A 56833-nucleotide genomic window follows, 5' to 3' on the forward strand; every position below is an offset into this window, starting at 1 on the left:
CAGAACACAACCCCTGTGTCGTGGCGTGTGACCGAATTCTCGCAACCTCTGTGTCAAGTTGGGTATCGGTCTGCCTGACAGGCACTTTAGCCGGAGCGTGGGTAAGTTGTATCTGCTTGTGTATCAAATCTGCGTGAAGATGCACTTCAGGGGCGGCGGCTGACCAGGGCTCCGCGAGCCACGGCAGCCCGCAGCGCTCGGCATCGCGGCGGATCTTGCGGCTCATGAGCGCACCTCGACACGACGCTCGCCGGTGGGCCAGCCGGTCACGATCTTGCCCGAAGGTGTCCGCACCCTGACGGCCTGTCCGTCCAGGCCGTTCGACAGGGCCTGGGCCTCGGTGCTGGCCGAGAAGCCCTCGCCCACATAGACCAGCGTGATCGTCTCGCCAGCGGCGAACCACTGGCGAGTGCGCAGGTGATGCGGGCGCAGCGGTGTGCCTGGGGGCAGCGTGGCGGTGACCAGCCGTCCGACCAGCAGCTGCGGATCGCGGAACACCGGCGCGGCGGCGCTGGCGATGTCGACCTCGCGGATCTGCAGGTCCTCGGCACGGATCTCGGCGCCGGCCTGCAGCGGTCCGGTGTTCACCACCGCCGGGCTCCAGACCCGCACGGTCACCGGCAGGAAGACATTCCAGTTCACCGGGCCGTCGGTGCAGCGCAGGCCCACGCGAGTGCGGCCCCAGGCGGTCGAGCCGGTCGGCAGGTAGGGATCGATGCGCCGGCATGGCGCCAGCTTCAGGCGGGCATCGAGCTGCCCGGGCTCGATCTCGATGCGCGCATCTGCGGGCAGCGCGGAGGCGCCGCCGCGTGCCAGCTCCATCAGCTGCTGCAGCGGAATCGGGGAGGGCGCCGTGCTCGTGTCGCTCGCCTGCACGGGCCTTGCCAGCGCCAGCGTCAGCGTCAGCAGCGGCAGGGCGATCGCGAGCACCCGGGTCCCGGCCCGTGCCGGGTCCGACGCGGACTGGAAGGCGCTCGGAGCAGGGGCAGCAGTGGCAGACGGTGACTCGATCATGACGCGCCACTGTAGGTCGCTCTCGAGACGATCCAGTGCCCAAGATGGGGCGCACGTGTCGGCCTTTTCCGTGGAGCGCTGTCCCGGGGGGGCATCAAGAATGCCGCCAGATCCCCGAACCCCGACCCCGATGCCGAGGATGTCATGCTGAACCGTCTCGACAGCTCGCTGGGCTTCCAGTCCCAGGCCCTGCTGCTGCGCGCCGAGCGCCAGCGGCTGATCGCGAGCAACATCGCCAATGCCGACACGCCCGGCTACCAGGCGCGCGATCTCGACTTCGCCACTGCGCTGCGCCAGGCCACCGGCCGCTCGGCGGTGCCGGCGGTGGCGATGGCTGGCACCAGCGAGCGCCACCTCGGTATCGGCCAGTTGCCCGCCACACGTGAGGCCTCGCTGCTGTATGCGCTGCCGAGCCAGACCAACCTCGACGGCAACTCCGTCGACATGGACCGCGAGCGCGCCAGCTTCGCCGACAACGCGGTCAAGTACGAGGCCTCGCTGCGCTTCATCAACGGCAGCGTGCGCACCATGCTCGATGCCATCAAGGGGCAATGATGTCTCTGCTCAGGATCTTCCATGTCTCCGGCAGCGCGGTCAGCGCGCAGAGCCAGCGGCTCAACACCGTCTCGTCCAACCTCGCCAACGCCGACACCGCGGCCGGCCCGGACGGCAAGAGCTTCAAGGCTCGCCAGGTGGTCTTCCAGACCCTGCCGATGAGCGACGACGCCAGCAGCGTCGGCGTCAAGGTCTCGGCGGTGCGCGAGGACGACACGCCGGGCCGCCGCATCCACGACCCCGCCCACCCGAATGCCGACGCCGAGGGCTATGTGACCTTCAGCAACGTCAATCCGGTGGAGGAGATGGTCAACATGATCTCCGCCTCGCGTTCCTACCAGAACAACGTCGAGGTGATGAACACCGCCAAGTCCCTGCTGCTGAAGACGCTGCAGATGGGCCAGGGCTGAGGCTGACACCAGGCCGCAGGACCACCATGACCACCACCACCTCGTCGACCGCATCGTCCACCAGCGCGCTGGCCGCGCAGATCAACGCCAGCTCGTCGGGCAGCTCGGCCGGCACCGCCAGCAGCACGAAGGCGATGTCGGACCAGTTCCTGAAGCTGCTGATCACGCAGATCCAGAACCAGGATCCGCTCAACCCGACCGACAACGCGCAGTTCACCAGCCAGCTCGCGCAGATCAACACCGTCTCCGGGCTGGAAAAGGTCAACGAGAGCATCTCGTCGATGTCGAGCCAGTTCCTGCAGATGCAGGCGATGCAGAGCGCCTCGCTGGTCGGGCGCTCGGTGATCGTGCCGGGCAACGCGCTGACGGTGTCCGACGGCAAGGCCACCGGCCAGTTCGAGCTGGGCAGCGCGGCCGACTCGGTCAAGGTCGATGTGCTCTCCAGTGCCGGCCGGGTGATCGACACCATCGACCTCGGCGCCGAGACCTCCGGTCGCCAGCAGTTCAGCTGGACGCCGGCCGAGGGTGTCGACACCACCGGCCTGCGCTTCCGCGTCAGCGCCACCCGGGGCACCGCCGCGGTGAGCAGCACCGCGCTGCAGAGCCAGCAGATCACCTCGGTGGCCGCCGGCAGCAGCGGCAGCGCCTCGATGAACCTGACGCTGAAGGACGGATCGACCGTCGCCTACAGCGCAGTGCGTGCCTTCGGCAGCTGAACCCGTCGTCTTCTTCCCCCGAATTTCCCCCAGGAGTCCCCCATGAGCTTTCAGCAAGGCCTGTCGGGCCTGAACGCCACCAGCAAGAGCCTCGAGGTCATCGGCAACAACATCGCCAATGCCGGCACCTATGGCGCCAAGGCCGCGCGGGCCGAGTTCGCCGACCTCTATGCCCGCTCGCTTGGTGGCGCGAATGCGGCCGGCATCGGCGTGCAGGTGGCCAGCATCGCGCAGCAGTTCTCGCAGGGCGGCATCGTCTCGACCAACAACCTGATGGACGTGGCGATCAACGGCGACGGCTTCTTCCAGATGCAGGACACCGGTGGCCAGATGCTGTATTCGCGCAATGGCCAGTTCAAGCTCGACAGCGAGGGCTTCATCGTCAACGGTGCCGGACACCGTCTGCTGGGCTATCCGGTCGACAACGTCGGCAACCTGGTGACGCAGGTGCGCTCGCAGCTGCAGCTGCCCACCGTGGGCATTGCTCCGAAGGCCACCGAGGAGGTCAAGTTCGAGATGAACCTGGACTCGCGCAAGACCGCTGTGGCCGGCGCCATCGACTACGACGATCCGGCCACTTACCACAATGCCACCTCGGTCCGCATCTACGACGCCAAGGGTCAGCCGGTCGACGTGACGCTGTACTTCCAGAAGACCGCCACCGACAGCTGGAACATCTACTCGACCGCGCCTGACATTGATGGAGACGGTGATCCCGAGCAGCTTGACGTATCGCAGATCACCTTCGACTCGAGCGGCCTGAACCCGAGCCTGACCGAGCTGACGCTCAACATTCCTGGCGGTGGCGCTGCCTACGACCCGATCAACGGTGTCAAGGTCGACCTGTCTCAGCTGACCCAGTTCGGCGGCAACTTTGGCGTGACCGATGTCAGCCAGGATGGCTACGCCCCGGGCCAGCTGACCCAGCTCACCATCGAGGAAGACGGCATCATCACCGCCCGCTATTCGAACAGCATGACCCAGACAGCCGGCCAGATCGAGCTGGCGAACTTCCGCAACCCGCAGGGCCTGAAGTCGATGGGCGGCAATGTCTGGGCCTCGAGCTATGCCTCGGGCGATCCGGTTGCCGGCGTGCCGGGATCGGCCACGCTGGGCCTGCTGAAGTCGGGGGCGCTGGAGGAGTCCAACGTCGACATGACCGCCGAGCTGGTCAACATGATCACCGTGCAGCGCCTCTACCAGGCCAATGCGCAGACGATCAAGACGCAGGACTCGGTGCTGCAGACGCTGGTGAGCCTGCGCTGAGCAGCGGGCCCATCCACTGAACGGAGCCGGCGATGGACCGCAGGATCTACCTCTCGATGTCGGGCGCGAAGGCGACGATGCAGCGCCAGGACGTGCTGGCCAACAATCTGGCCAATGTGTCGACCGCGGGCTTCCGCGAGGAGCTGCAGGCCTTTCGCGCGGTGCCGGTGCGCGGCGACGGCGCCACGACGCGCGCCTATGCGCTGGAGACCACGACCGGCTACAACCCGGCACCGGGTCAGGTCATGGCCACCGGGCGCGCGCTCGACGTCGCCGCCCAGGGCAATGCCTGGTTTGCGGTGCAGGCGCTGGACGGCACCGAGGCCTACACCCGCGCCGGCGGCTTCGAGACCACCGCCGACGGCACGCTGGTGACCCGATCGGGCGGTCTGCCGGTGATCGGCGAGGGCGGCCCGATCTCGATTCCCGCCAATGCCGAGGTCACGATCGGCGACGACGGCACCGTCGCGGCCAAGGTGCCCGGCGGTGCGGCGGGCGCGGTCGGCCGGCTCAAGCTGGTGGTGCCGGAGACGGCGCTCAAGCGCGGCGACGACGGCCTGTTCCGCGCTGCCGATGGCGATCTGGCGGCCGAGCCGACCGCACGCGTCACCCAGGGCGCGCTGGAGGGCTCGAACGTCAGCGCCGTCGGCACGATGGTGGCGATGATCGCCGCCGCGCGCCAGTTCGAGGCGCAGACCAAGGCGATGCAGACCGCCGAGAAGGACGAGCAGCAGGCCCAGCAGCTGCTGTCGATGAACTGATTCCGAACACGAAGGAGCCGACGCCATGATGCGTGCGCTGTGGATCTCGAAGACCGGCATGGAAGCCCAGCAGACCCAGCTGGATGTCGTCTCGCACAACCTGGCCAACGTGGCCACCAACGGGTTCAAGAAGTCGCACGCCGTCTTCGAGGACCTGATGTATCAGTCGCTGCGCCAGACCGGCGCGCCCAACGGCGACCAGGCGCAGCTGCCCACCGGCCTGCAGGTCGGTCTGGGCGTGCGCACGGTGGCGACCTCGCGCCAGTTCAGCCAGGGCACGCTGCAGCAGACCACCAATCCGCTCGATGTCGCGATCAAGGGCAACGGCTTCTTCCAGGTGCAGATGCCCGACGGCACCACCGGCTACACCCGCGACGGCGCCTTCCAGGTCAGCTCGACCGGCCAGCTGGTGACCAACAACGGCCAGCAGGTGCTGCCCGGCGTGACGATTCCGGCCAATGCGCAGTCGATCACCGTGGGCGCTGACGGCACGGTCTCGGTGGCGGTGCCGGGCCAGGCGGCGCCGCAGCAGGTCGGGCAGCTGACGCTGGCCAACTTCGTCAATCCGGCCGGTCTGGAGCCGCGCGGCCAGAACCTGTACACCGAGACGGCTTCCTCGGGCGGTCCCAACGTGGCGGCGCCGGGTGCGGACGGCACCGGCAGCCTGGCGCAGGGCTTCGTCGAGTCCTCGAACGTCAATGTGGTCGAGGAGCTGATCGGCATGATCCAGACCCAGCGCGCCTACGAGCTGAACTCGAAGGCGATCTCGACCTCGGACCAGATGCTGCAGCGTCTGGCGCAGCTGTGATCGCGCCGGCTTCGCGGCGGGGTGCCCGGGGGGCGGCGCTGGCCGCGTCAGCCGGCGCGCTGCTGCTGGCCGGCTGCCAGACGACGATGCTGCCCACGGTGGCCAAGGTCGACATGCCCGAGACGCCGGTGGTGCGCCCCTACGCGCAGCCGGCACCGGTGCGCGCCAACGGCGCGATCTACCAGGCCAGCCAGTACCGGCCGCTGTTCGAGGATCACCGCGCCCGGCTGGTGGGCGACACCATCACGGTGCAGATCATCGAGCGGGTCAGCGCCAGCTCCAATTCGACCAGCACGGTCGAGAAGAAGGGCGAGCTGTCGGGCTCGATCACCGCGCTGCCGATGCTGTCGGCCAACTCCTTCACCCGCGCGGGCGTGGGCGGCAGCAGCGCCAACACCTTCAGCGGCAAGGGCGGCACCCAGAACAGCAACAACTTCAGCGGCACGATCACCGCCACCGTCGTCGACGTGCTGCCCAACGGGCACCTGATCGTCGCTGGCGAGAAGCAGATCGGCGTCAACGACAACGTCGACGTGCTGCGCTTTTCCGGCCAGATCGACCCGCGGGTGATCCAGCCGGGCAACCAGGTCGCATCGGCGCAGATCGCCAATGTGCGCGTCGAGCAGAAGGGCCGGGGCGGCCAGGCTGACGCGCAGCAGATCGGCTGGCTGTCGCGCTTCTTTCTCAACCTGATGCCGATCTGAGGCCCTGGCGGGCAGCACGATCGGCGGAGTTTCCGATGTCCAGTCTCCTGATGCTCCGGCGCTCGCCGGTCCTGCCCGTGGGTGCGGTGATGCTGCTGGCGCTGCTGGCCGCGTGGGCCACGCCGGTGCAGGCCGCGCCGGCGGCGGCGCCGGCGCCGGTGGTGCAGCCGGCCACCGCCACCACTGCGCGCATCAAGGAGGTCGCCACGGTGCAGGGCGTGCGTCCGAACCAGCTCATCGGCTACGGCCTGGTGGTCGGCCTGGACGGCACCGGCGACCAGACCACGCAGACGCCCTTCACCACGCAGAGCCTGAACGCGATGCTGCAGCAGCTCGGGGTCACGGTGCCAGCCGGCACCTCGATGCAGCTGAAGAATGTCGCCGCGGTGCTGGTGACCGCGACGCTGCCGCCCTTCGCGCAGCCGGGGCAGCTGCTCGACATCACCGTGTCCTCGCTGGGCAATGCCAAGAGCCTGCGCGGCGGCACGCTGGTGGCCACGCCGCTGCGCGGCGCCGACAACCAGATCTACGCGCTGGCCCAGGGCAACCTGATGGTGGGTGGCGCCGGCGCCTCGGCCGGCGGCTCGAAGGTGCAGGTCAATCACCTGCTGGCCGGGCGCATTCCGGGTGGTGCCACCGTCGAGCGCGGCGTGCTCAGCCCGCTGGGGCAGGGCGATGCGCTGCAGCTCGATCTCTCCAGCAGCGACTACGCCACCGCACGCGCGGTGGCCGGCGCGATCAACACCCGCTTCGGCGCCGGCACCGCCCAGGCGCTCGACGGCCGGGTCGTCAAGGTGCGCCTGCCGCCCACGCCCGACGAGCGGGTCAGCTTCATGGCCGAGGTCGAGAATCTCAAGGTCGAGATGGCCGCGCCGGCGGCCAAGGTGGTGGTCAACGCCCGCACCGGCTCGGTGGTGATGAACCAGGCCGTCACGCTCGGACCCTGCGCGGTGGCGCATGGCAATCTCTCGGTGACCATCAGCACCACGCCGCAGGTCAGCCAGCCCCCGCCGCTGTCGGGCGGCCAGACCGTGGTGACCGAGAAGAGCGACATCAAGATGCAGCAGGACGGCGGCGCGCTGATCCAGCTGCCTGCCGGCACCCGGCTGACCGAGGTGGTCAAGGCGCTGAACTCGCTGGGCGCCACGCCGGCCGATCTGCTGACCATCCTGCAGGCGATCAAGGCCGCCGGCGCCCTGCAGGCCGAACTCGAGGTGATCTGACATGGTCTCGTCCCCGCAGCAGCTCGCCGCCGGCGGCGCCTCCCTCAATGCGCTCAGGCGCGCTGCCACCGAGGATCCGAAGGCGGCGATCCGCGAGGTCTCGAAGCAGTTCGAGGCGCTGTTCATGCAGGAGCTGATGAAGAGCATGCGCTCCACCACGATGGCAGAGGGCTTGTTCGAGAACCAGGCCACCGGCATGGGCCGCGACATGCTCGACCAGCAGTACGCGGTGCAGATGTCGGGCCAGCCGGGCGGCCTGGCCGCGGCGATCGCACGCCAGCTCGAGCGCCAGGCCGGCCTGCCGACGGGCGCCTCCGGTCTGGGGACCGCCGCACCCGAGCCGGGCGCGATGACGATGCTGCCGATGTCGACCTGGGCGATGAACGCGATGGCCGGGCGCCGTGCCGCGCCTGCGGTCGCACCGGTCGACCGTGACGACGAGGCTGGTGCTGCCGGCGCGGTGACGCGCGATCCCGGCGCCAGCGCCCGCCAGTTCATCGGCCGCCATGCCGAGGCGGCGCAGGCGGTGGCGCGCAGCAGCGGCATCCCGGCCGATTTCATGCTGGCGCAGGCCGCCCACGAGACCGGCTGGGGCCGGCGCGAGATCCGCGGCAGCGACGGCAGCAACTCGCACAACCTGTTCGGCATCAAGGCTGGCGCCGGCTGGACCGGACCGACCGTGACCATCACCACCACCGAGGTCATCGATGGCACGCCCCGCAAGGTGCGGGCGAACTTCCGCGCCTATGCGTCCTACGAGGAGAGCTTCCGCGACTACGCCCGGCTGATCGGCACCAGCCCGCGCTATGCCGAGGCGATGCGCTCGACCGGCGATGCCGCCGCCTTCGCCGGCAGCCTGCAGCGCGCCGGCTACGCCACCGATCCGGACTACGCCGGCAAGCTCAAGCGTGTGATTGATACGACTCGCAGGCTTCAGCGCCACCTGGGTTCTGCCGACATCACCTCATGAGTTCTTGCAGTTCGAGCGGGCCTTTGCGTGATCCGGGCTTCCTGCCCTCGCGCCGCCCCGACGGACCGACTTCCCGCTTTCCGACTTCCAGCGTTCCGATCCAGACATCACCGAGACCGTCATGAGCACCTCCATCCTGATGAACATGAGCGTGCAGGCGATGTTCGCCGCGCAGGCGCAGATCGCCACCGCAGGCCACAACATCGTCAACGCCAGCGTCAAGGGCTACTCGCGCCAGGAGGTCAAGCTCGGTACGGTGGCGGGGCATGAAACCTCGGCTGGCTACATCGGCCGGGGCGTGTCGGTGCAGACCATCGAGCGCTCGCACAACACCTTTCTGGGCGGGCAGGTGATCCAGACCCAGTCGCAGGCCGCGGCCGACAGCACCCGCTTCGGTCTGCTCGAGCAGCTCGAGAGCGCCTACGGCATGGGCGAGGAGGGCCTGGGCCAGGCCACCGCCGACCTCTATGCCTCCTTCTCCGACCTGTCGAGCGCACCGAAGGACGAGTCGGTGCGCGAGGTGGTGCTGGGCAAGGTCCAGGAGCTGACCTCGCGTTTCCGCTCCACTGGCGACCAGATCGAGCAGCTGCACGAGTCGACGCTGTCGGAGATCGAGGACCAGGTCTCGCTGGTCAACGGCTTGACCGCCAAGATCGCCACGCTCAACAGCAAGCTGGCCGGCACCGGCGCCCAGGCCAACCAGCCCAACGATCTGCTCGACCAGCGCGATCAGCTCATCAAGGAGCTGAGCCAGCACATCGACGTCAGCCGCGTCGAGACCCGCGGCGCCGACGGCAAGCCCGATGGCACCGTCAGCCTGTTCGTCGCCGGTGGCCAGGCGCTGGTGCTGGGCAGCGAAACCCGCGAGCTGGGCGTGCGCATCTCGCAGGGCTCGCCGCAGGTGGCCAGCCTGGAGGTCGAGGCCAGCGGCACCAAGCGCCCGCTGGATTCGGCCAGCGTGACCGGCGGCAGCCTCGGTGGCCTGCTGCGCTTCCAGAACGAGGATCTGCCAGAGGCGCGCAGCCAGCTCGGCATGCTGGCAGCGGTGCTGGCCGACACGATCAACACCCAGCACGCGCAGGGCACCGATCTGGACGGCCGCACCGGCGGCGACCTGCTCAGCGTCGGCGAGGCCACCGTGCGCCCGTCGGACCGCAATGCGCGCGATGCCTTCGGCCAGCCGGCCACCTCGGTGCAGATCACCCGGGTCGCCGGCCAGGGCAGCGCGCTGCGCGCCAGCGACTACGAGCTGCGCGCCGATCCGTCCGATCCGTCCGCCTACCAGGTCACCCGGACCTCGGACGGCACGGTCTTCTCGGGCGTCGCCAGCGGTGCGACCATCGACGGCTTCCGCATCGACATCAGCGGCGCGGCGATGGCCTCGGGCGACCGCTTCACGCTGCAGCCGGTCAGCCAGGCGGCCCAGAATGCCCGCTCGGCGATCACCGACGGCCGCCGCATCGCCGCAGCGGGCGCCAGCTCGGCCGGTTCGGGCAATGCCAACGCGCTGCAGCTGCAGGCGCTGACCACCGCCAAGACCTTCGAGGGCCGCTCCTTCACCGACGCGCACTCGCGCATGGTCGCCGACCTGGGCGTGAAGGTGCAGCGCGCCGAGTCCGAATCGGATGCCTCGACCAAGGTCGCTGATCGGGTCACCGAGCAGATCAGCTCCGAGACCGGCGTGAACCTCGAGGAAGAGGCGGCGCGCCTGATCCAGTTCCAGCAGAACTACCAGGTGGCCGCGAAGGTACTGACCACCACCCAGAAGATCTTCGACACCATCCTGTCGATCATGAACTGAGCCTGTCCTGAGACGGCAACGAACCAGGAGCCCCGCCATGAGTTACCGCATCGCCTCGGCCCAGAGCCGCGATTCCAGCCTGATCGCGCTGCAGCGCCACGAGAAGTCCCTGAGCGAGGCGCGCGAGCGTCTGATCAGCGGTCGTCGGGTTGACAAGCCCAGCGACGATCCGGCCGCCGCTGCCCGCGCCGAGCGGGCCCGCGTCAACCAGACCCGCAGCGAGGGCCTGCTGCGGTCGATGGAGGCCAGCCGCACCGCGATGTCGCTGGCCGAATCGACGATGGGCGATGCGATCGAACGGCTGCAGGGCGCGCGCGAGACGATCGTGGCCGCGGGCAACGGCATCTACAACGCCGCCGACCGCGCCTCGCTGGCCGAGAGCCTCAAGCATGTGCGCGGCGAGCTGCTGCGGCTGGCCAACACCACCGACACCGGCGACCACTACATCTTCGGTGGCCAGGCGGCCGAGCGGGTGCCGTTTGCCGACACCGCCGGCGGCGTGGTCTTCAACGGCGTGGCCGAGAGCGCGCAGGGCTCGCTCGACGAGGCGCTGCCGCTGACGCTCGATGGCGAGGCCGCCTGGCTGGGCGCGCGCAGCGGCAACGGCGTCTTCAAGACCGCTCCGGGCAACCTCGGTGCAGGCAGCACCGCCTGGATCGGCGCGGGCAGCGTCAGCAACCCGTCGGCGCTGGAGCTGGGCGAGGGCGAGAGCTACGCGCTGACCTTCTCCGACAGCGCCACCTACACCGTGACCCGCATCGCGGCCGACGGCAGCAGCTCGCCCTATCCGGATGCCGCCGGCAGCACCCGGGCCTATGTGTCCGGTCAGGCCATCACCGCGTTGCCCGGCATGAGCTTCGCGATCACCGGCACGCCGCAGGCCGGCGATGTCTTCACCGTCGAGCCCTCGACCGAGGATCTCAGCGTCTTCGACGCGCTCGACAAGGTGATCTCGGTGCTGTCGGACAAGTCGGCGGGCAGCGGTGCGCTCGATCAGGCGCGCAACTCCGGCCTGCGCGACATCGACCAGGTGCTGTCGAACCTGCAGATGATGCGCTCGCGCTCCGGCGACACGCTCAATCGTCTGGATGGCTTCGAGTCGCGCACCGACAGCCGCATCGAGGCCGACCAGGTCATCCGCTCCAAGGCCGAGGATCTGGACCTGGCCGAGGCGATTTCCGATCTGAGCACCAAGGAAACGGTCTACCAGGCGGCGCTGAAGTCCTACGCGACCATGGGCAAGATGTCGCTGTTCGACTACATCGGCACCTGATGCCGCCGCCCGCGCGACTCGCCGCCGCCGATCAACTCCCGAGCCCGATCTTCCCATCATGCTGTTTCCGGACGCTCCCATCCTCGGGCAGGTCGCGCTGAGCTATTGCCCGATCATCGACCGTCACCGCAACGTGATGGCCACCCGCCTGACGGTCTTCCCGATGGGCCAGGCGCGCTGGCTGCCGGTGGGCGAGCTGCTGCGCACCGTCAGCGAGGTCTGGCCGCAGGACGGGCCGCAGGTGGTGCTGTCGGTGCGCTGCGAGAGCCTGCTGGCCGATCTGCTGATGGTCCAGCCGGCCGCCAACGTGGTGATCGAGGTGCCGAAGTTCATGGCGGGCGATCCGGCGCACCGCGATGACATCCTGCAGCTGGCGGCCAACGGCAACATGCTGCTGCTGTCGGGACGCCCCAACCATCCGCTGCCGCGCGAGCTGCTCGGCGCCTTCCGCTACTCGATCATCGACCTGGCCGACGAGCGCCGGCTCGATGCCGGACCGCCGCCGCCGGGCGTGACCCGCTCGATCGGCTTCTTCCAGGAGGGCGTGACGACGATCGCGCAGATGGAGGGGGCCTTCCGGCGCGGCGCGATCGCGGTGCTGGGCTGGCCGGTCGACGAGGCGGTCAAGCCGCGTCGCGGCAGCAGCGGCGGTATCCGCCCGGACCTGCAGGTCACGCTCGACCTGATCAACCAGGTCAACAACGAGGAGCCGCTGTCGGTGCTCGAGGCCACGCTCAAGCGCGATCCCTCGCTGGCCTTCAAGCTGATGCGCTACATCAACTCGCCGGTCTTCGGGCTGACGGTCGAGGTGACCTCGTTCTCTCATGCGGTGATGCTGCTGGGCTACCAGCGCCTGAAGCGCTGGCTGTCGCTGCTGCTGGTGACGGCGGGCAATGACCAGAACCAGCGTCCGGTCATGTTCGCCGCGGTGCGCCGTGGCCTGCTGATGGAGGCGCTGGCCGGCGAGAACGCGGGCAGCGAGGAACTCAGCGAGATGTTCATCTGCGGCGTGTTCTCGCTGCTGGACCGGATGTTCCAGAAGCCCTTCGACGAGCTGCTGTCGACGCTGCCGGTGCCCGCCGATGTGCATGCCGCGCTGGTCGATGACAGCGGTCCCTACCACTGCGTGCTTGAGCTGGTGCGCACGCTGGAAGGCGGCAGCGGCCTGGATGTGCGCGACCATGTCCAGGCCTGCAATCTGTCGATGCGCCATGTCAACCGGGCGCTGCTGCGCTCGCTGGGCAGCGCGCTGCATGTGGGTTGATCCGCAGGCGAGACTCCATGAGGGCGTGACATAGCGGACAGCCTTCGGCCTGAGGCCGGGCCGACAGGCCGCTGGATTCGGAAAAGTCCGCGGGGGCTGCCTACACTGCGGCCATGTTCGCGCCTGCTCCGTCGGTTGCCGCCGACCTTCTCCTGCTGCCATCCGCGCTGCTCGATGCGCTGTCCGACCTGGTCCTGGTGATCGGTCCGGATGCGCGGCTCGAGCGGCTCAACCGTGCTGCGCTGCGCCGTCTGGCGCTCGAGCCCGGAACGGCGCTGGCCGATCTGCGTCCGGTGCTGGGCGATCGCCTGCATGCCCGGCTGCACGCGGTCCTGGTCGGCGACATGCCGCTGCCGCCCGCCCCGGGCGATGCCGGCTCGCTGGTGGCGCTTGGCCAGGGGCGCTGGGCTCTGGTGCTGCCGGCCACACCGGGCCCGGCCGGTCCGGACCTGACGTCGCTGCCCGCTGACGAGGCGACGGTGCTGCGCGATCAGCTCGAGCGCTTGGCGCATGAGCATCTTCACTGGTTCGAATCGGTGCCGGTCGGCCTGGTGCTGTTCGACGCGACCGGGCTGGTGCTGCAGTCGAATGCGCGGCTGGCCCAGCTTGTCGGCGAGGTGCCGGTCGATCTGGGCGAAGCGGGCAGGCTGCTGCGCGGCCTGCTGGGCTGGGGCGAGGGCGCGCTGGACGGCCTGCAGCCCGGTGACGGCAGCGGGCGGGTGTGCCAGCTGCAGGCGCCCGCCAGCCTGTCGGGACGATGGCTGCGTGCGCGGGTCTGCTGCAGCGGCCTGCGCCAGGGCGTGCGTCGCTATCTCGGACTGATCGAGGACTGCAGCGCCGAACACCAGCGCGACCAGGCCGAGCAGATGCTGGAGGATCTGCGCGGCATCGTCGAGAGCTCGCCGGTGGGCATCGCCTCGCTGCGCGGCTTTCGGGTGGTGCACAGCAACCGGCGCTTCGAGCGCATGCTTCAGGTGCCCGCCGGCGAGGCGCTGGGCGCCGACATCCGCCGGCTGCTGCGCGCCGGCACCGGCGAGGCGGCCGACACCGCCTACGACGAGGATGGCCCGATCGGCGCGGCGCTGTCCGACGGTGGCCTGCACGAGACCGAGATCGAGGTGCGTGGCGACGATGGCCTGGCGCACTGGCATGCGCTGTCGATCCGCCGCATCGGCCCGCCGGGCGAGGCGCCGCAGGCGATCGCGGTGCTCAGCGAGATCACCCGGCTGAAGACCCAGCAGGTCGAGCTCGAGCATCTGGCGCTGGAGCGCGAGCGCATGGCGCTGGCGCTGGGCCAGCAGGCCGACCGCACCCGCGCGGTGCTCGACTCGGTGCTGGTGGGCATCGTGACCGCCGACGAGCGCGGGCGCATCCTGTGGCTGAACCGCTCGGCGCGGCGCATGTTCGGCGGTGACCTGGGCGACTTTCTCGGCCGGCCGCTCGACATCGTCGCCACGACGCAGGCCTCGCATCCGTTCCGCCGCACGGTGGCGCTGTTCGAGGCGCTGCGCGACGGCGAGGCGGTGCAGTTCGAATGCCAGGTCCAGGCCTGCGACGGGCGCACCTTCTGGATCGTCGGCAATGCGGTGGCCACCCAGGGGCTGGACGGCCGGCGCGAGATGACCTTCGCGATGATGGACATCGACCAGCGCCGCCAGGCCGAGGCGCGCATCGCCGAAGCCCAGAGTTCGCTGCAGCGCATCATCGAGGCCGCGCCGATGGCGATCGCGGTCTGCGATGCCGCGACGATGACGGTGCAGCAGCTCAACCGGGTCGCCGCCGGCCTGTGCGGTGTGGCCTCGCCCGAGCTGGCGATCGGTCGCACGCCGGGCCAGCTCTACGCGCCTCAGGTCGCACAGCGGCTGCACGCCGACTTCGAGGCCGCGCTGGCCCAGCCTGACGGCGTGACCCAGCGCGAATATGTCCTGAGTCGCGACGGTGCCGAGCAGGTCTGGGACGCGCGCTTCCTGCCGCTGGCGCACGCCGGCAGCCGGGTCGACCAGCTGCTGATGGTCGCCACCGATGTCAGCGCCCAGCGCGCGGCCCAGAAGGCCGAGCTGGAGGCGGCGATCGCCCAGCGCGAGATGCTGGTGCAGGAGGTTCATCACCGCATCAAGAACAATCTGCAGGGCGTGGCCGGCCTGATGCAGCAGGCGGCGAACCGCCGGCCCGAAGTGCGTCCGCTCATTGCCGAGGTGGTCGGCCAGGTCCAGGCCATCGCGCAGGTCTACGGCCTGCAGGTCGGCAACACCGGACTGCTGGCCGTGCGCAGCGTGGTCGAGGCGATTGCGCAGTCGGTGCAGCGCACCTTCGGTCACCCGATCGAATTGCAGCTCGATCAGCATGAGGGCGCGCCTGCCTGGGTGCTGCCCGAGGCCGAGTCGATCCCGATCGCGCTGACGCTCAACGAGCTGTTCACCAACGCGGTCAAGCACAGTGCTTCGACCGAGGCGCCGGTGCACTGCCGGCTGGCGCTGCAGGCCGATGCGGTCGAGATCGTCATCCGCAATGCCGGGCGGCTGCATGAGGGCTTCCGCATCGACCACCGCCCGGCCACTGTTTCCGGCCTGGGCCTGGTGCGTGCGCTGCTGCCGCGCCGCCAGGCCAGCCTGACGATGGACGCGGCCGACGGCTGGGTCCGCGCCACCGTGCGGCTCGGTCCGCCCGTGGTGCGCGACGGTGCCGGTGCGGCTGCCGCCGCGCGACAATCGTCGGCCCCTTCGTCCGCCCCTTCGCCTTCAACCTCTCCCGCAACGCATGCATCAGCAAGGCAGGAACATGGTGTCTGACCGATCCGCCGCCCCTTCCCCTTTCCCGGCGCCTCCTGCGGCTGCCGCCTCGCGCGGCCGCATCCTGGTCGTCGATGACGACCGCCTGGTGCTGGCCACCGTGGTGCACGGGCTGGCCGATGCCGGCTTCGACATCATCGACGCCGACAACGGCGACGACGCCATCCTGCTGGCGCGCGAGCACCGCCCGGACCTGGCGCTGCTCGACATCCGCATGGACGGCATGAGCGGCTTCGATGTCGCGCGCTACCTGCGCGACGCGCTGCAGGTGCCCTTCGTCTTCCTGTCGGCCTTCTCCGACGAGGCCACGCTGGCGCAGATCCGCGCGCTGGGCGCGCTGGCCTCGCTGGTCAAGCCGCTCGACATCGCGCAGATCATCCCGGCGGTCGAGCAGGCGCTGGTGCAGGTGCGCAGCCAGCGCGACGCCGCGCTGCAGCTGCCCGAGTCCGTGCCGGTGGCGGCGGTCACCCGCGTGCCGGCCGAGGCGCCGGCCGCGCCGGAGCCGCTCGACGACATGGTGGCGATCGCGGTTGGCATCGTGATGCACCGCTTCTCGCTGGACCGCGCGGCCGCGCTGCAGCGCCTGGAGCGCCTGGCCCGCCAGGAAGGTCGGCCACTGCTGCAGAGCTGCCGCGCGATGGTGGAGGCGCTGGAGCGGCTGGCGCTGGCGGGGGGGATCTGAGGACCGGCCTCGAGGTCGGTCTGGCGGGATTCACCCCAGCGTGAACCAGAACGTCGCCCCCTGATTGACCGCCGCCTCGGCACGGATGTCGCCGCCGTGGCGGCGCAGGATGCGCCGCACCGAAGCCAGGCCGACGCCGGTGCCGGCGAACTCGGTGGCGCCATGCAGGCGCTGGAAGGCGCCGAACAGCCGGCTGGCGAAGCGCATGTCGAAGCCGGCGCCGTTGTCGCGCACGAAGAAGGCTTCATGCTCGAGCACCGGGTCGCGGGTGCGGCCGAACTCGATCAGCGCGTTCTCGCGGCGCGACGAGTACTTCCAGGCATTGCCGATCAGGTTGTCGAGCACGATGCGCAGCAGGGCCGGGTCGCCGCTGGCACGCAGGCCTTCGGCGATGCGCACCTCGACCTGGCGCTCGGGGGCCTGCTGGCGCAGCTCCTCGATGATCTGCCGGGCCATCGCGCTCAGGTCGACCTCGACCGACTGCAGCGGCTGGGTCGACAGCCGCGACAGCGCCAGCAGCGCATCGATCATGCCGTTCATGCGCGTGGCCGCGCCCATGATGCGCTCGAGGTGGTCGTTGCCGACCCGGTCGAGCAGGTGGCCGTAGTCCTCGCGCACGATGCGGGTGAAGCCCTCGATGACGCGGATCGGTGCGCGCAGGTCGTGCGAGACGGTGTAGACGATCGCGGCGCGGTCGTCCTCGGCGGCACGGATTTCGGGCGGTGCGGCCTCGGTGGCGGGCGAGGCGTTGGCGGCGGTCTCGGGCGGGGTCGGCGGAGCAGGGGGCTCGGGTTCGGCGGCCGGGGGCAGCCACAGCACCAGGCTGCCGTCGGGCAGGTCGATGCGCCGCGCCCGGGCGCCGGGGGTCGCGCTGAGCGCCACCAGCTCCGCCAGCATCCGGTCGAGCGCGAGGCTGTCCTGCGGCGGCAGCGTGGCGCGGGCCATCTCGTTGGCGCTCAGCAGCTGCCAGGGCGATGTCGCCGCCCGGGCCGGTCGCAGCAGCACCGCCGGCCCGGGCAGGCCCTGCAGCAGCTGGCGCTGCAGCTCGAGCAGCTGGGCGACGCTCAGGCGCAGCGCCGGGGGCTGGAGGGGGTCGGCGCCGGGCTGCTGCGGCAGCCGCGAGGCACCTGAAGGCGGCTCCGCCTCGGTCGATCGATCCCGACTCTTCAGGCCCTGCGCCAGGCGCATCAGCAGGGTCTGAAGCTGCGCCACCAGGGCGGCCAGCACCAAGGCCAGCAGGGCCAGCAGGGCGGACAGCGGCAGGGCGGGCGGGCGGGGACCGGCCAGCCAGTGCACGCACAGCAGCAGCAGCGTCGCGGTCACGACGATGCCGCCCAGGCGGGCTGCCAGGGGCCAGGAGGCCGGTTCGCGCGGTGGCAGGGACATGGCGGGCGATTGTAGGGACGGCTCCCGCCGATGCCCGGCACCGATGCGGGAAAGCATCATGCCCGTTTCCGAGTTCGGCGAAATTGCGCGTTCGAGGGGTCCGGCGCCGCTTCTTCGCGGCTTGGCGCGGATGGGCTGCACCTATGCTGCGCGCAGTCCGGATCCGGTGGTCGCGTATTCGTTCCGAGAAACCCGTTGCCGATTCCGCCTCCGCCTCCGATCCCGGTCCTGCCCGCCGATCCTGCCTGCCATGTCGCCTGATTCCGTCCTGCACCACGAGCCCGAGGCGGGCAGCCCGGTCCTGCGGCTGGCCCGGCAGCTCCGTGCCTGCACCACCCTGGGCGAGGCGCTGGCGCAGGCGCTCGAGGCGCTGTGCCAGTACACCGGCGCATCCGGCGGCAGCGTGCTGAAGGTGGAGGATGGAGAGCCGGGCTGCGCGCTGCTGCGGCCCTGGCCGCTGTTGTCCTGGCCGGACGAGGACCGCATCGATCTCGACCAGCTTGTGCCCTGTGCGCCGGGCCAGGGCGTGCTCGGTCAGGCCCTGGCCACGCTGGCGCCGGCCCAAGGCCGAATCAGCCTCGATGCCTTCGGGCCGATGCCCTGGTGGCCGCCGGGTCTGAGCGGTCTGCTGGCCCTGCCGGTGCTCTGCGCCGACCGCGCGGTGGCGGTGCTGGAGCTGCACCAGCCGCGTCCGCTGGCCGCCGAGGTCCGCCTGGAGCTCGAATGGCTCGGGCAGATGCTCGGGCTGCTGGCAGAGCGTGAGCGCCAGCGCGAGCGGCTGGCGCAGGCGGGCCGACGCGAGGCCCGGCTGCAGATGCTGGCCGCGCGCATCGGCCAGGGCGTGCTGATCACCGACGCCCAGGGCCTGGTGGAATGGGTGCATCCCGGCTTCGCCCAGGTGAGCGGCCATGCGCCGGAGCGCCTGCAGGGCCGGCGGCTCTGGGAGATCCTGCCCGGCACGGGGGGCGAGGACACGCGCGCCGCGCTGATGCTGCGCGACAGCCTGCTGCGCGGCGACGACTTCGTGCGCGAGATGGTGGCGCTGCGCGGCGTCGACGATGTGCTGCCCGGCGGCAGCTACTGGCTGGAGATCGACGGCCGCGTCGTCATCGATACCGTCGAGTGCCAGCCGCGGGTGGTCTGCGTCTGCCGGGATGTGACCGACCGCAAGGAGCGCGAGTTCGGCATCGACGAGGGGCGCGCGCTGCTGGCGGTGCTGACCGAGCACATTCCGATCAGCCTGGTGGTGCTGGATGCGCAGCAGTTCCGGGTGGTGTCGCTGAACCGGCAGGCCGAGCTGGAGTTCTCGGTGGCGGGCGCGCAGGCCGGGGGCTGGGGGCTCGACGAGCTGCTGGGCACGCCGGTGGAGGAGCGCCTGCGGCCGCAGCTGGTGCGCGCGCTGGGCAGCACCGGCTCGGTCGAGCATGAATTTTCCTGTCCGGGGGGCGCGGAGGGCGAGCGGCTGTTCAGCGCCCGCCATGTCGCGGTGCGCAACCGGCTGGGCCGACCGACGGTGCTGATCTGCCAGCTGCGCGACATCACCCAGCAGCGCCGCGACGCACGGCAGCTGCGCGAGTCCGAGGAGCGCTACCGCGAGCTGGTCGAGGCGATCGACGAGGGCGTCTTCGTCACCAGCAACCGCAGCGAGGAGCCGAGCTATGTCGGTGCGCGGGTGCTCGACATGCTGGGTCTGCCGGGTCAGCCGCCCTGGCCGGCCGACGGGCTGCTGTCGCTGCGGGTGCTCGAGCAGGACCGCCCGCAGCTCGAGCGCCAGCGCGAGCTCGAGCGCCAGGGCAGTGCCAGCGACGTGACGCTGCGCATCCACCATCCGGTGCACGGCCTGCGCTGGCTGCGCCAGCGCACCCGTGTGCGCCAGCTGCCCGGCGGCGAGATGCGTGTCTACGGCCTGCTCGACGATGTGACCGAGGAGCGCGAGCGCGAGCTGCAGCTGCAGACTGCACGCGATGCCGCCGAGAGCGCCAGCCGGGCCAAGAGCCAGTTCATGGCGACGATGAGCCACGAGATCCGCACGCCGATGAACGGCATTCTCGGCATGACCGAGCTGCTGCTCGGCACCCGGCTCGATGATCGCCAGCGCCGCTTCGCGCAGGCGGTCTACCGCTCGGGCGAGTCGCTGCTGGAGATCATCAACGACGTGCTGGACTTCGCCAAGATCGAGGCCGGCCGGCTCGAGCTGGTCACCGCCGAGTTCGGTCTGCATGCGCTGCTCGACGACACGCTGGAGCTGCTGGCGCCGCGGGCGCACGAGAAGGGACTGGAGCTGATCGCGCAGGCCGGCGACGACCTGCCGCCGGTGGTGCGCGCCGACGCGCTGCGGCTGCGCCAGGTGCTGACCAACCTGGTCTCGAACGCGATCAAGTTCACCGAGCGCGGCGAGGTGGCGGTTCACCTGCGCCTGCTGTCTCCCCTCCGGCCGGCGCATGGCGACCCGGCCGACGCGGTGCGCCACGACCTCGTTGTCGAGGTGCGCGATACCGGCATCGGCATCGCGCCGGAAGCGGTGCCGCGCCTGTTCACCGCCTTCACCCAGGTCCATGAGGGCATGGCGCGGCGCTACGGCGGCACCGGCCTGGGCCTGGCGATCTCGCGCCAGCTCGTCGAGCTGATGGGCGGCACCATCGAGGTCGAGAGCCGGCCGGGCCTGGGCTCGGTCTTCCGGTTCACGGTGCCGGTCGGCCTGCCGGCTGCGGGCGTGTCCGGTCCGGCGCCCGAGGCCGGGTCGGTGGCCGCTTCGCCGCAGGCGCCGCAGGATCCGGCCCTGAGCGATCCGGCCGAGACGGCACCGCTGCCGGGCCTGTCGGTGCTGGTGGTCGACGATCACGAGACCAACCGCACCGTGCTCGACAACCAGCTCGGCGCCTGGGGGCTGCGGGTGACGCTGGCTGCCGGGGGCGAGCAGGCGCTGGCGCTGCTGCGCCAGCAGGCGCAGCGCCCGGGCGAGCTGCCCTTCGACCTGCTGCTGATCGACTGGCACATGCCCGACATGGACGGCATCGCGCTGGCGCAGCACCTGCGGCAGCAGGGTCTGGCCCGGCAGGCGCACAAGGTGCTGCTGTCGTCGGTGGCGGCACCTGACGACGCCCGCATCGCCCGCGACGCCGGCTTCGATCTGTTCCTGCACAAGCCGGTGCGCCGCACCGAGCTGCGCCAGCTGATCCTGGGCCTGGGCGCCGAGGCCCGGCCCGCCGGCGAGGTGGCGGCGCCGCAGTTCGGCGCGCAGGTGCTGGTGGTCGAGGACAACCCGGTCAATCAGGAGGTCATGGGCCAGATGCTGCAGCGCCTGGGCTGCGCGGTGCGGGTGGCCAGCTCGGCGATGGAGGGCCTGCGCCAGCTCTGCGAGCGCCGCTTCGACCTGGTGCTGATGGACATCCAGATGCCGGGCATGGACGGCATCGAGGCGCTGCGCTGCCTGCGCAGCGGCCCGGATGCGCGCTGGCGCTTCGCCACGCCGCGGCGCACGCCGGTCATCGCGGTGACCGCCAATGCGCTCGCGGGCGACGAGGACCGTTTCCTGTCGCTGGGCTTCGATGCCTATCTGGCCAAGCCCTACCGCCAGACCCAGCTGCTGGCGCTGCTGGCGCGTTTCCTGGGCGATCGGCTCGGGCCCGAGGGCATGGCCGAGGTCGAGGCGGCGGCGCACACCGCGCCGGGCGAGCTCGCGCCGGCGCGGGTGGAGGCCGAGCTCGAGCGCATCGAGCATTCGCTGAGGCTGGATCTGCCCGAGCCTGAGCTGGAGCCGCCGTCCGAGCCGCAGCCCGCGCTGCTGGATCCGCAGGCGATGAAGCGTCTGCACGACCTCGATCCGGGCGGGCGCAACCAGCTGGTGCGCCGGGTGATGCAGGCCTTCGACGCCTCGATCAGCCGGCTGCTGCCGATGCTCGAGCCCGGGCCGCTCGGACATGATCCGGCCGCGGTGCGCCATGTCACCCATACCCTGCGCTCGTCGGCGGCCAGTCTTGGCGCGCTGCGGCTGGCGGCGCTGTGCGGCGAATGCGAGCAGGCGCTGCGCCAGGGCCAGGATGCCCGGACCCTGACGACGATGCTCCAGGGCCTGAGCGAGGAAATGATCCGCATCCAGACCGGGGTGCGGCAGCGGCTGGAGACGATGACGGCAGCAGCCCCGGCCCAGGCCGCGGAGACAGGACGATTGCAGTGAATCTTCGACACATGGACAGGGACAGGGAGCTGGGCCTCGGCCTGGGCGATGAGCCGGATGCGTCGGGCCTCGGGCAGGGCGACCGCGCGCCGCGTGTCCTGCTGGTCGACGACGACCCGGTCAATCTGCTGCTGACCGCCGCCGCGCTGCGCGAGCGCGGCTTCTCCGTGAGCGAGGCTGAGGGCGGACTGGCGGCGCTGCGCCAGCTCGCCGACTGGCTGCCCGACGTGATCGTGCTCGACGCGATGATGCCGGGCCTCGACGGCTTCGAGACCTGCCGCGAGCTGCGCGAGCTGCCCGGCTTCGAGCTGATGCCGGTGCTGATGCTGACCGGGCTGGAGGACGAGGACTCGATCGAGCAGGCCTTCCAGGCCGGCGCGACCGACTTCTTCGTCAAGTCCCACCAGTGGACGCTGCTGGCGGCGCGGCTGCACTACCTGCTGCGCTCGGCCCGGGTGCAGATGGCGCTGCTGCGCAGCCAGGCGCGCCTGTCGCGGGCGCAGGATCTGGCCCGCATGGGCAGCTTCGAGTGGCGCGACGGCCAGGGCCTGGTGCTCGAGCCCGAGTCCCTGCGGGTGCTGGGGCGCAGCCATGCCGGCGCGCTGTCGCCGGTGGAGGTGCTGCATCTGGTGGTGCCGGCGCAGCGCCGGCCGATGCTGGCGCGCCTGCGCGAGGCGGTGCGCCAGGCCTGCATGATCGACTGCGACGTGGCGATCCGCGGCGAGCGGGTGCTGCATGTCGAGGCCGAGCCGCAGTTCGACGAGCAGGGCCGGCTGGCCGGCTACGGCGGCATCCTGCAGGACGTGACCGAGCGCCGCCAGGCCGAAGACAAGATCCGGGTGCTGGCCAACTTCGACTCGCTGACCCAGCTGCCCAACCGCCACCAGCTGATCTGGCGGGCCGGCAAGGCGCTGGAGAGCGCGCAGCGCCTCGGCCACACCTTCGCGCTGCTGCTGATCGACCTGGACCGCTTCAAGACCATCAACGACACCCTCGGCCATGCACGCGGCGACGACCTGCTGGTGGAGATCGGCCGGCGCCTGCGCGGCTGCGTGCATCACTGCGACCAGATTCTCGATCCCGGCATCGACAGCGCCACGCTGCGCTCGCACCGCGCGCTGGAGGCGGTCGGCCGGCTCGGCGGCGACGAGTTCGTCGCGCTGCTGCCCGAGGTGGCCGACGAGGCGCAGGCGGTCGCGGTGGCCGACGCGATGCTGCAGGCGCTGCGCGAGCCGGTGGTGCTGGCCGGGCGCGAGTATTTCGTCACCGCCAGCATCGGCGTGGGCCTTTATCCGCGCGACGGTGTCTCGGTGGTCGATCTGCTGCGCAATGCCGACATGGCGATGTACGCCGCCAAGGCCGACGGGCGCAATGCCCGCCATGTCTTCCATCCCGATCTGGTCGGGCGCGGCCGCGAGAAGCTCGAGATCGAGACCGCGCTGCACAAGGCGCTCGAGCGCGGCGAGCTGGTGCTGCACTACCAGCCGCAGGTCGACGTGATCGACGGCCGGGTGCGCGCGGTCGAGGCGCTGATGCGCTGGCGGCGTGACGGCGGCGGCCTGGTCCAGCCGGCCGACTTCATTCCCGTGGCCGAGGAGACCGGCCTGATCGTGCCGATGAGCGAGTGGGCGATCGGCGAGGCCGCGCGCCAGATCGCCGCCTGGCGCGACCATCATGGCATCGAGCTGGTGGTGGCGGTCAATCTGCCCAGCCGCGCCTTCGAGCGCTTCGATCTGGTCGAGCAGGTGCGCGAGGCCGCGCAGCGCGCCGGACTGCCGGCACGCGCGCTGCAGCTCGAGATCACCGAGACCGGGCTGATGCGCAATCTCGACCAGGTCATCCCGGTGCTGCACCGGCTGACCCAGGCCGGCATCGAGATCGCGATCGACGATTTCGGCACCGGCTACTCCTCGCTGGCCTATCTGACCCAGCTGCCGATCCGCGAGCTCAAGATCGACCGCTCCTTCGTGTGCCATCTCGGCGAGCGCGAGCAGAGCACCGCGGTGGTGACGGCAGTGGTGGCGCTGGCGCGCTCGCTGCGGCTGCGGGTGGTGGCCGAAGGGGTGGAGACCGACCTGCAGGAGCAGGTGCTGCGTGGTCTGGGCTGCGACACCCTGCAGGGCCGGCGCTTCGCCCATCCGATGCCGGCCGACGAGGTGGTTCGCTGGCTCAGGCGCCGAGCCGGGCGCGGCGTCTGAGCCACAGTGCCGGCGGCCTCGTCGGCGGTGCGGCGAGATTCCGCGGTAATCGTGCCGGTTCGGCGGGGCTCGACCTGGAAACCTGGGGTTCCATGGCGACAGAATCCGGACAGGCCCGGGGTGCATTAGGATCGCGGGCGCTTCGAGCCAACCGACCGAATCGACAGGGACCGCCCCCATGAACCGACACGCCGCCCGCCTTCTTCCGCTGACCGCCACGCTGCTGCTGGCCGCCCAGGCCGCGCAGGCCGAGACCAGCCCCTGGTATGTCGGCGCTTCCCAGGCCTTCACCCGCAACAGCAATGTCTTCTACGGCACCGATGCCCGGGCGCTGTCGGACACCATTTCCTCGACCGGCGTGCGCCTGGGCCTGGACCAGCCGATCAGCCGCCAGCGCCTGTCGGCCAGCCTGAGCGCCAACCACAATCGCTACAGCAGCCTTGACTATCTGAACAACACCGACTACGCGCTCGACGCCCGGCTCGATCTCGAGACGGTCGAGCGGGTGTCCGGCACGGTGGCGCTGCGTGCCGCGCAGAGCCTGCCGACCGATACCAACTATCTGGCGGCGGGCGAGCGCAACCTGCTGAGCACCCGCTCGCTCAATGCCACCGGCCGGGTCGGCCTGGTGACGATGTGGACCTTCGAGGCCGGCGCGGCCGCCAGTCAGACGCGCTACAGCGCGGCCGCCTATCGCAGCTCCAACGCCGATCAGACTTCGTTCAACGCCGGCTTCCGGGTGCGCCCGGCCAGTGGTCTGACGCTGGGCGCCAGCCTGCGTCACGGCAAGGTCGACTATGTCGACGTCGGCAGCGAGGTGGGCCGCAACGATCTGGATCTGCTGGCCTTCGTCACCCCGGGGGGCGCCAGCAGCTATGACGCTCGCCTGAGCCTGACCCGCGAGGCCTACAGCTATGCCAACGGCCTCGAGCGCGACCGCAATGCCTGGACCGGCTCGCTGGGCTGGAACTGGAAGCCGACGGGCAAGTTCTCGACCCAGCTGCGCCTGAGCCGCGACACCAGCAACGCCAGCTTCGACTACGTCAGCAACCTGCTGCGCGCCAACACCGACCAGGCCCAGAACACCACCTCGCTGCGGCTGGGCGCCAACTGGCAGGCGACCGCGAAGATCGGCGTCGATGCGGGCCTGACCTACGCGCGCCGCTCGCTCGAGCAGGGCACGATCAGCGGCAGCGACCGCACCACCGGCCTGTCGCTGAACGTCAGCTACGCGCTGATGCGCAACATCGATCTGGGCTGCGGCCTGAGCTGGGCGAACCGTTCGGTGTCCTACGCCACCACCAGCCAGCTGTCGACCCAGTACAAGGTCACCACCTACAGCTGCTCCGGCCAGATCTATCTGCGCTGAGCCCTGCTTGGGCGCATGAAGAAGGGGCGCCGCGGCGCCCCTTGTCGTTGCGGGCCGGCTTCGGCCCGCGCTCCGGCATCTGGCCGCTCAGCGCCGGCCGATCGACAGATACTCCAGCCCGAAGGAGCGGATCAACTCCGGCTCGTACAGATTGCGCCCGTCGAAGACGATCTTGTCGCGCAGGCTGGTGGCGATGCCGTCGAAGTCCGGCGTGCGGAATTCCTTCCACTCGGTGACGATCAGCAGCGCGTCGGCGCCTTCGAGCGCCTGCTTCTGGCCTTCGGCGTAGCTCAGGCCCGTCCAGCCTTCCATCACCCGCTGTGCCTCGGTGGCCGCCACCGGGTCATAAGCCTGCACCTTGGCGCCACGCGCCAGCAGCTCCTGGATGATCACGCGGCTCGGCGCCTCGCGCATGTCGTCGGTGTTGGGCTTGAAGGCCAGACCCCACATCGCGAAGGTCTTGCCCGACAGGTCCTCGCCGTACTTGGCCACGATCTTGTGCACGAGGACCATCTTCTGTTCCTCGTTGACCTCCTCGACCGCGGTCAGCATCTTGCTCGGCATGCCGTTCTCGGCCGCGATCATCGCCAGCGCCTTCACGTCCTTCGGGAAGCAGCTGCCGCCGTAGCCCACGCCCGGGTACAGGAACTGCGTGCCGATGCGCGGGTCCGAGCCGATGCCCACCCGCACCATCTCGATGTCGGCGCCCACCTTCTCGGCCAGCCGGCTCATCTCGTTCATGAAGCTGATGCGCGTGGCCAGCATGCAGTTGGCCGCGTACTTGATGAACTCCGCCGAGCGGATGTCGGTGATGATCATCCGGTCGCGGTTGCGCACGAAAGGCTGGTAGAGCGCCTTCATCAGCAGGATCGCGCGCTCGTCCTCGGCGCCCACCACGATGCGGTCCGGGCGCATGAAGTCGGCCACCGCCGCGCCTTCCTTCAGGAACTCGGGGTTCGAGCACACCGAGAACTCCATGTCCGGCAGGCCGCGCTTGGCCAGCTCGTCGGCCACCGCCGCGCGCACCTTGTCGCCCGTGCCCACCGGCACCGTGCTCTTGTCGACGATCACCTTGTGGTCGGTCATCAGGCGGCCGATGTTGCGCGCCGCGGCAGTGACGTACTGCAGGTCGGCCGAGCCGTCCTCGTCCGGCGGCGTGCCCACCGCGATGAACTGCAGCGTGCCGTGCGCCACCGACTTCTCGATGTCGGTCGTGAACTCCAGCCGGCCCGCCGCCACGTTGCGGCGAACCACTTCCAGCAGTCCCGGCTCGTGGATCGGGATGCCCCCGTCGTTCAGGATCTTGATCTTGGCCGGATCCACGTCCAGACACATCACATGGTTGCCCATTTCCGACAGGCAGGCGCCGGTCACAAGGCCCACATAGCCGGTGCCGATGACGGTGACTTTCATTGCTTGGATGTCCTCAGAAAAGAAGTGAGAAGCCTAGGAGCCCGATGGCCCCGCGGCAGAAAAAGAAGATGTTCAGGTTCCGGATTGGAATCCAGATTCCGGCCGACCGCCTTTGTAGCGGATGAGCCGGGCACTGACACTGATGTCACCGGGTTGACCCGCATGTTGCCCGCATTGTCGGGGCCGATCGTGCCTAGATCACGACAGTGCCGAGACCTTTTGTGACAGTGTCGGCCCGCTCAACGCGGGCTGACATGCCGCCGCAGCAGCGCATGGGCCGCCTGCTCGGCCTTCAGGCTGTCCTGCACCCGGGCGCGCTGCGCCGGATCGCGCAGCGCGGCGGCGATGCGTTCGGCCACCGCCAGGTGGCGCTGCATCAGCCCCAGCCGAGTGGCGAGCTGATCGCGTACCGGCGCACTGTCGGGCGGCTGCGGCCGGGCCAGCTGACGGCGCAGCAGCTGCTGCACATCGACCGGCGCGAAGCCGGACTCGGCCACCTGATGCATGAAAAGCCGGCCGGGATCGGGGTCCGGTCGGGGGGCTTGCGCGCTGGGGCGCAGCAGCTCCAGCGAGGCGCGGATCAGCCCGGCCACCAGCAGGCGGTGCTCGCGCAGCGCGGCGAGCGTGGCATGGCGGCGCAGCTCCTCGGCGCTGCGCAGCTGCTCCTGCTCGAGCTGCTCCGATTCGAGCGCCTGGCGCTGCAGATGACGCTCGATCTCGCGCCGATTGACCTCGAGCTGGCGTCGGACGCCCTGCAGCTCGCGCAGCTCGCGGTCGGCCTGCTGGCGCAGCGTGTCGAGCTGGCGCTGCTCGTCGTCGAGCAGGCGGCGGGTCTGCTCGATCTGGCGTTGCAGCCGCTCCAGCTCCTGGCGCTGCCGGGCACGCGCTTGCGTGTCGGTCTCGATGAGCTCGCAGCGCTGTGTCAGCGCGGTGCAGAGGGCGGTGGTCTCCGCAGCGTCCGCGGCGCTGTCCGTGGCACGAGCCGGCGCGGCCTGTCGTGGCGGGACCGGCGGGCCGGCGGCCGGGGGCGGCAGCGCCTCCAGCAGATCGCCGGACGCCGGCAGGGCGGCGGAGGTGGCGGGGGCGGTGGCCACCGTGACCGGGCTGGAGGGCGCAGGCTCGGCCTGGACCGGCCGGGGCAGGCTGCCCAGGACAAGCGACAGCAGCAGGAGAAGCACAGACAGCACAGGCTGCAGGGGCAGGACCCGAGCCGGAGGCGACGACAGGAGGCGGGGCATGGCCGGCGCATTCTCGGTTCCGCTCATTTCCGGTCCGCATGCTGTCGCGGTCGTTCACCATGGTTTCATTTTTGCAACCTTGGTTTCCCTGTCCCCCGATGGAGGGATCCGGGCGATCAGGTACCGCGAACAGCATGCCTGGCATCGGTAGGGCGTGACGAAGTTGGCATGGCGATGGACATTCGCCGCAGATCTGCAGGAGACCCCCATGGCAGACGACACAGCAGATGACACGGCAGACGAGACAGGAGGCAGGGCGGCGCACCGGCGCGGACGGCGGCTCGGTCTGCGCTCGGGACTGACGCTGCTGGGGGGCTGGTTCGGCGTGGTCTGGAAGGTGCTGGCGGTGCCGCCCGCGCTGACGGATCCGGAACCCCGGCCCGGCGAGCGCTTCGGCGTCACGCTGGCGCGCATGGCGCCGCCGGACATCGACCCGGCCGGCCATCTGGTCAGCGAGAAGTACGACGGCGTGCGTGCGGTCTGGGACGGCCGGGCGCTGCGCACCCGCCATGGCCAGATCATCCAGGCCTCGGCCGGCTTCCTGGCGCGGCTGCCGGCGCAGGTGCCGCTGGACGGCGAGCTCTGGCTCGGGCGCGGGCCGGGCCGCTTCGATGCGGTCTCGGCGCTGGTGCGCCGGCGCCGTCCGGTCGAGGCCGACTGGGCGCAGGTCGTCTACCTGGTCTTCGAGTTGCCGCGCGGGGGCGGCCGTTTCGACGAGCGTGTCGCCCGCCTGGTCGAGATCGTCGCGCAGCAGGACTGGCCGCAGCTGGTGGCCGCCGAGCAGCGGCGCGTCGAGAGCCGCGAGGCGCTGCGGGTCTGGCTCGACGAGGTGGTCGCCGCTGGTGGCGAGGGCCTGATGCTGCACCGCGCCGATGCGCCCTTTGTCGCCGGGCGCACCGACTGGCTGCTCAAGCTCAAGCCGGTGCAGGAGGACGAGGCGGTGGTCATCGGCCACACCCCGGGCGAGGGCCGGCTGTCGGGCCTGATGGGCGCGCTGCAGGTGCGCAATGCCGACGGCACCGTCTTCCTGATCGGCACCGGCTTCAGCGATGCGCAGCGCGCCGCGCCGCCGCCCGTGGGCAGCCGCATCGTCTACAGCTGTCGTGGCCAGACCCGCCATGGGCTGCCGCGCTTTCCCAGCTTCTTGCGCATCGGCGGGGAGCCGTGAGTGCGCACCCGGCGGGGCTGGCGGCCGGATCGGTTAAGGTGCCGGGCATGGCCGACGCAGACTTCACCTTCCTCTGGCACGACTACGAGACCTTCGGACGCGACCCGCGCCGTGATCGCCCCGCGCAGTTCGCCGCGATCCGCACCGACGCCGAGCTGCGCGAGATCGGGTCGCCGATCATGCACTTCTGCCAGCCCGCGCCGGACTACCTGCCGGATCCGGAGAGCTGCCTGCTGACCGGCATCCTGCCGCAGCAGGCGCTGGCGCAAGGTCTGCCCGAGCACGCCTTCGCCGCCGCGATCGAGGCCGAGATGGCCCGGCCCGGCACCGTCGCGCTGGGCTACAACACGCTGCGCTTCGACGACGAGTTCACCCGCCACCTGTTCTGGCGCAACCTGATCGACCCCTACGCCCGCGAGTGGCAGAACGGCTGCGGCCGCTGGGATCTGGTCGATGTGGTGCGCTGCGCCTGGGCGCTGCGGCCCGAGGGCATGAACTGGCCGCGCCATCCGGACGGGCGGCCGTCCTTCCGGCTGGAAGACCTGAGCGTGGCCAACGGCATCGTGCACGAGGACGCGCATGACGCGCTGTCGGACGTGCGCGCCACCATCGGCCTGGCGCGGGCGCTGCGCCAGGCGCAGCCGCGGCTGTTCGACTTCTGTCTCGGCCTGCGCAAGAAGGAGGCGGTGCAGGCCGAGATCACCCGCGCGCAGTCGCAGGGCCGCCCGCTGCTGCACATCTCGGGCATGTACGGCGTCGAGCGCGGCGGGCTGGCGCTGGTCTGGCCGCTGGCCACGCATCCGACCAACCGCAACGAGCTGATCGTCTGGGATCTCTCGCACGACCCCTCCGAGCTGCTGGGGCTGGACGCCGAGACGCTGCGCCTGCGCCTGTTCACCCGCGCCGATGCGCTGCCCGAGGGCGTGACCCGGCTGCCGGTCAAGACCATCCACATCAACAAGTGCCCGATCGTCATTTCCAACCTGAAGACGCTGACGCCTGAGCGCGCCGCGCACTGGGGGCTGGACCTGGACGCCTGCGCGCGCCATGCCGAGATCGCCGCGACGCAGGTGCGCACGCTCGGCGGCATCTGGGCCGAGGTCTTCGCGCGGCCCGAGACGGAGGGCCTGCCCGACGCCGATGCCAGCCTCTACAGCGGCTTTCTCGACAACGAGGACCGGCGCCGGCTCGCGCGGCTGCGCGCCATGAGCGAGGCGCAGTGGGCGGCCAGCGCCGGCCGCGCCCCGGCCTTCGACGACGAGCGTCTGGACGAAGTGGTCTGGCGCTACCGCGCGCGCAACTTCCCCGCCACGCTGACCGACGCGGAGCAGGCGCGCTGGCAGGCGCACTGCGCCGCGCGGCTGATCGAAGGCCAGGCCGGCGCGATGACGCTGCAGCGTTTCCAGGAGCGCATCGACACGCTGGCGGCCGAGCGCGAGGACGACGAGGTGGCGATGGATCGGCTCGGCGCGCTGGTCGACTACGGCGAGCAGATCGCGCCGGAGATGGCCTGAACGGCGGCTGCTTCAGCGCTGGCTGCGCGCCTTCTTCTTGTCGAACTCGGAGAGCTGCGCCTTCAGCAGCAGCATCAGCGTGCGCGCGTCGGCCTCGCTCATGCTCAGCATGTGCGAGGGCTCTTGGCCTTCGGGCGTGTTGCGGGGCACCAGCAGGGCGTCGAACTTGACATTGACCAGGCCGTGCGTGCTCGCGGCGGCCTTGTAGCGCTGGACTTCGAGGGTATAGGTCTTGATTGCCATGGCCCGATCGTAGCCGCTGGACGACACGGTTCGTGATCGTGGTGGCACACTCCCGCGCCTGCAACCGCGCCCGCCAGAAAAAGGAGTCTCGACATGGCCATCCAGTGGTTCCCCGGTCACATGCACCTGACGCGTCAGGCCATCCTCGCGCGCGTGAAGGACGGCATCGACGTGGTGATCGAGCTGCTCGATGCGCGCGCGCCGGGCTCCAGCGCCAATCCGCTCATCGCCAGCCTGACGCAGGGCCGCGCGGCGCTGAAGGTGCTCAACAAGCAGGATCTGGCCGATGCGGCGCGCACCGAGGCCTGGCTGGCGCACTACAACAGCCAGCCCGACACGCGGGCGATCGGGCTGGATGCGAGCATGAGCGCGCCGGCGCAGCGCCTGATCACCGCCTGCCGCGAGCTCAAGCCCAACCGCAACGGCCTGGACAAGCCGATGCGGGTGCTGATCTGCGGCATCCCGAACGTCGGCAAGTCGACGCTGATCAACACGCTGACCGGCAAGCGCGCCGCCAAGACCGGCGACGAGCCGGGCATCACCAAGACCGAGCAGCGCATCGCGCTGGCCCACGACTTCTATCTCTACGACACGCCCGGCATGCTGTGGCCGAAGATCCTGGTCGAGCAGAGCGGCTTCCATCTGGCCGCCACCGGCGCGGTCGGTCGCAACGCCATCGAGGAGGAAGTGGTCGCCGAGGTGCTGATCGGCCGGCTGCGCCGCGACTACCCCGGCGCGCTGGAGACGCGCTACAAGCTGCAGGCGGGCGACACCGCCGCGATGAACGACGCCGAGATGCTCGCCGCCATCGGCAGGAAGCGCGGTGCGGTGCTCTCGGGCGGACGCATCAACCTGCAGAAGGCCGCCGAGATCGTGCTGCATGAATTCCGCGCCGGCCTGCTCGGGCGCATCACGCTGGAGCTGCCCGAGGAGCATCTGGCGCTGACCGCCGCGGCCGAGGAGGCCGAGGCCGCGCTGCAGGCCGCGCGGCTGGAGAAGAAGCGCAGCCGCCGCGGCCGCTCCTCGCGCGACGCGCAGCCCGACGACGAGCGCGAAAACGACGGCGACAACGAAGGCGAGAGCGGCGGCGACGGCGGCGACGCCTGAGGCCAGGCCTCGGCGTGCGGGCTCAGCAGCTCGAGCTGCCGCAGCCGCCGTGCTCGGTCACCGGCTCGCCGTCCTCGGCGCTGGCGCCGCCGCGCGGCGGGTTGGTCATCACGCCGCTTCGCACGTCGTAGCCGACATCCTCCATCGAGCCGGCCAGGCCGGCGTCGGCGGCCTGGGCGTGGTTCTCGAACCAGGTCATCAGCTCGGGCAGCAGCCGGCCGATCAGGTCGCTCTGACCCTCGGCATGCTGGCGGCGCACCTCGCGCATCACCGCCAGCACCTGGCCGTGCTGCGAGCTGTGGCAGTTGTCAGCGCTGAAGCCCAGGTCCTTCATCCAGCGGTCTTCCTGCGCGAAGTGCTCGACGGTGTGCTCGAGCATCGCGTCATAGCGCGCCAGCAGCTCGTCCTGCGGGCCGTCGAGCGCGGCCTGGACCTGCGCGAGGTGGTCGACGAACTCGCGGTGCGTCGCGTCCATCTCGGGATGGTGGTTGAGGAGCTGATCGTTCCAGACGATCGCGGTGGTGATCTCGGACATGGTGGCGGCTTCTGGCAGGACAGGCAGGGGGCGAATCAAGGGACGCGGGGTGGCACAGGGGCGCGGGACCGGCATGCCCGCCGTTCCGTCATACCCGCCATTCCGTCATGCCCGCGAAGGCGGGCACCCACGACAGACAGCGGGGCTGTGGCGGGCGTGGGTCCTCGCCTTCGCGAGGATGACGGAGGCTGCATGCTCCGCAGCGGCATGCGACGGAGGCTGCATGCGGCGGTTGCAGGATGCGGCGGTTGATCGACGACACGACACTAGCAGGCGAGCGGTCCGGCGCGCTTGATGCCGGGCAAGCGGGCGAGGATAACCGCTGCGGCCCGCCGTCATCCGGGCACGCTGGATTCGTGTCGTCTGGCTTTGTGCCGTTTGGCAGTGCTACCATGGCCATATGGCCAACATCCTGATCGACACCCGCAACGCCGTGCGCCAGGGGCTGCCGTACTCGGTCTTCGAGTCGGTGGCCACGCAGCTCGACATGGCGCCGCAGCAGATCACCCAGGTGCTCGGCATTCCGCTGCGCACGCTGGCCCGCCGCAAGACCGAGCACCGCTTCACGCCGCAGGAGTCCGACCGGCTCTACCGCCTGTCGCGCACGATCGCGCAGGCCACCGAGGTGCTCGGCTCGGCCGAGAAGGCGCGCCGCTGGCTGAAGTCGCCCAACCGGGCGCTCGGCGGCGAGGTGCCGTTCGACCTGCTCGACACCGACATCGGCGCGCACCAGGTCGCGGAGGTGCTGGTCCGGCTGAATCACGGCATCTTCAGCTGAAGACGGGGAAGGCGGATCTTGAGGGTATGGCGCATCTGCCGCCAGCCGTTCGTGGCCACGGCGCTCGACGGCATCGGCGGCCTGTACGCGGGCGGACGCTGGCACCGGCGCGGTCGGCCGATCGTCTATGCGGCCAGCTCGGCGGCGCTGGCCGCGCTGGAGGTGCTGGTGCATGTCGATCCGCTCGATGCGCCCGACGACCTGCGGCTGCTGACGATCGAGCTGCCCGACGACCTCGGCATCGAGCGGGTCGAGGTGGCCGACCTGCCGGCCCACTGGGTCCAGGTGCCGGCGCCCGACGAGCTGGCCGCGCTCGGCACCGACTGGCTGATGTCGCGGCGCAGCGTGGCGCTGAGCGTGCCGTCGGCGGTGATTCCGATCGAGCGCAACCTGCTGCTCAATCCGCACCACGCGGACATCAGGCGGGTGCGCGTCGTCGATGACGCGCCCTTCACCTTCGATCCCCGGCTGCTTCAGGGGTAGAGGCCGCGCTCCTGGCGCGCCATCAGGATGCGCTCGCAGGCCACCGCGAAGGTGGCGGTGCGCAGCGTGATCTTGTGGCGGTCGGCGGTGTCCCAGATGCGGCGCAGCGCGTCCACCATGATCTTGTCCAGGCGCACGTTGATCTCGTCCTCGGTCCAGAAGAAGGACGAGAAGTCCTGCACCCACTCGAAGTAGGACACCGTCACGCCGCCGGCGTTGCAGATCACGTCGGGCACGACCAGGATGCCGCGCTCGGCCAGCGCGTCGTCGGCGTCCGGGTGCGTCGGGCCGTTGGCGCCCTCCAGCACCAGGCGCGCCTTCAGGCGGTTGGCGCGCGCCAGCGTGATCTGGCCTTCCAGCGCGGCCGGAATCAGGATGTCGCAGTCGGTGTCCCAGAAGGCCTCGTCGTCGATGCGCTCGGCTTGCGTGAAGGCGCCCGCGCCGCCGTCGCGGCGCACCACCGCCATCAGCGCGGCCATGTCCATGCCGGCCGGATTGGCGATCGTGCCGGTGTGGTCCTGCACCGCGACGATCTTCGCGCCTGCGCTGACGAACATCTCGGCCGCGGCCGAGCCGACGTTGCCGAAGCCCTGCACCGCCACGCGGGCGCCGTCCAGGTTCAGGTTGATGCGCCGCGCCGCCTCGCGGCCGGTCACGAACACGCCGCGGCCGGTCGCCTTGACCCGGCCGAGCGAGCCGCCCAGATGCACCGGCTTGCCGGTGACGACGCCGGTGGCGGTGGCGCCGACGTTCATCGAGTAGGTGTCCATCATCCAGGCCATGACCTGCGGGTTGGTGCCCACGTCCGGCGCCGGAATGTCCTGCTGCGGGCCGATGACCAGGCCGATCTCGCTGGTGTAGCGCCGCGTCAGACGCTCGAGTTCCTTGTGCGAGAGCTGGCGCGGATCGACGCGGATGCCGCCCTTGGCGCCGCCGTAGGGCAGGTTGACCGCGGCGTTCTTGACCGTCATCCAGGCCGAGAGCGCCATCACTTCCTCCAGCGTCACCGCCGGGTGGTAGCGCACGCCGCCCTTGCCGGGGCCGCGGCTGAGGTTGTGCTGCACGCGGTAGCCCTCGAAGTGGCGCACCGTGCCGTCGTCCATCTCGATCGGCACGTCGACGATCAGCGCGCGCTTGGGCCGCTTGAGCGTCTCGCCCCAGCGGGCCAGCGGGCCGAGGTAGGGCAGCACGCGGTCGACCTGGGACAGGTAGGTGCCCCAGGCGCTGTGCGGGTCGGGCGTGATGAAGGAAAGCGTGTCGTGCATGAAAAGCCTCGTTGTGGCGAGTTCGATGAAGATCGCGCCGATTTCGGGCCTGTTGGGTCCGTGCGGCACGTCATCGGCGTCACTGTAGACAAGGAGGCGACCTGGTTTCCGTCGATTCCATGCAAGATGTGCATGGCTTCCTCGCCTTGCTGACGAGGTGCTGACATGCACCGTGCGGGTGCATCCATTCGGGGCAACCATGAGAGCGCGGGCTTCGGTCACGTCGCAGTGATGTTCAGGCCGGGCCTGCTGGCTGGGGCGGCGTGACCTTGCCAGACTGCCCCGCCATGATCCGATCCGAACCTTTCCATCGCGCGCTGGGCGCGGCGCAGCCGGTCAGCGTGGCCGAGCTGCTGGCGCTGCACGGGCGCGGCTCGCAGGCGGTGCTGCTGCTGGTGGTGTCGCTGCTGTGCGTGATGCCGGTGTCCGGCGTGGGCACGGTGCTGAGCCTGCTGCTGTTCGCGCTGGCCTGGCGCTGGCCGCGGCCGCGGGGCACGGTCGTGCCGGGGCGTCTGGCGGCCTTCCGGCTTGACGAGGTCTGGTCGCGGCGCTGCCTGCGGGCGCTGGCCTGGCTGCACGGCGGCGCGGGCCGGCTGCTGCGCCGGCGCTGGCGGCTGCTGCGCCATCCGGCCGCCTTTGCCTGGTGGCGGCTGTGGATCGCGGCGATGGCGGTGGTGATCTTCCTGCCGCTGCCCTTCGGCAATGTGCTGCCGGGGCTCAGCCTGGTGCTGCTCGGCCTGGGCTGGATGTACCGCGACGGGCTGCTGCTGATGCTGTCGCTGCCGGCCGGGCTGGGCGCGATCGCCTTCGGCTGGTTCAGCGCCGGGCTGATCGTCGACACCGCTGCCGCGGCCGGGCAGCAGGTGATGGGCTGGCTCTGAGCGGTCGCGCTCAGCCGCCCAGCACGCTGCGCGCCATCGCGGTGTAGAGCGGAATGCCCAGCAGCAGGTTCAGCGGGAAGGTCACGCCCAGCGCCAGGCCGAGGTAGAGCGCCGGATTGGCCTCCGGCACCGCCTGGCGCAGCGCGGCCGGCACGACGATGTAGCTGGCGCTGGCGGCCAGCACCATCAGCATCGCCGCGTCGCCGATGCTCAGGCCGACCAGCGCGGCCAGCAGCAGCGCGATCAGCGCGTGCGCCAGCGGCCCGAGCACCGCATAGGCCAGCAGCCAGCCCGAGGCCTGGCGCACCGCGCCGAGCTGGCGTGCCACCTGCACGCCCATGTCGAGCAGGAAGAAGGCGAGCAGGCCCTTGAACAGATCGCCGGTGAAGGGCTTCATCGTCTGCTGGCCGTGTTCGCCGCTGATCCAGCCGATGGCCAGCGCGCCGAGCAGCAGCAGCTGCGTGCCGTGCGTGCAGGCCTCGCGCACCGGCTGCAGCAGGCTGCGGCCGCCGCTGCCGTGGGCCGGCGTGGTGGCCAGCCGGCTGCGCAGCATCAGCGCGATCAGCAGCGCCGGGCTTTCCATCAGCACCATCGCGGCGGTCATGTGGCCGCCCGGCGTCAGGCCGAGCTGTTCGAGCTGCTGGTGCGCGGTCACGAAGGTCACCGCGCTGACCGAGCCGTAGGCGGCGGCCACCGCCAGCGCATTGGCCGGCTCCGTGACCCGGCGCAGCAGCCACCAGCCCGCCAGCGGCACCAGCGTGGCCATCACCAGCGCCAGGCCGATCGCGGCCAGCCCGTCCGCCGGCAGGCCGCCGGCCGACAGCGCGAAGCCGCCTTTCAGGCCCAGCGCCATCAGCAGGTAGAGCGACAGGAAGCGCGCCACCTGCGGCGGCACCTCCAGGTCGGAGCGCAGCACGCCGGCCAGCAGGCCGACGGCGAAGAAGAGAACGGCGGGGTCGAGCAGGGGCATCATGGCCGCGATGCTAGAAGCGCCTTGACCTCAGTGAAAGTCGATTCTTGTGCGTCACAACATAGACTGAAGTCTATGAACATCACCTTCCGCCAGCTCCGTCTCTTTCTCGCGCTGGCCGAGCAGGGCAGCGTCAGCGCCGCCGCGCGGGCCATGCATGTGACGCAGCCGACCGCGTCGATGCAACTGCGCGAGATCCAGGAGGCGGCCGGGCTGCCGCTCTACACGCTGGTGGGCCGGCGGGTGCAGCTCACCGAGGCGGGCGAGGCGCTGGCGGCCACCGCGCGGCGCATGCTCGACGAGTGGGTCGACTGGGAGCAGCAGCTCGCGGCGTGGAAGGGGCTGGCGAGCGGGCGGCTGCGGGTGGCGGTGGTCAGCACCGCGAAGTATTTCGTGCCGCGCCTGCTGGGCGGCTTCTGCGCGCAGTACCCGGACATCGACATCCGGCTGGAGGTGCTCAACCGCGACGGCGTGGTGCAGCGCCTGCGCGAGCAGCGCGACGACCTGGCGATCATGTCGATGCCGCCGGCCGATCTGGCGCTGGACGACGCGGTCTTCCTGCCCAACCCGCTGGTGCTGATCGCGCCGGCCGATCACCCTCTGGCGCAGGCCCCGGCGCTGACGCTCGACGATCTGGCCGGCGAGCGCTTCATCCTGCGCGAGCGCGGCTCGGGCACGCGCATGGCGGCCGACGCGCATTTCCGCGCCGCCGGCTTTCGCCCGCAACTGCGCCTGGAGCTGGGCAGCAACGAGGCGATCAAGGAAGCGGTGGCCGGCGGCCTGGGCCTGTCGGTGCTCTCGGCCCACACGCTGCACGGCCGCGCGCGCGAGCACGGCGTGCAGGTGCTGCCGGTGGCGGGTTTCCCGATCCCCGGGCAATGGCATGTGGTGCACCGCCAGGGCCGGGCGCTCAGCCCGGTCGCGCGGGTGTTTCGCGCGCATCTGCTGGCGCAGGCGGCGCGGGTGGCGGCGGAGGTGGCTGCCGGGGGGGGGTAGGTGCGTTGATGAAAAATATGAAAATAGTTATGCTGATGCACCAGTACAGCAATCGCATCAGTGACAGCGCGTGGCGCTAACACTTGCCACGTGGTCTGTACCGGCTGGCTGCTACTTGTGGCGTCACAGGGCTGCCCTCACCTGTGAAGTTTTTTCTGTTTGAGGGTAGGGGAATCAAAATGACTATTCCGCAAGCTGTAGGTATTGGTTTGGCAGCTAATGAGATTTCTAAAAAAATCGCAGGAACTGACGAGGTCAGCGTAGGAAGAACTGCGGTGGCGGCTGGTTCTGGCGCAGCTCTTGGTGCCGTAGCTATGGGGACACTGGTTATAGGGGCAGAAGCGGCTGGGGTTGCAGCGCTCGCGACTGTTGCTGCTCCCGTCGTTGTTCCACTTGCCGTCGCTAGTGCAGTTGTCGCAGGACTTGCTAGCCTCTTCGATTAAAATACTTCCCACGCCATCACAATGAGTATTGTGAAGCGGTAAGTTAATATGTTGATTTGACCGAATGAAAAGTAAATTTCATCCGATCAATCCACATGAAAAACCCGCCGCGAAAACCGCTGCGGGTTTTTGGCTTCACCGCCCGAACTCGTCGCCCAGCTCACGCGCGCGGTTCTGTGCCGCCAGCATTGCCTCGACGAAGCTCGCCTTGACCTCGCGCGCGTCGAGCGTGGTCAGCGCGGCGTAGGTGGTGCCGCCCTTGGAGGTGACGCGCTCGCGCAGCGTGGCCGGCGTCTCGTCGGAGCGGCGGGCCAGTTCGGTCGCGCCGCCGAAGGTGGCCAGCGCGAGCTGCTTGCCTTGCTCGGCCGACAGGCCCATGCGCTCGGCCGCGGCCATCATCGATTCGATGAAATAGAAGACATAGGCCGGGCCCGAGCCCGACAGCGCCGTCACCGCGTCCAGGTCGCTTTCCTGCGCCACCCACAGCACCGCGCCGGTGGGCGCGAGCATCGCCTCGACCTGGGCGCGCTCGGCCGCGCTGACGGCGGGGCGGCCGTACAGGCCCGAGATGCCCTGGCCGATCAGCGCCGGCGTGTTGGGCATCGAGCGCACCACGCGCTCCGAGCCGGTGGCGGCGGCGATCGCGTCGCTGCGGATGCCGGCCATCACCGACAGGTGCAGCGCGCCGCCGACGAAGGGCGCGCAGGGCGCGGCTGCGTCCTTGAAGCTCTGCGGCTTGACCGCCCAGACGACCGCGTCGGCCTGCGCCAGCGTCGCGTCGGCCGCCGCCAGCGTGCGCACGCCGAAGTCGCGCTCCAGCCGTGCACGCTGCTCGGCGTTGGGGTCGAGCACGATCAGGTTGGCGCCGGGCGTGCCGCTGCGCACCAGGCCGCCGAGGATGGCGGTGGCCATGTTGCCGCCGCCGATGAAGGCGAGGGTGGGGGAGGTGGGCGTGGAAGTGGGGGCGTGTGTCATGGCGGGCAAGTGTATGTCTGGGCGGGCGTGGGTCCCCGCCTTCGCGGGGATGACGGGATGGGGCGCGGTGCGTGGGTCCCCGCCTTCGCGGGGATGACGGGCTGCCCCCATCTTTTCGCCTCGTCATGGCCGCGCAGGCGGCCACCCACGCCAGCCGCGATCCCCCGGCCTGCGCTCAGTGATCCCCCGCCAGCAGCGCCGCATTGCCCCCGGCCGCCGCGGTGTTCACCGTCACCGTCTGCTCGCCGCAGAAGCGGTACAGGTAATGCGGGCCGCCCGCCTTCGGGCCGGTGCCCGACAGGCCCTCGCCGCCGAAGGGCTGCACGCCCACCACCGCGCCGATCATGTTGCGGTTGACGTAGACGTTGCCCACGCGCGCCCGCTCGGCGATGCGCTCGGCGCGCTGGTCGATGCGGGTGTGGATGCCCAGCGTCAGGCCATAGCCCAGCGCGTTGACCTGGTCGATCACCGCGTCCACCGGGCCGGTCCAGCGCACGATGTGCAGCACCGGGCCGAAGATCTCCTGCTTCATCTCGCCGACCGACTTCAGCTCGAAGGCCACCGGCGCGATGTGGGTGGCGGCAAAGCGCGCGTCCATCGCGGTGCGGGCGACCAGGCGCGCCTCGCGCTCCAGCCGCGCGACCTGGGCCGACAGGCCGGCGTGCGCCTCGGCGTCGATCACCGGGCCGACGTCGACCGACCAGCCGCGGGCCGCATCGGCCGGGTCGCCGCAGACCAGCTCGGCCATGGCGCCGGCGATCATCTCGCTCACCTTGTCGGCCACGCCCTCGTGCACCAGCAGCAGCCGCAGCGCCGAGCAGCGCTGGCCGGCCGAGCGGAAGGCGCTCTGCACCACCGCGTCCACCACCTGCTCGGGCAGCGCGCTGGAGTCCACGATCATCGCGTTCAGGCCGCCGGTCTCGGCGATCAGCGGCACGATCGGGCCGTCGCCCATCGCCAGCTGGCGCTGGATGATCTTGGCGACCTGGGTCGAGCCGGTAAAGCACACGCCGGCGCAGCGCGGATGCGCCACCAGCGCCGCGCCCACCGTCTCGCCGGGGCCGCAGACCAGGCGGATGGCGTCGGCGGGCAGGCCGGCCTCGATCAGCAGCTCGACGCAGCGCCGTGCGCTGCGTGGTGTCTGCTCGGCCGGCTTGGCCGCCACCGTGTTGCCCGCCACCAGCGCCGCCACCACCTGGCCGGCGAAGATCGCCAGCGGGAAGTTCCACGGGCTGATGCAGACGAAGACGCCGCGGCCGTGCAGGCACAGCTCGTTCTTCTCGCCGGTCGGGCCGGGCAGGGCCTGCGGTGCCAGACGGGCCTCGGCCTGCTCGGCGTAGTAGCGGCAGAAGTCGATGGCCTCGCGCACCTCGGCCACGCCGTCGCCGAAGGTCTTGCGGCCTTCTTGCGCCAGCAGAGCCACCAGCTCGGTCATCTGGCGCTCCATCAGGTCGGCGGCGCGGCGCAGCACGGCGCAGCGCTCGGCCAGCGGCACCGCGTTCCAGCCGGGCTGCGCGCGGTGCAGCGCGTCCATCGCCAGCGCGGCCGAGGCGGCGCTGTCGTCGGTCGGCGCGGCGGGCATCGGCACGGCCAGGCGGGCCAGCAGCGGCGCGCGCTCGCGCTCGACCACCGGATCGACGCCCAGCGCGTTGACGCGCGACTCGCCATAGAGCCGGCGCGGCAGCGGCAGCGTCGACGGAGCGGCCGCGCGCAGCGGCGAGGCCAGCAGCGCCGGGATCGACACCGCCTCGTCGGCGAGCTGGTGCACGAAGGAGGAATTGGCGCCGTTCTCCAGCAGCCGGCGCACCAGATAGGCCAGCAGGTCGCGGTGTTCGCCCACCGGCGCGTAGATGCGCAGCGGCGGTGCGTCGGCGCGCTTGAGCACCTCGCGGTGGATGCCTTCGCCCATGCCGTGCAGGCGCTGCAGCTCGAAGCCCGGATCGGCGCCGATGCGGCCCGAGGACCGCGCCATCTCCAGGATCGCCGCGATGGTGCCGGCGTTGTGGGTGGCGAACTGCGGGTAGATCTCGGCGGCCGACAGCAGGCGCTGCGCGCAGGCAAGGTAGCTCAGGTCGGTGTGGCGCTTGTCGGTCCAGACCGGATAGCCCGACAGGCCCATTTCCTGTGCGCGCTTGATCTCGCCGTCCCAGTAGGCGCCCTTGACCAGGCGCACCATCAGCCGCAGGCCGTGGCGGCGGGCGATCTCGATGACTGCCTCGACCATTTCCGGCGCGCGGGTCTGGTAGGCCTGCACCGCCAGGCCCAGGCCTCGCCAGGTGGGGAATCGCTGCGCCACATGCGCCGCGGTGGCGTCGAGCACCGCCAGCGACAGCTCCAGCCGCTCGGTCTCCTCGGCGTCGATGGTCAGGTTCAGGTTGGCGCTGGCCGCCGCATCCACCAGCGCGAGCAGGCGCGGCATCATCCGGCGCTGCACGGTGGCGAACTGGGCGGTCTCATAGCGTGGGTCGATCGCCGAGAGCTTGATCGAGATGCCGTCGCCGTCCTCGGGGCGCGTCGGGCGGCCGCGCCCGGCGATCGCGCTGATCGCGTCGGCATACGACTTGGCGTAGCGCAGCGCGTCGGCGTCGGTGCGCGCGCCTTCGCCGAGCATGTCGAAGCTGTGGCGCAGCAGGCGGTGCTCGCGGTGGTTGGCCGCGGCGCGGTCCAGCGCCTCCTTGATGTCCTGGCCAAGCACGAACTGGCGCCCCAGCAGCTGGATGGCGCGCACCGTGGCGGCCACCACTGTCTTGGCGCCCAGGCGCTGCAGCAGGCCGCCCGTGCGGCCGGCGTCGCCGTGCTCGGGCAGCATCTTCTTCGACAGCTCGATGGCCTGCGCGGCCAGGTGGCTCATCAGCGCGTGCTCCTGGCCGTCGTTCGTGTGCGCGGCGAAGTCGGCGCGGCCGAGCTGGTCGGCGGTCAGGGCCAGCGCGGTCTCGGTGTCGGGCACGCGCAGCAGCGCCTCGGCCAGGCGCATCAGCGCCAGGCCCTCGGCGCTGGAGATCGGGTATTCGCGCAGCAGCGATTCCATCGCCCAGAACGGCGCCGGGTGCTTGCGCACCGCGTCCACCCAGGGCGTGCCCAGCGCGATGACGGCGGCCCAGTCGAGCCGGCCGTGCAGCTCGGCGAGCAGCCGCGCCACCTGCTGCGACTCGTCGCGCACCGGCGGCGGCAGGCGGTCGGAGAAGGTCGCGGCCAGAGCGGCCGGGGCGGGGAGGTCGGTCAGGGCGTTCATGGCGGCGGTCTCGGCTGCGTTGGAAAGGTCTCCAGCGTATTCGCCACGATGTCGAATAACTCGCCAAAATCGGGCATGAAGACCGGATAATGTCCAGCATGGCCACTGACCGCAGCTCTACTGATCTGGACAAGATCGACCGTCGCATCCTCGCGCTGCTGCAGGCCGATGGGCGCATCTCCAACCTGAAGCTGGCCGAGGCGGTGCACCTGTCGCCGACCGCGGTGCTGGAGCGGGTGCGCCGCCTCACCCGCGAGGGCTTCATCCTCGGCTACGAGGCGCGGCTTGACCCGGTCAAGCTCGACGCCGGGCTGATGGTCTTCGTCGAGGTGCTGCTCGACCGCACGGTGCAGGACGTGATGGACACCTTTCGCGCGGCGGTGCAGGTGCGCCCCGAGATCCTCGAATGCCATCTGGTGGCCGGCGGCTTCGACTACCTGCTCAAGACCCGCGTGGCCGACATGGCGGCCTACCGCGAGTTCATCGGCTCGGTGATCTGGGCGCTGCCGGGCGTGCGCGAGACGCGCACCTACGTGGTGATGGAAGAGGTCAAGAACACCGCGGCGATCAAGCTCTGATCCGCAGGACGCCAAGCGCGGCATCCGACCGGGATTCATCCCCCTTGTTCGCGGGGTATGGGGTCCGAAATCATCCGTCCGGAGGGTTGAATCTCGAAAAACGTCTCTTGAAACGATTCTTGGACTCTGCCATGCCCTCGGGAACCTTCACGATCCACTGTCTGCCCCTGCGCGCCCGCTTGGGTGCGATCGCGCTGCTGCTGGGCCTGGCCGGCGCTGCGGCACCCGCGCTGGCCCAGCTGCCCGCGGGCGTCTACAAGTGCCGCAGCGACAGTGCCAGCGGCTTTGTCTTCCAGGGTCAGCCCTGTCCGGGCGATCTGGGGCGCGTCAGCCCTGCCGCGGCATCGCAGGCCGCAGTCATGCCCGCCCCGGCGACGCGGCGCGAGCTGCTGGTGGCCACGCTGGCGGGCGAGCGTTCGCTGATCCCGGCGCCCGCACCGGCGCCGGCCCGGCCCTGAGCCGCCCACGCCGCCTGCCGGCTCAATCGACCCGGATGTTGACGCTGGCCGGCCGGCCGGGCTCGATCTTGGGCAGATCGATGCGCAGCACGCCGTCGCGATAGCTGGCGCGCGCCTCCTCGCCGCGCACCGCCGTGGGCAGCGGCACGGTGCGCTGGAAGCTGCCGTAGGCGCACTGCAGCACCCGCCAGCGGCCCTCGGTGGACTCGCGCTCGAAGCGCTTCTCGCCGCGCACCTGCAGCGCCGCGTCGCGCACCTCGATCGAGAAGTCCTCCTTGCGCATGCCGGGGGCCTCGAGCCGCACCACCAGCCGCTGCTCGTCCTCGAACACGTCGCCGCCAAGCATCGTCCAGGACTGGGCCGGGAAGTGCAGCGGATCATCGATCTCGTGGCGCTCGGGCAACTGGGTCTGCTCGCCTGGACGGAAGCGCGTCAGCGCGCCGGAGGCCGAATGGCGCATGCGCTCCCAGCCGTCGGACACCGAACCCCAGAACTGGCCGAGGTTCTCGCGGAGGTCATCGATCTTCATGGCAGTCGCTCCTGGTCAGGAAAAAACGCGTGGGTGGCCAAGGGGCCGGTGCCGTGTGGCGATGCGGCGTGTTCGCCTTGCAACTCCTGTCAGTGATCGTGTCGGCGGTTGCAGCGCATCCGGTGCCTTGCCTGAGGGACAGATGGGCCGATCCTGGCGGGTTTCAAGGCCTCGTGGCTGCTGAGGGCCGGCTGCCGAAGATCGCGGTGCCGATGCGAACCAGGGTCGCGCCTTCGAGAACCGCGGCCTCCAGGTCGTCGCTCATGCCCATCGACAGGGTGTCGAGCGCCAGGCCGTCGGCGCGCAGGCGCTCCAGCAGCTCGCGCAGCGCCCGGTGCGGGCGGCGCTGCGCCTCCAGGCCCTCGGCGGGCGCGGGAATCGCCATCAGGCCGCGCAGGCGCAGCCGCGGCAGGGCCGCCACCGCCCGGGCCAGCGCCGGCAGCTCGGCCGGGGGCACGCCGCTCTTGCTGTCCTCGCCGCTGATGTTGACCTGCAGGCAGACCTGCAGCGGCGGCAGATCGGGCGGGCGCTGGGCCGAGAGCCGCTCGGCCGTGCGCAGCCGGTCGACCGAATGCACCCAGTCGAAGGCTTCCGCCACCACCCGGGTCTTGTTCGACTGCAGCGGCCCGATCAGGTGCCACTCGAGGTCGGTGCGCAGGTCGGCCAGCGCGGCGATCTTGTCCAGACCTTCCTGCACATAGTTTTCACCGAAGGCCCGCAGCCCGGCCGCATGGGCTGCGCGTACCTCGTCGCTGGTGCGAGTCTTGCTGACCGCCAGCAATCGCACGGATCCTTGCGCACGTTCCGCGCGGATGCGTGCCGCCTCAAGGCGCTGGTGTACAACTTGGATCGAGTCATCAAGGGTCGTCATAATCGTCGGCTTGCGGTTTTTCGTCTTTTGCTTTGCGGGGCAGTCCCGTGCCCAGACAGGGATATGGATATCACATGGAGATCACCGAGCTGCTGAAATTCGCGGTCCGCAACAAGGCGTCCGACCTGCATCTGTCCGCCGGCATGCCGCCGCTGATCCGTGTCCATGGCAATGTGCGTCGCCTGAATGTCGATCCGCTGCCCCATGCGAAGGTGCACGAGATGGTGCATTCGGTCATGACCGATGCGCAGAAGAAGGTCTTCGAGGAGCACCAGGACTGCGACTTCTCCTTCGAGATCGACGGCCTGTCGCGCTTCCGGGTCAATGCCTTTCGCCAGAACCGCGGCATGGGCGCGGTCTTCCGGGCCATTCCGAGCAAGATCCTGACGCTCGAGGACCTGAAGGCGCCGAAGGTCTTCGCCGATCTGGCGCTCAAGCCGCGCGGCCTGGTGCTGGTGACCGGCCCGACCGGCTCGGGCAAGTCGACCACGCTGGCGGCGATGATCAACCACCTCAACGAGACCGAGCAGGGCCACATCCTGACGATCGAGGATCCGATCGAGTTCGTGCACGAGTCGAAGAAAAGCCTGGTCAACCAGCGTGAGGTCCACACCCACACCCAGAGCTTCACCAGCGCGCTGCGCGGTGCGCTGCGCGAGGATCCGGACGCGATCCTGGTGGGCGAAATGCGCGACAAGGAAACCATCCAGCTGGCGCTGACCGCCGCCGAGACCGGCCACCTGGTCTTCGGCACGCTGCACACCTCCAGCGCGGCCAAGACCATCGACCGGATCATCGACGTGTTCGATGCCGGCGACAAGGACATGGTCCGGGCGATGTTGTCGGAGTCGCTGGTGGCGGTGATCTCGCAGACGCTGTGCAAGAACCGCGAAGGCAACGGCCGGGTCGCGGCGCACGAGATCATGCTGGGCACGCCGGCCATCCGCAACCTGATCCGCGAGGCCAAGGTGGCGCAGATGTACTCGATCATCCAGACCGGCCAGGCCCAGGGCATGCAGACGCTCGACCAGTGCCTGGCCGATCTGCTGCGCCGCGGCCTGATCAGCGCGGCCGAGGCGCGCAGCAAGGCGCGCTCGCCGGAGAACTTTCCCGGCTGAGTCCGCCCGCCCGACCTCGGCGGACCTCTCCTGACATCAACCGACATCACTGACATCACCGATTCACCATGGAACGCGATCAGGCCTCCAAGTTCATCAACCAGATGCTGTCGATGCTGGTCTCGCGCGGCGGCTCGGACCTGTTCCTGACCTGCGACTGTCCACCGGCGATCAAGGTCGACGGCAAGGTGGTGCGGGTGTCGCCGCAGGCGCTGTCGGGCCAGCACACCATGGCACTGGCGCGCACGGTCATGAACGACAAGCAGCTCGCGGAGTTCGAGCGCACCAAGGAGTGCAACTTCGCGATCTCGCCGAAGGACATCGGCCGCTTTCGGGTCAATGTCTTCGTGCAGCAGGGCCAGACCGGCATGGTGCTGCGCACCATCCCGAAGGATCTGCCCAGCATCGACGCGCTCGGCCTGCCGACGATCCTGAAGGATCTGACGATGACCAAGCGCGGGCTGATCATCATGGTCGGCGCGACCGGCTCGGGCAAGTCGACCTCGCTGGCGGCGATGATCGACCACCGCAATGCCAGCGCCTACGACCACATCGTCACCATCGAGGATCCGGTCGAGTTCGTGCATCCGCACAAGAACTCGATCGTGACTCAGCGCGAGGTCGGCATCGACACGCTGAGCTGGGAGGCGGCGCTGAAGAACACCCTGCGCCAGGCGCCCGACGTGATCCTGATGGGCGAGATCCGCGACCGCGAGACGATGCAGCATGCGGTCGCCTTCGCCGAGACCGGTCACCTGTGCATGGCCACGCTGCACGCCAACAACGCCAACCAGGCGCTGGACCGCATCGTCAACTTCTTCCCCGAGGAGCGGCGCGACCAGCTGCTGATGGACCTGTCGCTGAACCTGCGCGCGATGATCTCGCAGCGCCTGGTGCCGCGCCAGGACGGCAGCGGCCGCATCGCCGCGGTCGAGGTGCTGATCAACGGGCCGCACATTTCCGACCTGATCTTCCGCGGCGAGGTCTCGGCGATCAAGGAGATCATGAAGCGCAGCCGCGAGACCGGCATGCAGACCTTCGACCAGGCGCTGTTCGATCTCTACGAGGGCCATTTCATCAGCGAGGAGGACGCGCTGCGCCATGCCGACTCGCTGGGCGACCTGCGGCTGGAGATCAAGCTGCGCAGCGTGCGCAAGGCCGGCGAGCCGCTGCCGCCGGAGGCGCGTGCTGCGGAGAGCTGGCAGGTCGACGATCCGATCGGGGCGCACCCGCTGCGCGCGCCGCTGCCGCGCACCTCGCGGGCGTAGGATGCGGCCTGTCTCCACTCTCGAGCCTGTTTCCATGACCCGCAGCCACGATCCGATCGAACCCCGCCGCGTCGCCTTCCTGGGCCTGGGCGTGATGGGCGGGCCGATGGCCGGCCACCTCGCCCGTGCCGGCCACGCGGTCACCGTCTACAACCGCACCGCCGCGAAGGCGGCCGAATGGGTCGCGGCCCATGCCGGCCTGACGGTGGCCAGCGCCGCCACGCCGCGCCAGGCGGCCGAGCAGGCCGACCTCGTCTTCATCTGCGTCGGCAACGACGACGACCTGCGCTCGGTGGTGCTGGGCGAGGATGGGGCGCTGGCCGGCCTGAAGCCGGGCGGCCTGCTGGTGGATCACACCACCGCCTCGGCCGACGTGGCGCGCGAGCTGGCGCTGCTGGCGCGCGCGCGCGGCTGCGACTTCGTCGACGCCCCCGTCTCCGGTGGTCAGGCCGGCGCGGTCAACGGGATGCTGACGGTGATGTGCGGCGGCACGCCCGAGGCCTTCGAGACGATGCGCCCGGTCGCGATGGCCTTCTCGCGCGCGGTCACCCTGCTGGGCGACAGCGGCGCCGGCCAGCTCGCGAAGATGGTCAACCAGATCTGCATCGCCGGCCTGGTGCAGGGCCTGTCGGAGGCGATCGCCTTCGGCCAGAACGCCGGGCTGGACATGGGTCAGGTGCTCGAGGTCATCGGCAAGGGCGCGGCGCAGAGCTGGCAGATGGACAACCGTGGCCGCACCATGGTGGACGGCCAGTTCGACTTCGGCTTCGCGGTCGACTGGATGCGCAAGGATCTCGGCCTGGTGCTGGAGGAGGCGCGCCGCAACGGCTCGCGCCTGCCGGTGACCGCGCTGGTCGACCAGTTCTATGCCGAGGTGCAGGCCCTGGGCGGTGGCCGCCAGGACACCTCCAGCCTGATCCGCCGGCTGCGCTGAGCCGGCGGCGCGCCGTGCCCGGCGTGCTCAGCGGACCTTGAGGTTGGCCAGCTGCTCTGGCGTCAGGATCTCGACCAGGCGCACCACCTTGGTCACGCCGGAGACGGTGCGGGTCAGGTCGATGGCGCGCTGCGCCTCCTCCTCGGTGACGCGGCCCATCAGGTAGACCGCGCCGCGCTCGACGGTGATGTGGAAGGCGCGCGCCGACAGCCCGGCCGCGTCGATCAGCGTGGCCTTGACCTTGCCGGCCAGCACCAGGTCGCGCGAGCGGTCGCTGGTCGAGCTCGGCCACATCACCGCCAGATCGTTGACCACCGAGCGCACGCCGTCGATCTTCGCGGCGGCCTGCTCGATGGCGGCCTTGTCGGCCTCGTTGAAGACCTCGCCGGTCAGCAGCACCTGGCGGTTGTAGCTGTTGATGCTGACATGCGAGCGCTCGCCGGCGATGGTGCGGATGCGCTGGCGCACCTTCAGCTCCAGGCCTTCGTCCTCGAGCTGCATGCCGGCGCTGCGGCGGTCGGTGGCCACCATCGCGCCGCCGACGGCCGCGCCGCCGACCAGCATCGGCGCACAGCCCGACAGCAGCGAGGCCAGCAGCGCCGACAGCAGCACCGCGCGGTGCAAGGGCTTCTTCATCATCTTGCGAATCCTTTCCCTTTCGTGGGAGCTCAGGGGCTCAGTCCTCGCCCAGCAGCGACACGTCGATGGCGTCGCACAGGCAGTGGATGACCAGCAGGTGCACTTCCTGGATGCGTGCGGTGCGCTCGTGCGGCACGCAGATGTGCATGTCACGGTCCGAGAGCATCGCGCCGATGCGCCCGCCGCCCTTGCCGGTCAGCGCGATGACGGCCATGTCCTTCTCGTGCGCGGCCTCGATCGCGGCGATGACGTTGCCGGAGTTGCCGCTGGTGCTGATTGCCAGCAGCACGTCGCCGGGCTGGCCCAGCGCCTGGACCTGCTTCGAGAAGACCTGCTGGTAGCCGTAGTCGTTGCCGACCGCGGTCAGGATCGAGGTGTCGGTGGCCAGCGAGATCGCCGGCAGGCCCGGGCGCTCGCGCTCGAAGCGGCCGACCAGCTCGGCGGCGAAGTGCTGGGCGTCGCCGGCCGAGCCGCCGTTGCCGCAGGCCAGCACCTTGCCGCCGGAGGTGATGCAGTTCAGCAGGATCTGGGCCGCGTCGCAGACCGGCCGGGTGAGGACTTCGGCGGCGGCGTACTTGGCGTCGGCACTGTCGAAGAACTGTTGTTGGATGCGTTGCTCGAGCATGGCGGCGATGATATGCCAGCGCGAAGGCGGCGCCGTTTCGGGCGGATTTCACGGTGCAGGGCGCAGGGCGCTTCAGCCGGCGTCGAAGGCGGCCACCAGCCATTCGAGCGCCTCGCCGTCGATCGCCACCACATCGAAGCGGCACGGCGGCCACTCGCCCCGCAGCCGCTGCAGGTAGTGGCGCGCGGCCAGGATGATGCGCCGGCGCTTGGCGTGCGTGATGCTCGCGGCGGCGCCGCCGTGATCGCTGCGGCCGCGGCTGCGCACCTCGACGAAGACCAGCGTGCCCTCGCGGTCGGGCGCGCGCAGGATCAGGTCGATCTCGCCGCCGCGCGCCGACGGGCCGGCGGCCACTCGATAATTGCGCTGCACCAGCACCAGCCCGTGGCGCTGCAGGTGCTGCAGGGCCCGGTCCTCCGCGGCCGATCCGATCCCGATCCTTGTGGCGCCTCCGGCGTTTCCGTCCGTGACTCTCGACACTTCCGTCCCTCCCTCGATCGTTCAGGCCGCTGCGCTGGCCGCCGGCCAGCAGCAGCATCCGGTCGCCTCACTGTATGTCGTGGCCACGCCGATCGGCAACATCGCCGACCTCAGCCTGCGCGCGGTCCATGTGCTGGCGCTGGTCGACGCGGTGGCCTGCGAGGACACCCGCGTCAGCGCCGGGCTGCTGCAGCGCCTGGGCCTGGGCAAGCCGCTGATCGCGCTGCACGAACACAACGAGGAAGCGGCCGCGCCGCGCGTGATCGAGCGCCTGGCGCGCGGCGAGCGCGTGGCCTATGTCAGCGACGCGGGCACGCCGGCGATCTCCGACCCTGGCGCGCGCCTGGTGGCGGCGGTGCGCGAGGCGGGCTTTCGCGTCATCCCGCTGCCCGGTCCCAGCAGCGTGGTGACGGCGCTGAGCGCGGCCGGCGACATCGCGGGCCAGGGCTTCCGCTTCGCCGGCTTCGTCTCGCCCAAGGCCAGCGCGCGCGAGCGCGACCTGCGCCGCCTGGCCGAGGACGCCGGCACCTGCGTGATCTTCGAGGCGCCGCACCGCATCGAGGCGCTGGCCGCCGCCCTGGCCGAGGTGATGCCCGAGCGCCGCCTGACCGTCTGCCGCGAGCTGACCAAGCAGTTCGAGTCCATCCACACGCTCGCGGCCCAGGCCTTTCCCGCCTGGCTGGCCGCCAGCGACGACCACCGCCGCGGCGAGTTCGTGCTGGTGCTGCACGCGCGTCCGGCGCCCGAGGCCGAGGAGGCTGGTGGCGCCGCGGCCGCCTCGGCCGATCAGCTGCTGAAGGTGCTGCTCGAGGAGCTGCCGCTCAAGCAGGCGGTGGCGCTGGCGGTGCGGGCCACCGGCGCACCGAAGGGCGAGCTGTATGCGCGCGCGCTGGCGCTGAAGGCCGGCGGCGAGGCGGATGCCGACGCCGTGCCGCCGGCGCCTGCGGACTGGCCCGAGCGGCGCGCCCCGGTCCGGCGCGAACGCGGCCGGCGCTGAAGCCTTGCTCCCCCGGGGGAGCCAGCTTGCACGCGCCGTGGTTTCGCGCCGAGAATGAAACCGCGAGAGGACCATGATCCGGCTCCAGCCGGGCGCTGCTCGCCTGCAGGGGGATGTCGTGCCGTTCAAGCTCAAGCTGATGGTGCTGCTGGCAGGGCTGATGCTGGCGCTGCTGCTGCCCGGGCGGTCGCAGGCCCAGACGGTCTGGCGCTTCGCGCCGGAGATCGACTACGGACCGTTTGTCTACCAGGACCGCCAGGGCCGGGTGCGCGGCCTGTCGGTCGACCTGCTCGACGAGATGAGGCGCCACGCCGACCTGCCGCTGCAGATGCTGCCGCCGCGCCCGCTGGCCGAGCAGCTCGCCGCGGTTCGCCGTGGCGAGGTCGACCTGCTGTCGTCGCTGCGGCCGACGCCGGAGCGGGCGCAGTACCTGTCCTTCTCCCGGCCTTATGTGCGGGTGCCGGCGGTGCTGGTCGCGCGCACCGCGCTGAGCGGGCTGCAGGCGCTCGAGGGGCGTGCGGTGGCGGTCGGCCGCGGCTATGCGGTCGAGGCGCATGTGCGCCAGCACCATCCCGGCGTGCGCTGGCAGCCGGTCGACAGCGATCTGGAGGGCCTGCGCCGGATGCTGCGCGGGGAGGTCGACGCGCTGGTGGTCGATGTCGCCAGCGTGCATTTCATCGCGCGGGAGCATGGCCTGTCCGGCTTCGTGGTCGGCGAGCCGATCGGCTTCGAGTACGCGCTGAGCTTTGCCTGGCGCCGCGACCGGCCCGAGATCGGCGAGGCCCTCGAGGAGGCGCTGCGCCGCATCCCGGCCGACCGGCGCCAGGCGCTGCTGGCGCACTGGTCGGTGCAGACCCATGCGCCGGCGCGCGCCGGGCTGCGGCTGTGGACCGAGCGGCTGGGCGCGGTGCTGCTGTTGCTGGCCGTCGGTCTGGCGGGCTGGATCGGCTGGCGCCGCCGCAGCCGCAGCCGTGCGGCGGGTGAGGCATGAACCCGACCGATGCCCTGGGCCCGGAGCTGCAGCCCCAGCCGTCCGGTCCGTGCCTGGAGGATGTCCTGCGCGAGCATCTGGACGCGGCCCTCTGGCGTGCGCCGGTGCTGGCGTTGCTCGGTGCGCTGCTGCTGGTGTCGCTGACGCTGCTGCTCGAGCGCCAGCCCGGCAGCCAGATCGCGATCTGGTTCACCGACGCCTTTGGCATGGTGCTGCTGCTGCTCTGTCGGTCCTCGATGCGTGCCGCGGTGCTGGTCGGTCTGATGGGCGGCACCCTGGCTGCCGGCCTGCTCGGCGGGCGGCTGGATCTGATGCTGGCCTGGATGCCGGGCCACCTGATGGCGACTGCGGCCGGCGCCTGGATGCTGCAGGGCGTGGCGCAGCGTCAGCAGATCGGCAGCAGTCCGGCGGTGCTGGCGCAGGTCGGGCTGGTGGCGGTGCTGCTGCCAGCACTGCTGTCGGCCAGCCTGTCGCTGCCGCTGCTGATGCTCACCTCGGCCGGACTGCCGGGCACGCCGGTGGCGGTGATCTGGCTGAACCAGGCGCTCGGCGGCGTGATCGGCTCCCTGGTGATGCTGCCGCTGCTGCTGGCGGCGCTGGCGCAGTCCTGGCCGAGCCCGACCCCCGAGCGCCCGGACCGGCGTCGCACCCATGCCGATACCCTGGTGCTGATGCTCGCCGGAGCCGGCGTGACGGTGCTGGCGCTGCTGCATCTGGTCCATCCGTTTGTCTACATCGCGCTGCCGCTGATGATCGGCGCGGTGCTGCTGGACTTCCTGCGCCTGCAGCTGCTGGTGCTCGGTGTCACGCTGGTCTTTGGCGCGATGGTGGCCACCGGCCTGGTGGCCGAGCCACCGACGACCGCCCGCTGGCAGGGGGTGCTGCTGCACCTGTCGCTGGTGGTGATGCTGCTGCCGGAGCTGCTGCTGTCGGCGGCGGTCGGGGCCTCGCGCGAGCGCCGGCTTGCGCTCGAGGCGCAGCGCGAGCGCTACCGCCATCTGTACGAGCGCACGCCGGCGATGATGCATTCGATCGGGCCGGACGGCCGCATGCTGGCGGTCAGCCGGCTCTGGCTGGAGCGGCTGGGCTACGACGAGCGCGATGTCATCGGCCGCCCCTCGACCGACTTCCTGGATGCCGAATCGCGCCGGCGTGCCATCGAGCAGGTGCTGCCGCAGTTCCTGCGCACCGGCGAGTGCCGCGATGTCGAGTACCGCATGCTGGCCCGCGACGGCCGGCCGGTCGACGTGCTGCTGTCGGCCATCAGCGAGCGCGATGCGCAGGGGCGCTTCCTGCGGTCGCTGGCGGTGCTGGAGGATGTCACCCGCAAGCGCCTGGCCGAGCAGCTGGCCGCCGAGCACCAGCGCACCGCGGCGATGCTGGAATGCATCGGCGATGCGGTGATCGGCATCGATGCGCGCGGACGCATCCGCAGCCTCAATCCAGCCGCGGTCGCGATGACCGGCTGGATGCTGGAGGAGGCGCGTGGCCGCGACTGGGCGGGCTGGCTGTCGCGACGCGGCGTCGCCGATGACGAGCCGGTGCCGCCCGATCCGGTCGCGTTCTGCCTGGCCCACCGCACCCGGCCCGAGCCGACCTCCTGCCGGCTGGTGCGCCGCGATGCCTCCTGGCGGGTGGTGCGCGAGATCGTGCTGCCGATGTCGGCCCCCGGCGGACAGGGCTTCGACGGCGTGGTGCTGACCTTGCAGGACATGACCGCCGCGCATGATCTGGCGCGCACGCTGGCGCATCGTGCCCACCATGACGCGCTGACCGGGCTGCCCAACCGGCTGCTGCTGCAGGACCGGCTGCAGCAGGCCCTGCGGCTCGCCCGCCGCCAGCATCAGCCGCTGGCGCTGATGTTCATGGACCTGGACCATTTCAAGCAGATCAACGACCGCCACGGCCATGATGCCGGCGACGAGCTGCTCAAGGCGGTGGCGCAGCGGGTCCGGGGTGCGGTGCGCGCCAGCGACACGGTGTGCCGGCTCGGCGGCGACGAGTTCGTGGTGCTGCTGCCTCAGGTCGAAGCGGCGCTGGATGCCGAGCGGGTGGCGCGCCACATCCTGTCCGAGGTGTCCCGGCCCTATCGGCTCGGGGCGCTGCCGGAGCTGCAGGTGTCCTTCAGCATCGGCATCGCGGTCTTTCCCGAGGACGGCGAGGACGAGGCCACGCTGATGCGCCGCGCCGATACCGCGATGTATCAGGCCAAGCGGGAAGGGCGCAACGCGCTGCGCTTCCACCACCGCGGCGACACCGACCTGACACCGCCCTGAGGGCCGGCTCGGTGTAGTCTTGCGCCCCGGGAGACGAGCGGACCGAGGGAACAGGACACGGTGGAGCGCAGCATCGGGAGCGCGGCCTCAGGCCGCGATGAGGACAGGCGTGTGCGGCGGCGGCTGGCGGCGATGCTGCTGGCCGGTCCGGCGCTGCTGGCGCTGCCGCGGGGGCCGGCGCGTGCCGGCGACGAGCTGCGCCCGGCATGGCCCGCGCTGCCGCGGCTGCAGCCGCGGCGCTGGACGCTGGCCAACGGTCTGCAGGTGCTGGCCCTGCCGGACGAGCGCCGGCCCGGTCGCGCCGGGGCGGGCATGGTGGCGGTGCAGCTCTGGTACCGGGTCGGTGGCAAGGACGATCCGCCAGGCCGGTCGGGCTTCGCGCATCTGTTCGAGCACATGATGTTCAAGCGCACCCGGCATCTGCCCGACGAGGCCTTCGATCGCCTCACCGAGGATGTCGGCGGCCACAACAACGCCTTCACCGCCGAGGACACCACCGCCTATCTGAACCTGGTGCCCTCGGCCCACCTGGAGCGGCTGCTGTGGGCCGAGGCCGAGCGCATGGGCGGCCTGCAGGTCGATGCCGACAATCTGCGCAGCGAACGCGCGGTGGTGCAGGCCGAGTTCGGCCAGCGGGTGCTCGACGATCCCTACGGCCCGCTGTTCCACGGCATGGCGCCCGCCTTCTGGCTTGTCCACCCCTACCGGCGCCCGGTCATCGGTCGCATCGACGATCTGGACGCGGCCACGCTCGAGGATGTGCAGCGCTTTCATCGCAGCTACTACCGGCCGGACAACGCGGTGCTGATCGTGGCCGGCGACTTCGATGCCGAGCGGCTGCCGGCGCTGGTGGCCCGCCATTTCGGGTCGCTGCGCGCCCCCGACGCGCCGGTGCCGCGGGTCACGGTGGTCGAGCCGCCGCGCCAGATCGACCAGCGCCTGGTGCTGACCGCCGCGCAGGTGCCGGCGCCGGCGGTGGCGCTGATGTGGTCGGGCCCGCCGGCGCGCCATCCGGATGCGCCGGTCTGGCGCCTCGTGGCCGCGCTGCTCGGCGATGGCGACTCCTCGCGGCTGGTGGCGGCGCTGGTCGAGCGTGAGCGGCTGGCCCAGGGCGCCGGCTTCAGCGCCGATCTGCTGGCCGATGCCGGCATGCTCAACGCCTGGGCGATCGCCGCCGGCCCGTCGGTGCAGGGCGCCGAGCCGCGCCTGGATCCGCGCCTGGTGCGGCTGGAGGAGGCGCTCTCGCGTGAGATCCACCGGCTGGCGACCGGGCCGCTGCCGGCCACCGAGATCGACAAGGCCCGCACCCGGCTGCTGACCGAGGCGCTGTCGGCCCGCCAGACCGCCGAGGGGCGGGCGCTGGCCGCCGGCTGGGCCGAGATGCTCTCGGGCGGTGCCGAGATGGCGGACCTGCAGCTGCAGCGCCTGGCGGCCGTGCAGGTCGATGACGTGCGCCGCGTGCTGCGCGAACTGCTGGCACAGCCCCGGGTGACGCTGCACTACGTCCAGCGGGGGCGGCGATGACGGCCTGGCCGGATCGTTTGGATCGCCGTGCCTGCCTGGCGCGGCTCTGGGGGCATGGTCTGGCGGTGCCGCTGGGCCTGACCGGTCTGGCCGGCTGCGCGACGGTCGTGCGCGCCGGGGGCGGGCCGCCCGGTCTGGGCGAACCCGATCCCTCGCCGCTGCTGCCGCCACCAGGCGAGCCGGTGCCGGTGCATGTGCCGGAGGTCGAGCAGGAACTGCTCGGCGAGGTCGGCCCGACGCTGATCGTGGCCGAGCGTCGCGACCTGCCGCTGGTCAGCATCGCGCTGCGGGTGCGCTGCGGCAGCGCGGCCGATCCGCCCGGGCGCAGCGGCTGCGCGCTGCTGCTGTCGCAGATGCTGGCGCGCGGCGCGATGCGCCAGGGCCGGCCGGTCGACGGCGCGACGCTGGCACGTCAGGCCGAGGCGCTGGGCGGCTCGATCGGCACCGGCGCGCAGGACAGCCAGATCTGGCTGGACATGACGGTGATGACGCCGCTGCTGCCGCAGGCGCTGGCGCTGCTGGTCGACCTGCTGCGCCGGCCGCTGCTGCCGGCGGCCGAGCTGCAGCAGGTGCGCGCCCAGGCGCTCGACGGTCTGGGCCTGCGCCTGCAGGATCCGGCGCTGCTGGCGGCGCTGGTGGCGCGGCGCACTGTCTGGGGCCGCAGCCTGCACGGCGCGGTGCCCACGCCCGAGAGTCTCTCGGCGGTGCGCCGCGAGGACCTGCTGACGATGCACCGGCGCTGGTTCCGCCCCGACCGGGTCGCGGTGGTGCTGACCGGCGACATCGACCTGGCCGCGGCGCGGGCGCTGCTGCGGCCGATGTTCGCAGGTTGGCGCATCGCCGATGCGCCGATGCCGCACGAGATGCCCAGCGCGCCGCCGCAGCCGCTGCTGCCGGCCACGCTGCTGGTCGATCTGCCGCGCGCGGCGCAGACCGCG

At 70.9% G+C, this 56833-nt stretch carries 49 protein-coding genes (1 of these 49 running past the window's edge); 34 read left to right on the plus strand and 15 right to left on the minus strand.

Annotated elements, in window-relative coordinates; all coding sequences use genetic code 11:
* Positions 1-222: 222 nt before the first annotated feature.
* Positions 223-930, minus strand: coding sequence for a flagellar basal body P-ring formation chaperone FlgA (gene flgA, locus BW996_RS11975; protein WP_051631497.1), 708 nt, complete (start codon positions 928-930; stop codon positions 223-225).
* Positions 931-1158: 228 nt separating this feature from the next.
* Between flgA and flgB the strand changes: the two genes are divergently transcribed.
* The 14 genes from flgB to BW996_RS12045 all read left to right on the plus strand — a co-directional run bounded on the left by flgB (position 1159) and on the right by BW996_RS12045 (position 16236).
* Entirely contained in the window at positions 1159-1569 is a 411-nt protein-coding gene (flgB, locus tag BW996_RS11980) for a flagellar basal body rod protein FlgB (protein ID WP_037477968.1), read from the plus strand.
* Positions 1569-1979 carry a flagellar basal body rod protein FlgC gene (gene flgC / locus BW996_RS11985; protein ID WP_037478007.1) on the plus strand — a complete coding sequence of 137 codons (411 nt, stop codon included), beginning with the start codon at positions 1569-1571 and terminating at the stop codon, positions 1977-1979. Before flgB ends, flgC begins: the two co-directional genes overlap by 1 nt.
* A 26-nt stretch (positions 1980-2005) precedes the next feature.
* Positions 2006-2695, plus strand: a complete 690-nt coding sequence (locus tag BW996_RS11990) for a flagellar hook assembly protein FlgD (RefSeq protein WP_051631496.1) — start codon at positions 2006-2008, stop codon at positions 2693-2695.
* Between the two features lie 42 nt (positions 2696-2737).
* A complete protein-coding gene (gene flgE, locus BW996_RS11995; RefSeq protein ID WP_037477966.1) occupies positions 2738-3961 on the plus strand; it encodes a flagellar hook protein FlgE in 1224 nt (407 codons plus the stop codon).
* Between the two features lie 32 nt (positions 3962-3993).
* Positions 3994-4722 (plus strand): flagellar basal-body rod protein FlgF, encoded by a 729-nt coding sequence (gene flgF, locus BW996_RS12000; RefSeq protein ID WP_037477964.1) that lies wholly within the window; start codon positions 3994-3996, stop codon positions 4720-4722.
* A gap of 25 nt (positions 4723-4747) precedes the next feature.
* Positions 4748-5530 (plus strand): flagellar basal-body rod protein FlgG, encoded by a 783-nt coding sequence (gene flgG / locus BW996_RS12005; RefSeq protein ID WP_037477962.1) that lies wholly within the window; start codon positions 4748-4750, stop codon positions 5528-5530.
* Positions 5531-5616: 86 nt separating this feature from the next.
* Complete coding sequence (locus BW996_RS12010) at positions 5617-6234, plus strand: flagellar basal body L-ring protein FlgH (protein ID WP_081837926.1); 618 nt, start codon at positions 5617-5619, stop codon at positions 6232-6234.
* Between the two features lie 35 nt (positions 6235-6269).
* Positions 6270-7457, plus strand: coding sequence for a flagellar basal body P-ring protein FlgI (locus tag BW996_RS12015; protein WP_241461815.1), 1188 nt, complete (start codon positions 6270-6272; stop codon positions 7455-7457).
* A gap of 1 nt (position 7458) precedes the next feature.
* A complete protein-coding gene (flgJ, locus tag BW996_RS12020; protein WP_037477959.1) occupies positions 7459-8427 on the plus strand; it encodes a flagellar assembly peptidoglycan hydrolase FlgJ in 969 nt (322 codons plus the stop codon).
* A gap of 121 nt (positions 8428-8548) precedes the next feature.
* The gene (gene flgK / locus BW996_RS12025) at positions 8549-10228 is read left to right on the plus strand and encodes a flagellar hook-associated protein FlgK (RefSeq protein WP_051631495.1); all 1680 of its coding nucleotides are present in this window, start codon (positions 8549-8551) and stop codon (positions 10226-10228) included.
* A gap of 37 nt (positions 10229-10265) precedes the next feature.
* Positions 10266-11501 carry a flagellar hook-associated protein FlgL gene (gene flgL / locus BW996_RS12030; protein ID WP_037477958.1) on the plus strand — a complete coding sequence of 412 codons (1236 nt, stop codon included), beginning with the start codon at positions 10266-10268 and terminating at the stop codon, positions 11499-11501.
* A 58-nt stretch (positions 11502-11559) separates the two neighbouring features.
* Positions 11560-12765: an EAL and HDOD domain-containing protein gene (locus tag BW996_RS12035; RefSeq protein WP_037477957.1), complete on the plus strand. Its 1206-nt coding sequence runs from the start codon at positions 11560-11562 to the stop codon at positions 12763-12765.
* Positions 12766-12878: 113 nt separating this feature from the next.
* Positions 12879-15554 carry a sensor histidine kinase gene (locus BW996_RS12040; RefSeq protein ID WP_037477955.1) on the plus strand — a complete coding sequence of 892 codons (2676 nt, stop codon included), beginning with the start codon at positions 12879-12881 and terminating at the stop codon, positions 15552-15554.
* Positions 15547-16236, plus strand: coding sequence for a response regulator (locus BW996_RS12045; protein ID WP_241461814.1), 690 nt, complete (start codon positions 15547-15549; stop codon positions 16234-16236). Before BW996_RS12040 ends, BW996_RS12045 begins: the two co-directional genes overlap by 8 nt.
* 30 nt (positions 16237-16266) lie before the next feature.
* Here BW996_RS12045 and BW996_RS12050 read toward each other — a convergent pair whose 3' ends face one another.
* Positions 16267-17622: a sensor histidine kinase gene (locus BW996_RS12050; RefSeq protein WP_051631493.1), complete on the minus strand. Its 1356-nt coding sequence runs from the start codon at positions 17620-17622 to the stop codon at positions 16267-16269.
* A gap of 250 nt (positions 17623-17872) precedes the next feature.
* Here BW996_RS12050 and BW996_RS12055 point away from each other — a divergent pair, with 250 nt between their 5' ends.
* The 3 genes from BW996_RS12055 (at position 17873) to BW996_RS12065 (ending at position 25366) form a co-directional block, all read left to right on the plus strand.
* Positions 17873-21799 carry a response regulator gene (locus tag BW996_RS12055; RefSeq protein WP_051631576.1) on the plus strand — a complete coding sequence of 1309 codons (3927 nt, stop codon included), beginning with the start codon at positions 17873-17875 and terminating at the stop codon, positions 21797-21799.
* A gap of 11 nt (positions 21800-21810) precedes the next feature.
* Complete coding sequence (locus tag BW996_RS12060) at positions 21811-23997, plus strand: putative bifunctional diguanylate cyclase/phosphodiesterase (RefSeq protein WP_081837958.1); 2187 nt, start codon at positions 21811-21813, stop codon at positions 23995-23997.
* 178 nt (positions 23998-24175) lie between these two features.
* Positions 24176-25366, plus strand: coding sequence for a porin family protein (locus BW996_RS12065; protein ID WP_037478470.1), 1191 nt, complete (start codon positions 24176-24178; stop codon positions 25364-25366).
* Positions 25367-25453: 87 nt separating this feature from the next.
* On the opposite strand, the gene BW996_RS12070 is transcribed toward BW996_RS12065, so the two are convergent.
* On the minus strand, positions 25454-26779 hold the full coding sequence (locus BW996_RS12070) for a UDP-glucose dehydrogenase family protein (RefSeq protein ID WP_037478467.1): 1326 nt from the start codon (positions 26777-26779) through the stop codon (positions 25454-25456).
* A 239-nt stretch (positions 26780-27018) separates the two neighbouring features.
* Positions 27019-27957: a coiled-coil domain-containing protein gene (locus tag BW996_RS12075; protein ID WP_139330862.1), complete on the minus strand. Its 939-nt coding sequence runs from the start codon at positions 27955-27957 to the stop codon at positions 27019-27021.
* 268 nt (positions 27958-28225) lie between these two features.
* Here BW996_RS12075 and BW996_RS12080 point away from each other — a divergent pair, with 268 nt between their 5' ends.
* The gene (locus tag BW996_RS12080; RefSeq protein WP_081837957.1) at positions 28226-29185 is read left to right on the plus strand and encodes a DNA ligase; all 960 of its coding nucleotides are present in this window, start codon (positions 28226-28228) and stop codon (positions 29183-29185) included.
* Between the two features lie 47 nt (positions 29186-29232).
* The gene (sbcB, locus tag BW996_RS12085; protein WP_037478463.1) at positions 29233-30699 is read left to right on the plus strand and encodes an exodeoxyribonuclease I; all 1467 of its coding nucleotides are present in this window, start codon (positions 29233-29235) and stop codon (positions 30697-30699) included.
* A 12-nt stretch (positions 30700-30711) separates the two neighbouring features.
* On the opposite strand, the gene BW996_RS12090 is transcribed toward sbcB, so the two are convergent.
* Positions 30712-30942 carry a hypothetical protein gene (locus tag BW996_RS12090; RefSeq protein ID WP_081837956.1) on the minus strand — a complete coding sequence of 77 codons (231 nt, stop codon included), beginning with the start codon at positions 30940-30942 and terminating at the stop codon, positions 30712-30714.
* A gap of 93 nt (positions 30943-31035) precedes the next feature.
* On the opposite strand from BW996_RS12090, the gene ylqF reads away from it, so the two are divergent.
* Positions 31036-32049, plus strand: a complete 1014-nt coding sequence (gene ylqF, locus BW996_RS12095) for a ribosome biogenesis GTPase YlqF (RefSeq protein WP_051631575.1) — start codon at positions 31036-31038, stop codon at positions 32047-32049.
* A gap of 22 nt (positions 32050-32071) precedes the next feature.
* Here the strand turns inward: ylqF and BW996_RS12100 are convergent, their stop codons facing one another.
* The gene (locus BW996_RS12100) at positions 32072-32584 is read right to left on the minus strand and encodes a hemerythrin domain-containing protein (RefSeq protein ID WP_037478461.1); all 513 of its coding nucleotides are present in this window, start codon (positions 32582-32584) and stop codon (positions 32072-32074) included.
* A gap of 400 nt (positions 32585-32984) precedes the next feature.
* Here BW996_RS12100 and BW996_RS12105 point away from each other — a divergent pair, with 400 nt between their 5' ends.
* Positions 32985-33362, plus strand: a complete 378-nt coding sequence (locus tag BW996_RS12105) for an Xre family toxin-antitoxin system antitoxin (protein ID WP_051631574.1) — start codon at positions 32985-32987, stop codon at positions 33360-33362.
* 18 nt (positions 33363-33380) lie between these two features.
* Positions 33381-33845 carry an RES family NAD+ phosphorylase gene (locus BW996_RS12110; protein ID WP_037478458.1) on the plus strand — a complete coding sequence of 155 codons (465 nt, stop codon included), beginning with the start codon at positions 33381-33383 and terminating at the stop codon, positions 33843-33845.
* Here the strand turns inward: BW996_RS12110 and BW996_RS12115 are convergent.
* Positions 33836-35110 carry a Glu/Leu/Phe/Val family dehydrogenase gene (locus tag BW996_RS12115; protein WP_037478455.1) on the minus strand — a complete coding sequence of 425 codons (1275 nt, stop codon included), beginning with the start codon at positions 35108-35110 and terminating at the stop codon, positions 33836-33838. The genes BW996_RS12110 and BW996_RS12115 overlap by 10 nt on opposite strands.
* Positions 35111-35397: 287 nt before the next feature.
* On the opposite strand from BW996_RS12115, the gene BW996_RS12120 reads away from it, so the two are divergent.
* On the plus strand, positions 35398-35991 hold the full coding sequence (locus BW996_RS12120) for an exopolysaccharide biosynthesis protein (RefSeq protein WP_037478453.1): 594 nt from the start codon (positions 35398-35400) through the stop codon (positions 35989-35991).
* Between the two features lie 10 nt (positions 35992-36001).
* On the opposite strand, the gene BW996_RS12125 is transcribed toward BW996_RS12120, so the two are convergent.
* On the minus strand, positions 36002-36964 hold the full coding sequence (locus BW996_RS12125; protein WP_037478450.1) for a sodium-dependent bicarbonate transport family permease: 963 nt from the start codon (positions 36962-36964) through the stop codon (positions 36002-36004).
* A gap of 72 nt (positions 36965-37036) precedes the next feature.
* Here BW996_RS12125 and BW996_RS12130 point away from each other — a divergent pair, with 72 nt between their 5' ends.
* A complete protein-coding gene (locus tag BW996_RS12130) occupies positions 37037-37957 on the plus strand; it encodes a LysR family transcriptional regulator (protein ID WP_037478448.1) in 921 nt (306 codons plus the stop codon).
* Between the two features lie 578 nt (positions 37958-38535).
* Here the strand turns inward: BW996_RS12130 and proC are convergent.
* Positions 38536-39375 carry a pyrroline-5-carboxylate reductase gene (gene proC / locus BW996_RS12140; RefSeq protein ID WP_037478445.1) on the minus strand — a complete coding sequence of 280 codons (840 nt, stop codon included), beginning with the start codon at positions 39373-39375 and terminating at the stop codon, positions 38536-38538.
* Between the two features lie 175 nt (positions 39376-39550).
* Positions 39551-42607, minus strand: coding sequence for an L-glutamate gamma-semialdehyde dehydrogenase (locus BW996_RS12145; RefSeq protein ID WP_051631573.1), 3057 nt, complete (start codon positions 42605-42607; stop codon positions 39551-39553).
* Positions 42608-42705: 98 nt separating this feature from the next.
* Between BW996_RS12145 and BW996_RS12150 the strand changes: the two genes are divergently transcribed.
* The gene (locus BW996_RS12150; protein WP_037478496.1) at positions 42706-43185 is read left to right on the plus strand and encodes an Lrp/AsnC ligand binding domain-containing protein; all 480 of its coding nucleotides are present in this window, start codon (positions 42706-42708) and stop codon (positions 43183-43185) included.
* A 131-nt stretch (positions 43186-43316) separates the two neighbouring features.
* On the plus strand, positions 43317-43643 hold the full coding sequence (locus BW996_RS12155) for a hypothetical protein (protein ID WP_037478443.1): 327 nt from the start codon (positions 43317-43319) through the stop codon (positions 43641-43643).
* 22 nt (positions 43644-43665) lie between these two features.
* Here BW996_RS12155 and BW996_RS12160 read toward each other — a convergent pair whose 3' ends face one another.
* Both BW996_RS12160 and BW996_RS12165 read right to left on the minus strand, forming a co-directional pair.
* Positions 43666-44172: an Hsp20/alpha crystallin family protein gene (locus BW996_RS12160; RefSeq protein WP_037478441.1), complete on the minus strand. Its 507-nt coding sequence runs from the start codon at positions 44170-44172 to the stop codon at positions 43666-43668.
* Between the two features lie 163 nt (positions 44173-44335).
* Positions 44336-45043 carry a YggS family pyridoxal phosphate-dependent enzyme gene (locus BW996_RS12165; protein WP_037478439.1) on the minus strand — a complete coding sequence of 236 codons (708 nt, stop codon included), beginning with the start codon at positions 45041-45043 and terminating at the stop codon, positions 44336-44338.
* A 74-nt stretch (positions 45044-45117) separates the two neighbouring features.
* Between BW996_RS12165 and BW996_RS12170 the strand changes: the two genes are divergently transcribed.
* The 3 genes from BW996_RS12170 (at position 45118) to BW996_RS12180 (ending at position 48363) form a co-directional block, all read left to right on the plus strand.
* Complete coding sequence (locus BW996_RS12170; RefSeq protein ID WP_037478436.1) at positions 45118-46161, plus strand: type IV pilus twitching motility protein PilT; 1044 nt, start codon at positions 45118-45120, stop codon at positions 46159-46161.
* Between the two features lie 68 nt (positions 46162-46229).
* Positions 46230-47429: a PilT/PilU family type 4a pilus ATPase gene (locus BW996_RS12175; protein ID WP_081837954.1), complete on the plus strand. Its 1200-nt coding sequence runs from the start codon at positions 46230-46232 to the stop codon at positions 47427-47429.
* Between the two features lie 34 nt (positions 47430-47463).
* Positions 47464-48363, plus strand: a complete 900-nt coding sequence (locus BW996_RS12180; protein ID WP_037478434.1) for an NAD(P)-dependent oxidoreductase — start codon at positions 47464-47466, stop codon at positions 48361-48363.
* Positions 48364-48390: 27 nt separating this feature from the next.
* Here BW996_RS12180 and BW996_RS12185 read toward each other — a convergent pair whose 3' ends face one another.
* The 3 genes from BW996_RS12185 to BW996_RS12195 form a co-directional block, all read right to left on the minus strand.
* The gene (locus BW996_RS12185) at positions 48391-48999 is read right to left on the minus strand and encodes a BON domain-containing protein (protein WP_037478492.1); all 609 of its coding nucleotides are present in this window, start codon (positions 48997-48999) and stop codon (positions 48391-48393) included.
* Positions 49000-49039: 40 nt separating this feature from the next.
* Positions 49040-49627 (minus strand): phosphoheptose isomerase, encoded by a 588-nt coding sequence (locus BW996_RS12190; RefSeq protein ID WP_037478432.1) that lies wholly within the window; start codon positions 49625-49627, stop codon positions 49040-49042.
* Between the two features lie 72 nt (positions 49628-49699).
* Positions 49700-50107: a YraN family protein gene (locus tag BW996_RS12195; protein WP_037478490.1), complete on the minus strand. Its 408-nt coding sequence runs from the start codon at positions 50105-50107 to the stop codon at positions 49700-49702.
* Here BW996_RS12195 and rsmI point away from each other — a divergent pair.
* The 5 genes from rsmI to BW996_RS12220 all read left to right on the plus strand — a co-directional run.
* On the plus strand, positions 50094-51104 hold the full coding sequence (gene rsmI / locus BW996_RS12200; protein WP_375131044.1) for a 16S rRNA (cytidine(1402)-2'-O)-methyltransferase: 1011 nt from the start codon (positions 50094-50096) through the stop codon (positions 51102-51104). The genes BW996_RS12195 and rsmI overlap by 14 nt on opposite strands.
* 73 nt (positions 51105-51177) lie before the next feature.
* Positions 51178-52095 (plus strand): transporter substrate-binding domain-containing protein, encoded by a 918-nt coding sequence (locus BW996_RS12205; protein ID WP_051631572.1) that lies wholly within the window; start codon positions 51178-51180, stop codon positions 52093-52095.
* Positions 52092-54371 (plus strand): sensor domain-containing diguanylate cyclase, encoded by a 2280-nt coding sequence (locus BW996_RS12210; RefSeq protein WP_051631571.1) that lies wholly within the window; start codon positions 52092-52094, stop codon positions 54369-54371. Before BW996_RS12205 ends, BW996_RS12210 begins: the two co-directional genes overlap by 4 nt.
* Positions 54372-54482: 111 nt before the next feature.
* Positions 54483-55895 (plus strand): M16 family metallopeptidase, encoded by a 1413-nt coding sequence (locus tag BW996_RS12215; RefSeq protein WP_051631570.1) that lies wholly within the window; start codon positions 54483-54485, stop codon positions 55893-55895.
* A protein-coding gene (locus tag BW996_RS12220) for a M16 family metallopeptidase (protein ID WP_081837953.1) crosses the window boundary here: on the plus strand, positions 55892-56833 show its 5' portion. 603 nt of this gene lie beyond the right edge of the window; the window shows 942 of its 1545 coding nt (coding positions 1-942); the start codon lies at positions 55892-55894; its stop codon lies beyond the right edge, outside the window. Before BW996_RS12215 ends, BW996_RS12220 begins: the two co-directional genes overlap by 4 nt.

Origin of the sequence: Sphaerotilus natans (assembly GCF_900156335.1) — a bacterium.
Classification (GTDB): domain Bacteria; phylum Pseudomonadota; class Gammaproteobacteria; order Burkholderiales; family Burkholderiaceae_C; genus Sphaerotilus; species Sphaerotilus natans.

Coding starts and splice junctions, on each gene's coding strand:
- BW996_RS12100 (WP_037478461.1), bottom strand. CDS start 32,584: ATGTCCGAGATCACCACCGCGATCGTCTGGAACGATCAGCTCCTCAAC.
- BW996_RS12155 (WP_037478443.1), top strand. CDS start 43,317: ATGCCCTCGGGAACCTTCACGATCCACTGTCTGCCCCTGCGCGCCCGC.
- BW996_RS12055 (WP_051631576.1), top strand. CDS start 17,873: ATGTCGCCTGATTCCGTCCTGCACCACGAGCCCGAGGCGGGCAGCCCG.
- BW996_RS12180 (WP_037478434.1), top strand. CDS start 47,464: ATGACCCGCAGCCACGATCCGATCGAACCCCGCCGCGTCGCCTTCCTG.
- BW996_RS12050 (WP_051631493.1), bottom strand. CDS start 17,622: ATGTCCCTGCCACCGCGCGAACCGGCCTCCTGGCCCCTGGCAGCCCGC.
- BW996_RS12125 (WP_037478450.1), bottom strand. CDS start 36,964: ATGATGCCCCTGCTCGACCCCGCCGTTCTCTTCTTCGCCGTCGGCCTG.
- flgG (WP_037477962.1), top strand. CDS start 4,748: ATGATGCGTGCGCTGTGGATCTCGAAGACCGGCATGGAAGCCCAGCAG.
- BW996_RS12185 (WP_037478492.1), bottom strand. CDS start 48,999: ATGAAGAAGCCCTTGCACCGCGCGGTGCTGCTGTCGGCGCTGCTGGCC.
- BW996_RS12035 (WP_037477957.1), top strand. CDS start 11,560: ATGCTGTTTCCGGACGCTCCCATCCTCGGGCAGGTCGCGCTGAGCTAT.
- flgF (WP_037477964.1), top strand. CDS start 3,994: ATGGACCGCAGGATCTACCTCTCGATGTCGGGCGCGAAGGCGACGATG.
- BW996_RS12040 (WP_037477955.1), top strand. CDS start 12,879: ATGTTCGCGCCTGCTCCGTCGGTTGCCGCCGACCTTCTCCTGCTGCCA.
- flgJ (WP_037477959.1), top strand. CDS start 7,459: ATGGTCTCGTCCCCGCAGCAGCTCGCCGCCGGCGGCGCCTCCCTCAAT.
- flgL (WP_037477958.1), top strand. CDS start 10,266: ATGAGTTACCGCATCGCCTCGGCCCAGAGCCGCGATTCCAGCCTGATC.
- BW996_RS12015 (WP_241461815.1), top strand. CDS start 6,270: ATGTCCAGTCTCCTGATGCTCCGGCGCTCGCCGGTCCTGCCCGTGGGT.
- BW996_RS12105 (WP_051631574.1), top strand. CDS start 32,985: ATGGCCAACATCCTGATCGACACCCGCAACGCCGTGCGCCAGGGGCTG.
- BW996_RS11990 (WP_051631496.1), top strand. CDS start 2,006: ATGACCACCACCACCTCGTCGACCGCATCGTCCACCAGCGCGCTGGCC.
- BW996_RS12145 (WP_051631573.1), bottom strand. CDS start 42,607: ATGAACGCCCTGACCGACCTCCCCGCCCCGGCCGCTCTGGCCGCGACC.
- BW996_RS12190 (WP_037478432.1), bottom strand. CDS start 49,627: ATGCTCGAGCAACGCATCCAACAACAGTTCTTCGACAGTGCCGACGCC.
- BW996_RS12210 (WP_051631571.1), top strand. CDS start 52,092: ATGAACCCGACCGATGCCCTGGGCCCGGAGCTGCAGCCCCAGCCGTCC.
- BW996_RS12010 (WP_081837926.1), top strand. CDS start 5,617: ATGCTGCCCACGGTGGCCAAGGTCGACATGCCCGAGACGCCGGTGGTG.
- BW996_RS12070 (WP_037478467.1), bottom strand. CDS start 26,779: ATGAAAGTCACCGTCATCGGCACCGGCTATGTGGGCCTTGTGACCGGC.
- BW996_RS12205 (WP_051631572.1), top strand. CDS start 51,178: ATGATCCGGCTCCAGCCGGGCGCTGCTCGCCTGCAGGGGGATGTCGTG.
- BW996_RS12120 (WP_037478453.1), top strand. CDS start 35,398: ATGATCCGATCCGAACCTTTCCATCGCGCGCTGGGCGCGGCGCAGCCG.
- flgC (WP_037478007.1), top strand. CDS start 1,569: ATGTCTCTGCTCAGGATCTTCCATGTCTCCGGCAGCGCGGTCAGCGCG.
- BW996_RS12175 (WP_081837954.1), top strand. CDS start 46,230: ATGGAACGCGATCAGGCCTCCAAGTTCATCAACCAGATGCTGTCGATG.
- BW996_RS12150 (WP_037478496.1), top strand. CDS start 42,706: ATGGCCACTGACCGCAGCTCTACTGATCTGGACAAGATCGACCGTCGC.
- BW996_RS12090 (WP_081837956.1), bottom strand. CDS start 30,942: ATGGCAATCAAGACCTATACCCTCGAAGTCCAGCGCTACAAGGCCGCC.
- ylqF (WP_051631575.1), top strand. CDS start 31,036: ATGGCCATCCAGTGGTTCCCCGGTCACATGCACCTGACGCGTCAGGCC.
- BW996_RS12065 (WP_037478470.1), top strand. CDS start 24,176: ATGAACCGACACGCCGCCCGCCTTCTTCCGCTGACCGCCACGCTGCTG.
- BW996_RS12165 (WP_037478439.1), bottom strand. CDS start 45,043: ATGACGACCCTTGATGACTCGATCCAAGTTGTACACCAGCGCCTTGAG.
- BW996_RS12160 (WP_037478441.1), bottom strand. CDS start 44,172: ATGAAGATCGATGACCTCCGCGAGAACCTCGGCCAGTTCTGGGGTTCG.
- BW996_RS12060 (WP_081837958.1), top strand. CDS start 21,811: ATGGACAGGGACAGGGAGCTGGGCCTCGGCCTGGGCGATGAGCCGGAT.
- sbcB (WP_037478463.1), top strand. CDS start 29,233: ATGGCCGACGCAGACTTCACCTTCCTCTGGCACGACTACGAGACCTTC.
- flgB (WP_037477968.1), top strand. CDS start 1,159: ATGCTGAACCGTCTCGACAGCTCGCTGGGCTTCCAGTCCCAGGCCCTG.
- flgK (WP_051631495.1), top strand. CDS start 8,549: ATGAGCACCTCCATCCTGATGAACATGAGCGTGCAGGCGATGTTCGCC.
- BW996_RS12115 (WP_037478455.1), bottom strand. CDS start 35,110: ATGCACGACACGCTTTCCTTCATCACGCCCGACCCGCACAGCGCCTGG.
- BW996_RS12080 (WP_081837957.1), top strand. CDS start 28,226: ATGGCAGACGACACAGCAGATGACACGGCAGACGAGACAGGAGGCAGG.
- BW996_RS12170 (WP_037478436.1), top strand. CDS start 45,118: ATGGAGATCACCGAGCTGCTGAAATTCGCGGTCCGCAACAAGGCGTCC.
- flgE (WP_037477966.1), top strand. CDS start 2,738: ATGAGCTTTCAGCAAGGCCTGTCGGGCCTGAACGCCACCAGCAAGAGC.
- proC (WP_037478445.1), bottom strand. CDS start 39,375: ATGACACACGCCCCCACTTCCACGCCCACCTCCCCCACCCTCGCCTTC.
- BW996_RS12130 (WP_037478448.1), top strand. CDS start 37,037: ATGAACATCACCTTCCGCCAGCTCCGTCTCTTTCTCGCGCTGGCCGAG.